The 57671-nt window shown below is 44.5% G+C and carries 41 protein-coding genes (2 of these 41 cut by a window edge); 24 read left to right on the plus strand and 17 right to left on the minus strand.

The window, feature by feature from the left end; all coding sequences use genetic code 11:
* Positions 1-508, plus strand: partial view of a 6-bladed beta-propeller gene (locus BUB19_RS04645; RefSeq protein WP_084096959.1) — the 3' end only. Its footprint begins 758 nt before the window's first position; only the last 508 of its 1266 coding nucleotides appear in the window; its start codon lies beyond the left edge, outside the window; the stop codon is at positions 506-508.
* A 1164-nt stretch (positions 509-1672) separates the two neighbouring features.
* On the opposite strand, the gene BUB19_RS04650 is transcribed toward BUB19_RS04645, so the two are convergent.
* Both BUB19_RS04650 and BUB19_RS04655 read right to left on the minus strand, forming a co-directional pair.
* Entirely contained in the window at positions 1673-2824 is a 1152-nt protein-coding gene (locus BUB19_RS04650; RefSeq protein WP_073092799.1) for a DUF4221 family protein, read from the minus strand.
* Between the two features lie 151 nt (positions 2825-2975).
* Complete coding sequence (locus tag BUB19_RS04655) at positions 2976-4175, minus strand: DUF4221 family protein (protein WP_073092804.1); 1200 nt, start codon at positions 4173-4175, stop codon at positions 2976-2978.
* 170 nt (positions 4176-4345) lie between these two features.
* Between BUB19_RS04655 and BUB19_RS04660 the strand changes: the two genes are divergently transcribed.
* Positions 4346-6790, plus strand: a complete 2445-nt coding sequence (locus tag BUB19_RS04660) for a carboxylesterase family protein (RefSeq protein WP_073092809.1) — start codon at positions 4346-4348, stop codon at positions 6788-6790.
* 1196 nt (positions 6791-7986) lie between these two features.
* Here the strand turns inward: BUB19_RS04660 and BUB19_RS04665 are convergent.
* The 8 genes from BUB19_RS04665 to BUB19_RS04700 all read right to left on the minus strand — a co-directional run bounded on the left by BUB19_RS04665 (position 7987) and on the right by BUB19_RS04700 (position 16659).
* Positions 7987-8589, minus strand: a complete 603-nt coding sequence (locus BUB19_RS04665) for a DUF6134 family protein (protein ID WP_073092814.1) — start codon at positions 8587-8589, stop codon at positions 7987-7989.
* A gap of 289 nt (positions 8590-8878) precedes the next feature.
* Positions 8879-9280: a type II toxin-antitoxin system VapC family toxin gene (gene vapC, locus BUB19_RS04670; protein WP_073092822.1), complete on the minus strand. Its 402-nt coding sequence runs from the start codon at positions 9278-9280 to the stop codon at positions 8879-8881.
* Positions 9280-9522, minus strand: a complete 243-nt coding sequence (locus BUB19_RS04675; protein WP_245802770.1) for a type II toxin-antitoxin system VapB family antitoxin — start codon at positions 9520-9522, stop codon at positions 9280-9282. Before BUB19_RS04675 ends, vapC begins: the two co-directional genes overlap by 1 nt.
* A 69-nt stretch (positions 9523-9591) precedes the next feature.
* Positions 9592-10737, minus strand: coding sequence for a DUF4221 family protein (locus BUB19_RS04680; protein ID WP_073092825.1), 1146 nt, complete (start codon positions 10735-10737; stop codon positions 9592-9594).
* A 49-nt stretch (positions 10738-10786) separates the two neighbouring features.
* Positions 10787-11938: a DUF4221 family protein gene (locus BUB19_RS04685; protein WP_073092828.1), complete on the minus strand. Its 1152-nt coding sequence runs from the start codon at positions 11936-11938 to the stop codon at positions 10787-10789.
* A gap of 429 nt (positions 11939-12367) precedes the next feature.
* A complete protein-coding gene (locus BUB19_RS04690) occupies positions 12368-13513 on the minus strand; it encodes a DUF4221 family protein (protein ID WP_084096963.1) in 1146 nt (381 codons plus the stop codon).
* Positions 13514-14006: 493 nt separating this feature from the next.
* Positions 14007-15161, minus strand: a complete 1155-nt coding sequence (locus tag BUB19_RS04695) for a DUF4221 family protein (protein ID WP_073092835.1) — start codon at positions 15159-15161, stop codon at positions 14007-14009.
* A 241-nt stretch (positions 15162-15402) separates the two neighbouring features.
* Complete coding sequence (locus tag BUB19_RS04700; RefSeq protein ID WP_073092838.1) at positions 15403-16659, minus strand: hypothetical protein; 1257 nt, start codon at positions 16657-16659, stop codon at positions 15403-15405.
* A gap of 127 nt (positions 16660-16786) precedes the next feature.
* Here BUB19_RS04700 and BUB19_RS04705 point away from each other — a divergent pair, with 127 nt between their 5' ends.
* The 7 genes from BUB19_RS04705 (at position 16787) to BUB19_RS04735 (ending at position 27678) form a co-directional block, all read left to right on the plus strand.
* Complete coding sequence (locus tag BUB19_RS04705; RefSeq protein WP_073092841.1) at positions 16787-20038, plus strand: DUF1553 domain-containing protein; 3252 nt, start codon at positions 16787-16789, stop codon at positions 20036-20038.
* Between the two features lie 11 nt (positions 20039-20049).
* The gene (locus BUB19_RS04710; RefSeq protein ID WP_073092844.1) at positions 20050-21504 is read left to right on the plus strand and encodes a DUF1501 domain-containing protein; all 1455 of its coding nucleotides are present in this window, start codon (positions 20050-20052) and stop codon (positions 21502-21504) included.
* A 25-nt stretch (positions 21505-21529) separates the two neighbouring features.
* Entirely contained in the window at positions 21530-22597 is a 1068-nt protein-coding gene (locus BUB19_RS04715) for an NHL repeat-containing protein (RefSeq protein WP_073092846.1), read from the plus strand.
* A gap of 771 nt (positions 22598-23368) precedes the next feature.
* The gene (locus tag BUB19_RS04720; protein WP_143155910.1) at positions 23369-23866 is read left to right on the plus strand and encodes a hypothetical protein; all 498 of its coding nucleotides are present in this window, start codon (positions 23369-23371) and stop codon (positions 23864-23866) included.
* 227 nt (positions 23867-24093) lie between these two features.
* A complete protein-coding gene (locus BUB19_RS04725; protein ID WP_073092851.1) occupies positions 24094-24696 on the plus strand; it encodes a Uma2 family endonuclease in 603 nt (200 codons plus the stop codon).
* Between the two features lie 146 nt (positions 24697-24842).
* Positions 24843-26039: an ATP-binding protein gene (locus BUB19_RS04730; RefSeq protein WP_073092854.1), complete on the plus strand. Its 1197-nt coding sequence runs from the start codon at positions 24843-24845 to the stop codon at positions 26037-26039.
* A 400-nt stretch (positions 26040-26439) separates the two neighbouring features.
* On the plus strand, positions 26440-27678 hold the full coding sequence (locus tag BUB19_RS04735) for a DUF6786 family protein (RefSeq protein ID WP_073092857.1): 1239 nt from the start codon (positions 26440-26442) through the stop codon (positions 27676-27678).
* A gap of 78 nt (positions 27679-27756) precedes the next feature.
* Here the strand turns inward: BUB19_RS04735 and BUB19_RS04740 are convergent, their stop codons facing one another.
* On the minus strand, positions 27757-28203 hold the full coding sequence (locus BUB19_RS04740; protein WP_073092860.1) for a hypothetical protein: 447 nt from the start codon (positions 28201-28203) through the stop codon (positions 27757-27759).
* Positions 28204-28452: 249 nt separating this feature from the next.
* On the opposite strand from BUB19_RS04740, the gene BUB19_RS04745 reads away from it, so the two are divergent.
* The 15 genes from BUB19_RS04745 (at position 28453) to BUB19_RS04815 (ending at position 46302) form a co-directional block, all read left to right on the plus strand.
* Complete coding sequence (locus BUB19_RS04745) at positions 28453-29052, plus strand: Uma2 family endonuclease (protein ID WP_073092863.1); 600 nt, start codon at positions 28453-28455, stop codon at positions 29050-29052.
* Positions 29053-29380: 328 nt separating this feature from the next.
* Positions 29381-30133 carry a uroporphyrinogen decarboxylase/cobalamine-independent methonine synthase family protein gene (locus tag BUB19_RS24685; RefSeq protein ID WP_317041571.1) on the plus strand — a complete coding sequence of 251 codons (753 nt, stop codon included), beginning with the start codon at positions 29381-29383 and terminating at the stop codon, positions 30131-30133.
* Positions 30043-31197: a 5-methyltetrahydropteroyltriglutamate--homocysteine S-methyltransferase gene (gene metE / locus BUB19_RS24690; RefSeq protein ID WP_317041575.1), complete on the plus strand. Its 1155-nt coding sequence runs from the start codon at positions 30043-30045 to the stop codon at positions 31195-31197. Before BUB19_RS24685 ends, metE begins: the two co-directional genes overlap by 91 nt.
* A gap of 326 nt (positions 31198-31523) precedes the next feature.
* Positions 31524-32738 (plus strand): NO-inducible flavohemoprotein, encoded by a 1215-nt coding sequence (gene hmpA / locus BUB19_RS04760; RefSeq protein ID WP_073092869.1) that lies wholly within the window; start codon positions 31524-31526, stop codon positions 32736-32738.
* Positions 32739-32891: 153 nt separating this feature from the next.
* A complete protein-coding gene (gene ric / locus BUB19_RS04765; protein ID WP_073093204.1) occupies positions 32892-33620 on the plus strand; it encodes an iron-sulfur cluster repair di-iron protein in 729 nt (242 codons plus the stop codon).
* Positions 33621-33910: 290 nt separating this feature from the next.
* The gene (locus BUB19_RS04770; protein WP_073092871.1) at positions 33911-35155 is read left to right on the plus strand and encodes a hypothetical protein; all 1245 of its coding nucleotides are present in this window, start codon (positions 33911-33913) and stop codon (positions 35153-35155) included.
* Positions 35156-35168: 13 nt separating this feature from the next.
* Positions 35169-35669 carry a c-type cytochrome gene (locus BUB19_RS04775; RefSeq protein WP_073093207.1) on the plus strand — a complete coding sequence of 167 codons (501 nt, stop codon included), beginning with the start codon at positions 35169-35171 and terminating at the stop codon, positions 35667-35669.
* Between the two features lie 23 nt (positions 35670-35692).
* Positions 35693-37711, plus strand: coding sequence for a Sec-dependent nitrous-oxide reductase (nosZ, locus tag BUB19_RS04780; protein WP_084096965.1), 2019 nt, complete (start codon positions 35693-35695; stop codon positions 37709-37711).
* A gap of 70 nt (positions 37712-37781) precedes the next feature.
* The gene (locus tag BUB19_RS04785; protein ID WP_073092874.1) at positions 37782-38360 is read left to right on the plus strand and encodes a hypothetical protein; all 579 of its coding nucleotides are present in this window, start codon (positions 37782-37784) and stop codon (positions 38358-38360) included.
* A 23-nt stretch (positions 38361-38383) separates the two neighbouring features.
* Positions 38384-38848 carry a hypothetical protein gene (locus tag BUB19_RS04790; protein ID WP_073092877.1) on the plus strand — a complete coding sequence of 155 codons (465 nt, stop codon included), beginning with the start codon at positions 38384-38386 and terminating at the stop codon, positions 38846-38848.
* Complete coding sequence (nosD, locus tag BUB19_RS04795) at positions 38845-40095, plus strand: nitrous oxide reductase family maturation protein NosD (protein ID WP_073092880.1); 1251 nt, start codon at positions 38845-38847, stop codon at positions 40093-40095. Before BUB19_RS04790 ends, nosD begins: the two co-directional genes overlap by 4 nt.
* Complete coding sequence (locus tag BUB19_RS04800) at positions 40088-40804, plus strand: ABC transporter ATP-binding protein (protein ID WP_073092883.1); 717 nt, start codon at positions 40088-40090, stop codon at positions 40802-40804. Before nosD ends, BUB19_RS04800 begins: the two co-directional genes overlap by 8 nt.
* Positions 40797-41564, plus strand: coding sequence for an ABC transporter permease subunit (locus BUB19_RS04805; RefSeq protein ID WP_073092886.1), 768 nt, complete (start codon positions 40797-40799; stop codon positions 41562-41564). The genes BUB19_RS04800 and BUB19_RS04805 overlap by 8 nt, the downstream gene beginning before the upstream one ends.
* Before the next feature lie 556 nt (positions 41565-42120).
* Positions 42121-43758, plus strand: coding sequence for a proton-conducting transporter transmembrane domain-containing protein (locus BUB19_RS04810; protein WP_073092889.1), 1638 nt, complete (start codon positions 42121-42123; stop codon positions 43756-43758).
* Between the two features lie 54 nt (positions 43759-43812).
* Entirely contained in the window at positions 43813-46302 is a 2490-nt protein-coding gene (locus tag BUB19_RS04815) for a YbcC family protein (RefSeq protein ID WP_073092892.1), read from the plus strand.
* Positions 46303-47329: 1027 nt separating this feature from the next.
* On the opposite strand, the gene BUB19_RS04820 is transcribed toward BUB19_RS04815, so the two are convergent.
* From BUB19_RS04820 to BUB19_RS04845, 6 genes are all read right to left on the minus strand, one after another.
* The gene (locus BUB19_RS04820) at positions 47330-48334 is read right to left on the minus strand and encodes a glycosyltransferase (RefSeq protein ID WP_073092895.1); all 1005 of its coding nucleotides are present in this window, start codon (positions 48332-48334) and stop codon (positions 47330-47332) included.
* Between the two features lie 1130 nt (positions 48335-49464).
* Positions 49465-49944, minus strand: a complete 480-nt coding sequence (locus BUB19_RS04825; protein WP_073092898.1) for a glycosyltransferase — start codon at positions 49942-49944, stop codon at positions 49465-49467.
* 11 nt (positions 49945-49955) lie between these two features.
* Positions 49956-50432, minus strand: coding sequence for a PssD/Cps14F family polysaccharide biosynthesis glycosyltransferase (gene pssD, locus BUB19_RS04830; RefSeq protein ID WP_073092901.1), 477 nt, complete (start codon positions 50430-50432; stop codon positions 49956-49958).
* 77 nt (positions 50433-50509) lie between these two features.
* Positions 50510-52375 (minus strand): asparagine synthase (glutamine-hydrolyzing), encoded by a 1866-nt coding sequence (gene asnB / locus BUB19_RS04835; protein WP_073092903.1) that lies wholly within the window; start codon positions 52373-52375, stop codon positions 50510-50512.
* Positions 52376-53560: 1185 nt separating this feature from the next.
* Positions 53561-55804: a catalase/peroxidase HPI gene (gene katG, locus BUB19_RS04840; RefSeq protein WP_073092906.1), complete on the minus strand. Its 2244-nt coding sequence runs from the start codon at positions 55802-55804 to the stop codon at positions 53561-53563.
* A gap of 296 nt (positions 55805-56100) precedes the next feature.
* A protein-coding gene (locus BUB19_RS04845; protein ID WP_073092909.1) for a ribonucleoside-diphosphate reductase subunit alpha crosses the window boundary here: on the minus strand, positions 56101-57671 show its 3' portion. The gene runs 823 nt beyond the window's last position; only the last 1571 of its 2394 coding nucleotides appear in the window; its start codon lies off the right edge, out of view; its stop codon occupies positions 56101-56103.

Raw genomic sequence — 57671 nt, forward strand, 5'->3', positions numbered from 1 at the left:
TACCATCTATCAGGTCGACAAGGGTAATTTTGTTGCAAAACTCGTTTTTGATTTCGGGAAATACGGGCAGGATCTTGATGAGATTAAAAGACTTGATGCTGGCATGGAAAGGGTGAATTTTATCAACAACAGAGCCAAACTATATTTCCGGGGCCAGTATCATGTTTCTGAAAAACAGCTACATTCATTTATAGTTTATGAAAAAAAAGCCTACAATTTATTTTTTGACAGACGCAGTCAACAAACTCATTTAATTGAGAACCTCTTCACAAATGATATTGATGGAGGATACGAACCTTATGGGATCCATTATAGTCTTGCACCGGGACAAGTTGGGTGGAGGGTTCCGGGCAGAGATCTGTATAAAACCCTATTGGAGAAAAAAGCCCATATGGAAAAGGCGGAATTCGAAAACTGGGCAAAAAACAAGGGTAGGAATTTCGCCAAAACAGCCCTTGCCGCAAGACATTCCGAAAATCCGGTGCTGATTGTGTATACGCTAAAGTAACATTACTGAAAGTAATGGATGTGGCCTCAGACGGCTACTGCCCAAATGAGCTCACAAATTCCCTGCAATTTTCCTTAATAGATTTCAGGATGTCCCGATTTTGAAGCTTCTCTAAATCATTGCCTGTTAGCTATGCACCAAAAAGCTGGATTTTCTGTGAATTGATTCACAAAAGGTTCAACCCCGTCCGGGGTTGGAATCAATCCACTGTCACAAACCCGTGGGCTTCACCCACGGTTATTGTTGTTCAGGCCCTTCAGGCCTGGGATACGTCAGGGAAATGGAGCATATTTTACTTGCTCATAATTCAATCATTTTACCTGATAACTCAAATCACTTCCCAAACACTTCCCAGCTATTCGAAACATCCGGGTTCTTACCTCATTATATAATTCCTCTGCAATACCGAAGCCTGAAGGGCTTCAACAACAATAACCCCGGGCGAAACCCGGGGGCTGCCAGAATCCAGCCTTCATGCAACCCCGGCAGGGGTTAAACATGGTCATGACAACCAAATGGCCTATCCGTAAATAAGGTCTCCTCGGCAATCCCCTGTCCGAAAGTACGCTGTATGTGCAAGAATAGTTAATCTAAAAATGGCAGCTACGTCAGGTTCAACCCCTAAAGGGGTTGGAAGTAATCGGGAGGCCTTTGGCCGTGGGCTGAACCCACGGTTATTGTTGTTCAGGGCCTCCAGGCCTGGGATACGTCAGGGAAATGGAACATATTTTACTTGCTCATAATTCAATCATTTTACCTGATGACTCAAATCACTTCCCAAACACTTCCCAGCTATTCGAAACATCCGGGTTCTTACCTCATTATATAATTCCTCTGCAATACCGAAGCCTGAAGGGCTTCAACAACAATAACCCCGGGCGAAACCCGGGGGCTGCCAGAATCCATCCTTCAATCAACCCCGGCAGGGGTTGAACATGGTCCTGCCAACCAACTTACCTATCTAAAAATAAGGTCTACTTACCAGCCTGGATAGGAAGTAAAGGTGTTTTAACCATAACCCGATGTTCGATATTTACAATTCGGGGCTCAGATAAAAAGGGTTTGCAACGCTACTCCTGTAAACCCAGTTAATAAAGCCATCAATTCTCATCCAGGATGATAATCCCTCCACATGCTAAAAATAATTGCGCTCAGATTCCGAAATCATAAATCAATACTAAGCCGCAGAAAGCCCAATTCATCCTCTATATTTTCAAAAATCCAGATCTTACCGTCCTTGGCGAAGTGGCGGGCAGGAGCTCTGTCCAGTGCCGGAACCAATGATTCCCCAATTTGTACCAAATTTTTATCATAAATGGTAAGGTAGACTATTGACCTATCTGGGGAAACATCGAAAATTGGTTTTTCGGAGTCCGAATCGTTTTCACCTATATAAGAAAACCGGTAAAACCGTTCCTTTTCAGGATCCCAAATGGGGGCGAAATAGTTGATTTCTTCATTGATGGCTCGATAAATGGCATACATTTCTTCCTCAGAACTTACTTCGTTTCGGTATTTTCCTTCCTTTTCAATGGGCATGATCTGGCTGTCGAATGAAAAATGGTGCAGGGAATCCCCTACCTCATCCAAAACATACAAGTCATTGCTTACCGCCGTACTCAAGATGACTTTCTTACCCTCAGTAACCAGATAGGAGACAGGACCAATCGAACTTTTAGCGGGACCATCCGTGAAGGTGACCCGAAATGGCTTGGTTCGGTCCATTAGCGGAAGTGGTATCCGGTTAAAATCAGCATTGTTCACATCAATCGTAGCCAATTCGGTCTCATCCCTGTCAAAAATTGTGACCATTCCATAAAATATCATTTCCCCGTTTGGAAAACCCTTTATTCCTCCCAATTGCTCTTTGGAAGAAAGCTGTGCTGTTGAATCACCCCACTCATTCAAAGGGAGGTCCATCACTTTATTCCCCTCCCAGGTATAAATCCCTCCAATACCATTGTATCCACCAAAATACAAGCTATCGGAATTCACTTGAAAAACGGTACTGATTCGTTCACCTATTCCATTTGGTCCTTCTTTTTCAAAGAAAAATTTTTCCATTAACCTGAGCTGATTTAAGTCAATCTTTTCAAGGCTGTAATCTTGTGCATTGAAATTGTACAGGTAAGTTCGATCGGGAGAAAGAAAGGATTGGCTAAGCCATCTATTCAAAAAAAGGATTTCCTCAGCAGGATCCACCAGTACCGTATCCACAGAAAAAGTAAGTTGCATTTCTTGCCCGAGATTTTCTTTATCCGGACTTCCGCAGCCAACGATTAAAAGAAGAAGAATTAAAAAACCAAATTTGCTCATGATCAAGGGTTAAGGAAGCAATATAAAAAATAATTTAGGTTCTTATAAAAAAAAAATGGTATGTAAATCATTGTTTGTCCTTTAGGAAATTTAAAAAAACAACCATTGAGAAACTGGCACAATAAAATCGACTGCTCATTGTATTTGTTATTTAATTGTCATTAACAGATATCCCTTCTGAAGGTACTCCTCTCCTACCCATATCGATGGCCATCCTCGCGAAGCCCATCTCGTCTTCTACATTTACGAACATCCAGATCTTCCCATCCTTGACGAAATGCTTCTTTGGTGGCATGGTGATATCTGGTATCCTGCTCTCTGCCAGCATGTCCAGATTTTCATCGAAAACGGTCAGGTATACCTCAGCAGCGGTAGCAGCAGGCCATTGAAAGTTTTCTGTATCCGGTTCTTCCAGAACTTCTTTGTGGGAAAACCGGTAATAGACCTTATTCTTCTCATCCCATTTGGGCGATGAAAAACTGATTTCCTCCCTTACCTTTGTTATTGCCTCCAAAAATCCCTCCTGCGTATCAAATTCTTTTCCCGCCGGAACGGTCTTTTTGTCCTCCGTCAACTGGCTTTGGTAGCTACGTGCCAAAAGGCTGTCGGTCTCGGGCAGATATTGGTATATTTTGTTTTGCACATTGCTTCCCAGCAATATTTTTCCGCCTTCCCTAACCAGATAGGTTTGAGGACCGGATATCATGTAGCCTTTTCCGTCGGTGTATTGCAACTCAAAATTCTGCAGTGTTTCGAATTCAGGAACGGACATTGTCCTGGTGCTGCCATCGCTTAGATCGACACGCATCAGCGCTCTGGATTTGGTTTCATAGCTTCTCAGATATCCTAGAAACTGATCTTGCTGATTGGGTAAATTCAACTCAACCAAAAATGCCTGTCCCTCACCGATCTTACCGTCACCAGTATCCAGGCCCTGAAACTCAAGCTGCTTCAGTTTCTGGCCTTTCAGGTTAAAAACACCAGGATTAGGAAAGCTGATGATCACCAAATGGTCATTGTCCAGAAGAAAAAATGACCTGAAAAATTCCCCGGTACCATTTGGCCCTTCTTTTTCGAAAGGCAATTTCCGGACAAGTTTTTTTTCATCCAGGTCAATCTGCTCAAAGCTATGGTCATGTTGGTTAAAATTGTACAAATACCTGCCGTCCGGCGACAGATCGGATTGGTAGAGCTGTCCTGCTACAGACAACAATTCCTCTCCCGGATCTATCATCACCGTATCCAGGGTATAGTCCAGGGTGGTACTGCCCTTCAGGTTGTCTAATGGGTCTTTGCTGTCACAGGCTATCTGAAATAGGAGCAATACCAGTAAGGGAAAAATCCTCGCCATAACTTTTTTATATGTTTAGAACTATAAATTTAAAAAATATGATTCAAAAACCTATTAAATGGTTAATTTTAAATCAATAAATTAATATGAACCAACTTTATTATCAGATCAATATGTTTATTTTTGGGGCAATCCTTTAATTAATTATTTCTCCAAGACTCGATAGTTTTATGAAATTTAATTCCCACCATTACCTGAAAATATATTTTCTGATTAGCTGGGTGCTTTTGGGGATATCCCCTGCCCATGCACAGGACAGCGGCACATTTACCAGCGGGCTGTATCTGGAAAATATTCACGAGTATGGCAGAGAGGTTAAATTTACAGATCCTGTTGCCTTCCAGTTGTCCGACGGGACTTTCCAAAAACCGGAAGAAGGACAGCGGATTTCCGCCGATCTGGATGCCGTTTGGAAAACCATCCAGCCTGCAGAAGATGGTAAATTTAAAGGGCGTATCAGAAGTGGGTACCTCTACCTTACCTACGAATCCGAAAAAAAGCAAAATGCCCTAATAAAGGTTAGTGGCATCAGCATGATGTATGTCAATGGGGTTCCGCGGGCAGGAGATATCTATGGGGATGGCTGGCTTTACCTGCCCATTACCCTGGAAAAAGGTGAAAATGAAATTTTAGCCAGATTTAACGGGCTTTGGTCTGGAATTGCCGCAGAATTACTGCTGGATCAAAAACCGGCCCTTCTAAAAGTAGCAGATGCTACCCTTCCGGATATTGTACTGGGAGAGGACAATGGCACCCTGATGGGAGCCGTGGTGGTCATCAACAATACTTCCAAGCCCATCAGCAATGCCAACATGGAGGCCATGCTCAACGAAAAAGTGGTAACCACCCCACTCCCCACGATTCCACCCATGACCATTCGGAAAGTCGGCTTTGAAATAAACGCCAGCGAAATATCGCAAAAAGGTGAATATGCCTGCTCCCTTAATCTGTTGCTGGGAAACAAGGTAGTCGATAATCAAACAATAAGCCTGGATGCAAGAGAAGCCACCGAACATTATAAGCAGACATTTGTCAGCGAAATAGATGGCAGCGTACAGTACTATGGCGTCGCACCCCAAACGGATGGGGGAAGCCCCGGTTCAGCCTTATTTTTATCCGTGCATGGTGCAGGCGTGGAAGCGATAGGCCAGGCGAGAGCCTATCAGCAAAAAGACTGGGGAACATTGGTAGCCCCTACCAATCGCCGGCCAAGGGGATTCAACTGGGAAGACTGGGGCAGGATAGATGCCATGGAAGTCCTGGACCTGGCAACAGAAAAATTCAAACCCGATCCCTCCCGGATCTACCTGACCGGGCACTCCATGGGTGGGCACGGTACCTGGTATTTGGGTGCCACCTTTGCCGGTAAATGGGCAGCCATCGCTCCCTGCGCTGGCTATCCCACCTTGATGGGCTATGGTTCTGCCGATGGGAAAATTCCGGAAAACCCCGAAAGCGAACTGGAAAAAACTTTATTACGGGCCAGCAACCCCAGTAACACCATCGAACTGGCGAAAAACTATGCCTCGGGAGGGGTCTACATCCACCATGGCGACAATGACCGGGTGGTCTCTGTCAATTATGCCCGGCAGATGCGGGGCATTCTGGCGAAGTTTCATCCGGACTTCAGCTACTACGAATATCCGGGAGGCAGCCATTGGTTTGGCAGCGAAAGTGTGGACTGGCCCCCCTTATTCGATTATTTTAAATGGCATGAGCGTAGCCCGGACAGTCTGACCCATACCATTGACTTTTCTACAGCGAATACGGCCATTTCCTCCAGCAACAAATGGCTGCATATCCTTCAACAGGAACAATCCCTTTCCTACAGCCGGGCCAATCTGCAACGCGATAGGGAAGAGTTGAAAATCAGTGGGATAACAGAGAATATTGCCGTGCTGGGGATAGATACCCAGGATTTTCAGGTCGGAGACAGCATTTCTCTGCACCTGGACGGGGAAGAGCTGGTATGGGTAAAGGACCGAACACCTACCCTTTACCTGTACAAAAGCAATGGGGTCTGGAGACCTGGCCAAAAACCGGATCTTTCTGCCAAAGGCATCCTTAGAAACGGAACCTTCAAAGAACCCTTTAACCACCGGATGATTTTCGTATACGGCACAGCCGGCAATAAAGCTGAAAATGAATGGGCATACAATAAAGCGCGTTTTGATGCGGAAAGCTGGTACTACAGGGGAAATGGTGCCGTGGATCTGGTTTCAGACAGGGAATTTGAGTTGGAGAAATATGCAGACAGAGGGATCATTGTTTATGGCAATGCCGATACCAACCGGGCTTGGAAAACACTCCTTGCCAATAGTCCTGTTCAGGTAACCCGGGAGGCAGTTAGACTGGGAGATCAGATTTTGCAGCAGGACAACCTGGGGGCTTATTTTATGGTCCCCCGTAAAGACAACGATACGCTCGGAGTGGCGGTGGTCAGCGGTACTGGATTGAAAGGCCTGCATACAGCCAATGCCAACCAATATTTTGCGGGGGGAAGCGGTTTCCCGGATTTCGTCGTTTTTACCTCCGAGCTGCCGGTAAAAGGTGTTGAAGCCATCAAGGCTGCCGGGTTTTACAACAATGACTGGACTTTGCCGGCCGGGAAATAAAGTAAGGTTCAACCCCGTCCGGGGTTGGCGATAATCGACAGTCCATCAGCCGTGGGCTGTACCCACGGTTATTATTGTTCAGGCCCTTCAGGCCTGGGATGAACTAAGGAACCTTACCCAACAGACTTAGAAATAAATAAGGTCTTTTATACCTCAATTCCAATAATGAAACCGTAACGCTCAAATCAATTTCAATCCAAATCCCAGCCAATCGAATCAGCAAACTTCTTCCCTAATTATCGAACTCCTAATGCAGAAGCCTGAAGGACTTCAATAATAATATCCCCGGGCGAAACCTGGCGCTTAAGAGCCAATCCATTTCCCCTCAACCCCGAAATGGGTTGAAAATGGTCCTGCGAGCCGACTGCTCTATCTGGAAACGAGGTCTCCTCTGCAATCCTATAATCGAAAGGACGCTATATGTACGGGAATATTTGATCTTATTTTGGCAACTACGTCAAGTTCAACCCCGTCCGGGGTTGGAGGTTATCGGTAGTCCATCAGCCCTGGGCTGCACCCACGGTTATTGTTGTTCAGGCCCCTCAGGCCTGGAATACGTCAGGGAAGTCGATAGGAGCAGAATAGGGATTCAAAGGTATTTTATATGCTTCCAGACTAATTTTTTGACTGGAAATCTCAAATTTCTTTCAATCCAGGTCCCAGCAAATCGAATAATCGGACTTCTTCACTGATTACCAAAAACCTCCTCGACCCCAAAGCCTGAAAGGCTTCAACAGCAATAACCCCGGACGAAACCCGGGGACTGCAAGAATCCAGCCTTCACCCAACCCCGGCAGGGGTTGAACAATGTCCTGCGAACCGACCGTCCTTTTTGGAAATAAGGTCTCCTCTGCCAACCTCGGAAGAAATAACGGTGTACCAGCTTTTCAGAGTTTGCCATGCTGAATTCAGATAAACAGGGCTTGCAAACCTACAGCCGTAAACCCAGCTTTTAAAGCCATCAATTTTATTCCAGGATATTAATCCCTCCACATGCTAAAAAAAAATTGCTCTCAGATTCCGAAATCATAAATCTATACTGAGCCGAACAAAACCCAATTCATCTTCCAAGTTCTCAAAAATCCAGATCTGTCCGTCTTTTGCGAAGTGGAATCCTGACTTTTTGTCCAATTCTCTAATTAATAACCTTTGAAAAATTCATTTCAAGGAAATTACGATCGGAAAATTAGCAACCATTATTCCTTCCGCTGTATCACATAATTCTTGATAGGACTGTGCATGCTGACCTCCTGCAATTGGCCATTCTCGTATTGGTAGTTGTTTTCGTTGCCTTCTACATAGGTATCGTAGGCCCCGTTTCCTTTGGCGGTAATGCTGGCAAATTGGCCGTGGTTTTCGGTAATCATCCTGGTTTTACCTTTGGGCTCCTCAAAAAACAAACGTACCGCACTGTAATCGATTTTTTCACTGACCTGATCATTGAATTCATATTTATAGGAATTGGCCCGGATCTCATAGACCCCATCCTCCAGCCAGATTCGGGACAGAAAATCTCCGCGGTTGGTCTTTTTTTCTACGGTTGATTCGATAAACTGTCCCTGATGGTATTTTACCTCGGTGGTATAATCCAGGTTGATCCGCCCAAAAAACCAGAAGCTGACTTCGCTTTTTAGCAAAAAATACGTGGTATCGGCTTTGGTTTCTTTGGTGGCCAGCATATCACCAATGTTGATGCCCAAAATGGAAATCTCATATTCATGCCTTTCCTGGGCCTGGAGCAGCATGGGTGAAAAAACTAAAATAAGGGCGGCAATGGCAACAAGCAGATTTTTTAACATGTAAAAGCTTATTTATAATTTCTGGTTAGACCAATAGGTTTTATTTAGATAACAACGAATCAAATTCAAAATAAGCTTAAACTTACCAAAAAATAGACCAATGGTGGGATTTTGGGGGTATCGAATCACAAATACACCCTGAATCACATTCTCCGAGATTATATGTCCTTCTAACCCTTATATGGTTTCTCCATTTTTGAACCATGTAAGAAATATAAGGGATTATAAGGGGGGTCCGGTATGGAGCTTTTTATCTTTTCACCCTTTTTAAATGGTCTGATAAGGTGGATTATTTTTCAATAAATACCCTTAAAGGAAAATATTTGGTGATTTGTTCAAAATCTTTATCCGAATGGTAGAAGGGAACATCAAATGCCAATGCGTATGCGGCAATAAGACAATCCATACTTTTTCTGATTGTAACACCTCTTTTCCTTAAATTAACATAGATTTTGGCTGCATGTATGGCCATGACTTTTGGGTCAGCATTTAAAACATGGAGACTCATCAGTTGGTCAGTTAGCATTTCAAACGTTTTAGTATCGCCTACTCCTTGAAGGATTTCCTGAAGAATTGGAGGGCAAATACAAACCTCATTGCTAAGGATAAGCTTTTGAACAAGCTGTACCTGCTTTTCATCTGTTCCCCTAAAAAATTGAATCCAGATGCTGGTGTCAATCAAAACGCTCATCAATCTCTTCGCATTTCTTCCAAATCTGCTGTCCAATCAATTTTTCCGGCCATTGAGGCAAGTTCTTCCCGTTTTAGTTTTTGCAGAAATTCTTCAAGTGCTGCATGGACAATTTCTTTCTTGGTTTTCAAAGAAGTTTTATGGATAATTGCATCCATCAATTTTTCATCTATTTCAATGTTGGTACGCATGGCAAATAAATATACACTAAGTATAACAAAAATTTTACACAAAAATTTCATCGTCAATAATCTTGCAAAAAATAATCTTATATGTCTGCTTACTCTTTTTTACTTTTTCATTATAAATCATCAGCCCGAAACCGACAAGCGGACAAACCCCATCTCATCTTCCAGATTGACGACGATCCAAAGCATCCCATCCTTAATAAAATGCCGTAAAGGTTTCTCGGTTAAAAAGGGAAGCTCAGCCTCTTGGATTAAGTTCAACTCCTCATCGTATAAAGCCAGGTAAACATTGGCACCCGCAGGCTGGGGAAAAAGCCCTTCCGTTTTTTCGCTTTTATAATAATTCTCGTAAAATAACCGCCAATACCGTTTGTTTTGGGCATCGTAAACAGGCAATAAGTAGTGAGGTCCCTCCATGAATTGCTGAAAGTACCTTGAAAACTCACCTGCAGACGCAAAATCATGTCCTTTTGCCTTATTTTCCGACTCCAGCCACTTACTATTAGAGCCAACAATCTTGATGGTATCGGCTTTGGGATCGTAATGGTAAAATTCACTTCCGGTTTCCGCTCCAAACAAGACGCCACTGTCCACTATTTCCTGATAAGTCTCAGCATCATGATAGGCATAGCTCTCCCCATCATTCAGGGAGGCGGTATAGGTGCCTAACTTATCCAATAAGGGTAAGGAATAGCGGTATATCTGATTTTGGTCCAAATCCAACCTGACAAATGATACCATCTCATTTCGAAAAGCTTTTGCAAGTCCATAAGCTTCCTTCTCAGCGGAAGGATCAATCAGGACTCCCATCAGGGATTCCTTCTCGCTGAGCACATCCCCGGAAAATTCTTTCGGATCCACATTCCAGGATTGTTCGAGCTGCCCATACTCTGAAAAAAGCAGCGGCCCTTTCCAGGTACTGAAAAAAATAAGATCTCCTTTCCAGCCCTTCAGGGAATGTATACTATTTAGTCCATTTGGACCTTCTTTTTCGAAGGAAATTTTACGCTCCAGGACCAGACAATCCAGGTCAATTTTTTCTAGTTGGTGCTGCTCCACATCAAAATTAAACAGGTAACGTTGGTCCTCGCTCAGACCGGAAAGCTCAAGCCCCCACTTGAGAAACAACAGTTCCTCTCCCGGATCGATCTGTACGGTATCTACGCTGATTGTGAGTTCCTGTATCTCCTTTTCCGCCGGAGAACCACAAGAGAACAGCATAAAAATCAAACCAAATACAAAGCATAAAATGTCAAGTGGATTATTCATTTGAACTTAAATTGGAATTAGGGTGGATATCAGATGTAAAATGGGATAATCATAAATTCGAATTCACAAAATCTATTTGGAGGCGCAAACAACCCAGCTCATCTTCCATATTTACAGATATCCAGATTTTACCGTCTTTGGCGAAAGAAAAGTGGGGTACATGGTCAAGCTGAGGCACGGCGGTTTCATGAAGTAAGTTAAGGTCATTATCCAATACCATCAGGTAGACGGCGGTGGAAACAGGTTTTGGAAATCCGCCCGGAGGATGCTCTTCCGGATAGGAATACTCATAGAAAAAACGAAAATAACGTTCATTTTCAACATCCGCTATTAAAGGACCGAATGATACTTCCTCATACAATTGCACGTATGCCCGCTGAAAAGCAGCCTTATCATCGGTTGCCAGCCTGTAAACCCCCTTTTTCTCATTTGCTGTCAGGGAAAGATTGTATTCCTTCTTTTCTAATTGCCGGGTTTCAGGGTCGAAAATAAACAAGCTGCCGGACACTGTACTGCCCACCGCAAGCTTGTTCTCTTCATAGGCCTGCATGATGAACCCTGCCGCATACCTTCGCCGGGAATTACCTTCCCTGTGCTCCAGATTAAAGTCCTCATGCCTGAATTCTTTCGCCAATGGAATGGTTGAAAATTTACCTTCGGTAAGGTCAGCGTATCCCACTTCACTGGTATTGGCCCCATTGTCTACTATCTGTCCATAAATCCGCCCACCGGCTGCCCTAACGGGCTGAAAAGCCTTCCTCTCAACGTGCGTCAACGAAGTACCCTCCAGCAGTGGATCAAATTCCCCGATTTTATTTCCCTCCCAATCAAAAATGCCTGCCTGATTGCTCGTTTGTATGAGCAATTTTCCGGAGTCAAGCGATATCAGGTAATCCACATATTCCCCGGTACCGTTGGGACCTTCCTTTTCAAAGGGATATTTAGCGACCAACGCAAGTTTAGCCAGATCAATTTTTTCAACGGCGTGTTCAAAAAAATTGAAGTTATATAAAAACCGGTTATTCTCTGTAAAAAAACTACTTGAAGCAGCTAAATAGGGAAAAACAAGCTGTTCTCCCCCATTAATCATAACCGTATCCAGGCTAAAATCCAGGCCAACTTCACCGGTTTTCTTCAGATTATCACTGCTCCCACAGCCTACAAGTAGTCCAAAAAGGAAAAGGGAGATTAAAAGCTTCATCTGTTTCAAGTGGTATTGAGACGAAAAAATTAGGGATTTTTTAAGTTAATACAAATAAATTCGTGTTAAAACAAAGATAAATTAAACTGAGTCATCGCTTGGAGTATTGGATGTCCTTATAAAGGATTTAATATCCTAAAAAAATTTAATAACATTAAATAAGTTGTTTATGGGTTTGCGTTTTAAAATCATTTTACGATACCAGGATTGCAAATCCTGTATATCAGGGTTCGGAATTGCAAATTCCGAACAGCCCGTGCTATCAAACCAGCCGGTCCCGTAGGGACCAAATATGGGTAGGAAAGGTATAGTGGATTGCATCCTCCGTGCCTTTAGGTACGGAATTCGACAAGCTCAGGCACCTCAGGCTCCTGATGTACAATTCAGCCGAATAGTAAGTATCTGCCAACAGCACATCAAACCATCAGATCATAAATCAAAACTAAATTGGACAAACCCCATCTCATCTTCAATGTTCTCAAAGACCCAAAGTTTACCATCTTTGGCAAAATGAAAAGGTGGTCGATTTTTCATTTGGGGAATGGCTGATTCGGTCAACATGTTCAAATCTTTGTCATAAACCGTCAAAAACACCTTAGCTCCGGAAGGCTGTTGGAAGGGGCTGCCCTCAGGTTTTTCAGCGTTGTCATCAAATTCCATAATAAAGGAAAACCTGTAATACACCTCATTGACCTCATCCCAGACCGGAGGCAAAAAACCTACCTCCTCATATATTCTCCTATAGATGCCAGCAAAGTCCTCTATCCCTCCAACTTGTGAAGGATAGTTTCCCTTTTTTTCGGTAGCCGTGAGTTCGCTGGTGTATTCATGGTGCAGTGCCGCACCGGTGTCCTCGTCTAATACATACATTTCATTGGTTCCCTCTACACCTACTATCAGTTTATCCCCTGCATTAATGATATATTTGCCCATGGTAAATCTCCCTCCATCAGCGATCTGTATTTCAAATTTTTTGGCCTTTTCGAATATCGGCAGATCATACCGTTGAATCTTATCTTCTTCAACAAGGATTTTGGCCACCTCCGTATTGCCTTCTTCCCAGCTGGATATTAAACCATAGTATACGTCAGTTTGATCAGGCAACAGCACCGCAGAAATGAGGCTCTCCGTATCCGAAAGCCTTTCCGTCTCATCGCCCACTTTCTTAAAGTCAAATTGATTTTTTTTCTTCCCATTAAAGTCAACAATATTATCCTGATTGTAGCACCTGATCAAAAGGGAATTTTCATCCTTGAGCAGGAAGCCATAAAAATATTGCCCCACGCCATCCGGACCCTCCTTCGACAGTGTGATTTTTTCTTCGAAGGCAAGTTCATCCAGATTGATCTTTTCGATGGCAAAATCGGTTTGGTTGAAATTATACAGGTGCTTTTTATCCTTGCTAAGTTGAGCTTGATACAGGCTGGAATTCACATATAGAATTTCCTGGCCGGGATGCACCATTACGGTGTCAATCGCGTAACTTAAACGAACCTGATCTCCATTTTCGCCCCCATCACTGCCTCCGCAGGCTAACATGGTTACACATAGCAAGATAATAATTGACTGTTTCATAAGATAGGTGTTTATTGAGACTAAAAAATTAGGAATTTTATATGGCAATAAAAATAAATAATTGTTAAAAATTGATAATTAAAATAAATAAGCAGATGATACTTTGTACGAGGTGAGGTTTCAGGTTTACTGGTATGTGGCCAAGACCCCGAAAATAATCGTTAAGCCAGCCTGATCTGCGATCAAGGATTAGAAACTAAACCCGGCAAATTTAAATATTCGAAGTATGTATTTCAAATTCATCAAAAATTACAAAACGCCCCTTATATGTACTCCTATACCTTATATGGTTCATCAATTTTTTGAACCATGTAAGAGATATAAGGGATTATAAGGGTAAGGGCTCATTTTGGCGTTTTCTTCTGGAAATCGATCATCAACTATTATTTAAAGAATAAATTGAAATAGTGTCCTGATCTAAAAATCCCCTTATATGTCCATCTATGCCTTATATGGTTAGCATTTGTTCAAACGACCTACAAACAATCCGAAATCACAAATCAAAGCTCAACCTGACAAAAGCCATTTCATCTTCTATATTCTCAAAAATCCAGATTTTGCCGTCTTTGGCAAAGTGGTAGGCCGGTGGCTGGTCCAATGCAGGAACGGCAGTCTCTCTCAGCAAATTAAAATCGGCATCGTAGATCGTGAGATACACGCTGGCTCCCGTAGGTTTGGGAAAAAGGCCATCAGACGGACTGGTATTTGCAACGCCGTATTCCAGCTTGTAGGAAAACCGGAAATAGACGTTCCGGCTTTCGTCCCAGATGGGCTTATTATAGGAAATTTCCTCCGTAGCTTTCTTATACAGTTCTCGAAATAAGGCCCTGTCGTTTATTTTTTCCGGAAAGACGGTCTCCTTTTCCCGGGGAAGCCAACCGCTTTGGAAGGTCCTTTTATGAAATTCCTCTTGCCCCGGTTCACCTATATAAAGATCTGAACTGGCATTTAGGCCCAGCAAAACCTTATCATTTACCAGCTCCAGGTATTCGCCACCGCTAATAAATAAGGCCGTAGTCCCGTCGTCAAAGTCCGTCTGATACTGCAGCGATTTCTTGAGTAAAGGGTTGCTGACTTTCCGGTAGGATTGCTTTGCTGTATTCCAGAACAACAGCTGCGGCTCCCGCCTGCCGGGGACAATGTATACGCCCACATAGGAAGAAGCATTGCCCGGCAGTGGTACCGGAAACAGCACGTTTCCTTCTTCCGGTTCTGAGACAAAAGAAGGGACTGTTTCCGGTCCTACATCAGCCAGTTTCTTACCGTTACTGTCAAACAGGGCATGATTGCCATACCCGGACATCAGGAATTTATCTTCATCCACCAGTCTCATCCCAAGACTATATGCGCCTATGCCATCAGGCCCTTCTTGTTCGAAAGGAAGCAGGGCCTGCAGTGCCAGCTTATCCAGGTCAATTTGTTCGACGGTGTAGTTTTGGCTGTTGAGATTGTACAGGTATTTTTTGTCCCTACTCAGATCAGCAAAACGCAGGCTATTGTTCAGAAAAAGGATTTCCACTTTGGCATCGATCTGCACGGTATCCAACGTAAATTCCATATCCCGTGCTTGCCCATTTTCATCAGAGGAATCGCCGGTTCCGCAGGCGGCCAAAAACAGAAATGCCAAAATACATAGCCATTGCTTCATGGGTATTGATTTGATTGAAAAAGGAAAATAGTGAATTACATGCGGAGTCAAAAGCTCATCAAAAAATAAGATGTCCTCCGAACGGAGGCTTTCCCGGTACCTAACGAAGCTAAGGCGTTAAAACCTTCGGGGTCCCAAAGACCCTAAAGGTTAAATCAGGACTGCGACCTTTGGGGTTTCCAAAACCCCGAAGGTCTTTCCCGAAACGAGAACGTAAAAAACCTTCGGGGTCCCAAAGACCTCAACGGTTTTGGATGTCGCCCCCCGGATCCACCCAAAAAGTAGCAGGTTCCTCCAGCGGAAATACATGGATAAGTTTGGTGCTGAGCTCGGTGCGGTCAATGCCGGACACTTCAAAAAGTACTTCAAAATAGGGGGGTACCTCCCCCAATTGTTCGGCGATTTCAGCTTCTATGGATTGCCGCAGCGAGGCATCCGTGAAGTTTTTAAGGCTCTGCGTGGCTCCGGTATCCCAAAGACCACAAAAAAGGTAAACCGTATTTTGGTTTGGGCCAGGAAATTTGGCCATAAAGCCGTAATCAGTATGGTAGCCATCCGGATCGCCCATAGGAGAAAAAACCTGCCTTTTGGTTTCCTCCCCCTTTCTTAAAACCAAAGCCTCTCCAGCCTCATCGTATGCAAAATGAGAGTATGTAAAATAATCTTTGAATAAACCCAGCGTTTTGATCATGCCCACTACCACAAAATTCTGATCCTGCAATTCCTTCGGGTTAAAGCGGGAAATGGTTCGGATAGAAAAAAAATGCCCTGCTGCATCGAACATGCGGGTAAGATCTTTGATCCATTGCAGGCTACCGCGAATGAGCAGGCCATACGAAAGCACACCGGTGGTCACTCCCTGTCGTAAATCCTGCATTCGAAAAGCCTCAAAATCAGCCCTGCTATTGATAGCTGGATCCCGGATAGTCCGACTCATACTGTTAACACTATCATCTTCCACATAAATAAACAAATCCCCCAGAAATACGGCTGTGGGAAAGCCGTTTGTAAATAGGTCTGACCAGACACTTTCGCGGAGCGAGCGGTCCGAACCCCTCTCTATCTGAAACCAAACCAGAAGCAAAAAGCAGCCACCAATCACAGCCGCAAGTCCGATCCGCAGGCTTTTCCTCTGAAGCAAGCGCAGAAGACCGTTCGATTGCTTCGTTTTTTCAAATACAATTCCGTAGCTGCCTTTGGGTATGCGCAGCCGGTACGGGTCCTCACTCCCCTCAGTCGCATAATACTTCCGCAGTTTTTCCCGCAACTTGTACACGTATACCCTCACCAAGGTGCTTTCGGAGGGATCAAAATCGGGTTTTCCAAATACTTCGGCGGCAATAATTGTCTCTTTGGGCGCATCCTCATCCAATGAGCAGCGCACCAGAAAGCGCAGCAGGTTGGCATAGGTGGTCGACCTTCCAAACCCCCTGCTCTTGATGATCTTTTCTGTAAGGTCCAGAAAAACAGCCCTGTCCATCCCGTAGGTTTCTTTCATTTCTTAAAGATAATCAATATCTTTAACAGTTAACAAAACGGTTTTTGTCTTGCATTGCCCGGTTTTTTCCAGGTATATTTGGAAAATACCTCAAAGCAAATAACTCTATTTTAAATACCAAGTAGCCATGAAAAGTCTCCGTTTCCGAAAGCTCCTGCCCCTCGTCATATATTCCATGGGATGGGTGGCCTGTGGCTGGGAAACACCGGAGAGAATTCAGGCGGAGTACAAAGATCTCCCCGAGGCCATCGATTTCAATTACCACGTAAAGCCTATCCTGTCAGATAAATGTTTTGCCTGCCACGGTCCCGATGCGGCCAATCAGGAAGCAGACCTTAGGCTGGACCAGGAAGAATTCGCCTTTGCTGCCCTAAAAAGTGATGCAGGCAGTCATGCGATCGTGCCTGGTAAGCCCGGAAAAAGTGAACTGGTGAGGCGGATCCTCTCAGATGACAGGGAATTACTCATGCCACCACCAGAATCCAACCTCAACCTGAGTACCGAGGAAATTGCCATACTAACCAAATGGATTGAACAGGGAGCCGAATACAAACCCCACTGGTCCTTTATTCCTCCGGAGGTTGTAAAGCTCCCCAGCCCCGAAACAAAAGGTTGGGCTCGAAATGAAATCGACGCTTTTGTTGCCGAAAAGCTGCAAGCTGCTGACCTACAACCCGCTTCAGAGGCAAGCAAAGAGGTGTTGATCCGTCGCCTGAGCTTTGACTTAACAGGGCTTCCCCCTAGCCTGGAGGAAATCCGGCAGTTCGTTTCGGATACTTCTGAGGGTGCTTACGAAAATCTGGTGGACCGGCTGCTGGCATCTCCGGCTTATGGAGAACGTATGGCCGCCGATTGGATGGATGTGGCCCGGTATGCAGATTCTGATGGCTACCTGGACGACAAACACCGGGATTTCAGCCCTTACCGGGACTGGGTGATCGAAGCGTTTAACCAAAATATGCCCTACGATCAGTTTATCACCTGGCAAATTGCCGGAGACCTGATCGACAATCCCAGCCAGGAAAGCGTACTCGCCACGGCCTTTAACCGGCTGCATAAACGAAACTCAGAAGCAGGTATTGTCTTTGAAGAATACCGGGCAGAGTACGTGGCCGACCGCACCAATACGGTAGGGAAAGCCATCCTGGGATTGAGCATGGAATGTGCCCGCTGCCATGATCACAAGTACGATCCCATCAGCCAGAAAGATTACTACGAATTTTCTGCCTACTTCAACAGTACCAACGAATTGGGTACCGCGGTGTATGGCCCCGGACAAGTACCTGGTCCGTCGTTGTTATTGACCAATGATGAACAGGAACAGCTGCTGGAGTATCTGGACAGTCAGATTCGCAACACGGAATCCAAGCTGAATGAATTGGCCGAGAAGGACAGGGATGCCCCGCAGGCTGACCCGGAAACCCTGCAAGCAGATCTAAAGCAGCTACAAACCCAGGGCCTGGTAGCTTCCTATGATTTTGACCAGTTGACTCCACAGGGCAATGATGGAAAGACCTTTAAAAATTCAGGCTGGTCCGGAAATTCCGGTCCTGTACTGATACGAGAGCCTGATATTGCGGCAGGCCAGCGGGGAAAAGGTATCTTTATCAACGATTTCACCACCTTGTCTCTTCCTGAAAGAGTAGGTTGGTTTGACCAAACAGATCCCTTTTCTGTTTCATTATCGGTTTTCCCAGATACGGTGTACAAAGAAGCCGTACTCTTCACCCACTGCGAAGATATCCGGTTGGGGCTGAAAGGCTATTCACTGTTTCTGGAAAACAACCGACTCAATTTCATCATGGCCTACAGCTGGCCGACCAATGCCTTGCAGGTTAAAACCCGGGATCCCATCCCGGTAGAGGAATGGTCCAATATCAGCATTACTTACGATGGCATGGGAAAGGCCGCCGGTATCGGTATCTACTTGAACGGAGAAAAAGTCCCGGTAGCGGTGGAAGCGGATCACATCTACAAGTCGATCCTGTTTGAACCGGATATCCACACCTATGGATTCAGAGGCTTTGTCCTGGGAGTTCGGGACAAGATGAAAACCTTTCTCAATGGAGGGTTGGATGAGTTGAAGATTTATAATCGGGAACTTTCCAGCCTTGAGGTTCAATTTGCCAACAACCCGGAAAAAGCAAAAAAGCTGATCGAAAGTGCCACAAATGCAGGCGATAGGGAAATGATTAGGGAGCACCTATTCAAATCAGGTAACGTAGAGGCCAAAAAACTGCGGAAATCGGTACAGGAATTGCGCAAGCAAAGGGCGAGTCACACCAATGACATTCCCGAAATCATGGTGATGGGTGATCTGCCCGAACCCAGACCTACCTTCATCCTGGATCGGGGCCTGTACAGCGCACCTACTGAACAGGTTTACCCCAATGTTCCGGAAGCCGTCTTACCTGGCGAAAGCTCCCGGTTTCCGCAAAACCGGCTGGGCCTGGCACAGTGGCTGGTCGATCAAAAGAACCCGCTGACCGCCCGGGTATTTGTGAACCGCCTCTGGCAAATGCATTTCGGAAATGGTCTGGTAAAAACCTCGGATGATTTTGGGAGTCAGGGAAGCCTGCCCAGCCATCCTGAGCTGCTGGACTGGCTTTCGGTAACTTTCCGCGAATCAGGCTGGGACATCAAAAAAATGCACAAGTTGATAGTGATGTCAGCTACCTACCGGCAATCCTCCAAAACCAGCCCGGAATTGCAGGAAAAAGACCCTGAAAATGAATTATTGGCCCGGGGCCCCAGCTTTCGCATGACTGCCGAGATGGTCCGGGACAATGCCCTGGCAATAAGTGGGCTTCTGGTTCCAAGAATCGGAGGTGAAAGTGCCTACCCCTACCAGCCTGAAGGCCTCTGGGATGAAATCAGCACGAAATCCTGGCGCTACCGCTACCTGCAGGAGCCAGGAGATGGGCTTTACAGAAGGAGCCTCTACACCATCTGGAAGCGAACCTCCGGCCCTCCTTCCATGATGATCTTTGATGTAGGAGACCGGGCGGAGTGCACCGTAAAGCGGACCCAAACCAGTACGCCCCTGCAGGCCCTGGTGCTGCTGAACGACCCTCAGTTTGTGGAAGCCGCCAGAGTGACGGCAGAAAAACTGATTGAAAAATACGAGCCGGAACAGCGCTTGGAAAACGCCTTCCAATTGAGTACCGGCAGGCAGCCAAACCCCAACGAAAAAGAGATTTTACAGCAGTTTTTTACCGAGGAGACCGAGCGGTTTTCCCAGGACAAAAACGAAGCACTGGCCTATTTGAGCACGGGGAGCAATCCCCGTAAGACTGACCTGGATCCCGTTCAGGTCGCCGCACTGGCTACCGTGATCAATGGCATCATGAACACCAGTGACGGATACACCATCAGATAAACGAAGAAAAAATGAATCGACACGATCATACCGAATTTGGAGAAAGCAGAAGGGGATTCCTGAAAAAGGCCTCACTTGGATTTGGCTCCATCGCCCTTTCCAGTCTATTGGGGCAAACGGGAGCCTGGGGAGCAAACCTGGGCGACCCGGGACTTGGTGGCATTTTGAATGGCACGCATTTTCCCGCCAAAGCCAAGCGGGTAATCTATCTTTTCCAGTCCGGCGGACCCTCTCAGATCGAAACCTTTGATTACAAACCTTCACTGGCCAAGTGGCACGGGAAGGAAATTCCCCCTTCCGTACAGGGCAGCCAGCGAAATTCGGGCATGGTAGCAGACCAGTCCACCTTTCCGCTGGTCAAGTCCATTTATGATTTCAAGCAATACGGACAGTCAGGAGCCTGGGTAAGCGACTTATTTCCGTATACGGCACAGGTAGTGGACGAACTCTGCATCGTCAAGTCCATGATCACCGAAGCGATCAACCACGAACCGGCTGTGATGTTCATGCAGACAGGCTCCCAACTGAGCGGCAGGCCCTCCATCGGTTCCTGGCTGAGTTACGGACTGGGCAGCGACAACGAAAACCTGCCCAACTTTGTGGTACTGCTATCCAAGAGCTCGGGGGCCCAACCACTGAATTCCACCGCCTGGAGCAATGGATTCCTTCCTTCCCACCATCAGGGGATTCAATTCCGTTCGGGTAAAGACCCGGTGTTGTACCTCAACAATCCCCACGGCGTACACGATCATGACCGAAGAAGGGCCCTCGATCATATCCGGCAGCTAAACGAGCAGCAATTTGATATCTGGCAGGACCCGGAAATCCAATCCAAAATCAGCCAGTACGAAATGGCCTACAAAATGCAAAACTCCGTTCCGGAAGCCGTGGATACGTCCAATGAACCGGATTATATCTACGAATTGTACGGAGAAGATGCCAAAATCCCGGGGACTTATGCTTCCAATTGCCTACAGGCCAGGCGGCTGGCCGAACGGGATGTAAAATTCATCCAGCTGTACCACATGGGTTGGGACCAGCACGGCAGTTTACCGGCAGGCATCAAAAGGCAGGCACTCAGCACCGATCAGGCCACGGCCGGACTCATCCAGGATCTCAAACAAAGGGGGCTGCTGGAGGATACCCTGGTGGTCTGGGGTGGAGAGTTTGGCCGCACCAGCTTCTCCCAGGGAAGGCTTACTGCCGACAATTATGGACGTGATCACCATCCGGGATGCTTTACCATGTGGATGGCAGGAGCCGGGGTAAAAAAAGGCATGGTCTATGGAGAAACGGACGAATTCAGCTACAACGTAGCCCAAAATCCTGTCCATGTGCATGACTTCCAGGCCACGCTTCTTCATCTGATGGGTATTGACCACGAAAAACTTACCTTCAAGCACCAGGGCAGGCGTTTCCGGCTGACCGATGTACATGGGCAGGTGGTAAAAGACCTTTTGGCCTGAGATAATCCCCAAACGGGCAAATGACATGAACCAAAGAAGAAAATTTCTGAAAAATACGGTTTTGACCGGAGGGGCACTGTCGGTCTCCGGCCTATCTGCTTTTTACATCAAACCGACTTCCCCAAAGCTGGAGGAAACAATCCTGGGTCATGGGGATTTCAGGTACAGGGTAGAGAAAGGCTGGGGGGACCTGGACCCGAAAAAACATCCTGTGAAAAATTGCCATGAGATGGTGATGGACAAAAAGGAAAGGCTACTGATGCTGACCGATCACCCCCAAAACAATGTTATTATATATAATACCTCCGGCAGGCTGCTGGGCTCCTGGACCCTTTCCTTTCCGGGTGCCCATGGGTTGAGCATCCATGATGAGGGAGATGCCGAATACCTGTATATTACCGATCCGGGTTTGGGCAAGGTGGTCAAGTGCAGCCTGGAAGGAAAAATCCTATTGGAATTGGAACATCCGGCCAAACTGGGGGCCTACGATGAAACATCAGCCTACCGGCCGACTGAAACCGCCGTAGGTCCCAATGGGGATATTTATGTGGCGGACGGCTACGGATCGCAGTTTATTTTACACTACGATGCCGAAGGTCAATTCATTAGAAAGTTTGGCGGGGACAGCTTTCTACAACCCAACAAATTCAAGCAGGCACATGGGGTAGCCATTGACTACAGGGATCCCAACAATCCTACCCTGCTGTGTACCGCTCGGATAAAAAACTCCTTCAAACGTTTTTCACTTGACGGGGAGTACATCGAAGAATACTACCTGCCGGGTGCCTTTGTCAGCCGCCCGGTATTGGATGGTGACAACATCTATTCAGGCGTCTGCTTTGGCATGACGGAAGGCAATTATAACATGCAACTGAATAGGGGCTTTGTGACCATTCTGGATAAGGAAAACCGGGTGGTCTCCAATCCGGGAGGTACGGAGCCACAATTTGAAAATGGAAAATTGAAACTCATGCTACAGGAGCAACCGGTATTCAAGCACTGTCACGACGTCTGCCTGGACCGGGACAAAAACCTGTATGTTTGCCAGTGGAATGCCGATGGGGTGTATCCGTATAAATTGCACCGGGTTTAACTTATTACCCTTTGTCCCCTGCACAGCCTTAACTTGGCAATTACAGATTACCATTAGGAACCGGTGGGGATTTGATACGGAGTCCAGGGTGCCTGAGCCTGTCGAAGGCATGATGTAATGTTAATAGGATAGTGGTTGGTTAGGCGTTCAGTTAAGCTGCGAGGAACTTCCATGAATTGGATGGGGTGTTTGAGTAATTCTAATTCTTGCTTGAACGAAGAGGTTATAAAAGATGTTCTTGCTCCGGTTTTATATTACGTTTGCTTTTTTCCGAAATTCGTTTCGCTCTTAATATATTGCTTTCATTTACCGTTTCGATCCTTTAATTATTTTCCTGAATTCGATCAAAAAAATAATTTTGAAACTAATTTTTTCAAATAAATTTGCGATTTCAAGTTTTAACTAAAAGGTTAGGAATTAGATAATAAAATCCAGGTACTGGCGCAAATTTGTGAAAAATTGCTTTCTATTTCTTTGTCAGAAAAGTCTGCAGATCATGGATTGTCCTCTTGCTGTTTCCTGGGAATTCCGGGAATAAGAGTTTAGGATAAAATGAACGGTCTTGCACAAATTTATCGATAGTCAGTCAGTTTTTGAATAAAATATTTGTGTGATAAAATTATTCAACCCCTTGAATCGGAGTCGAAAATAGTTCTACTCGAGGATTTCATGCAGCATTATTTTGATGTTTTCAAGGAACTACTTATAATTTAATCTCAAATTGTAGCACTTTTAACAGACATACCATCCTATAAATAAACAACATCGAGTATGGAACATCTTTTAAGCGTAAATCACATCTATTTTAATCTAATAACAAAGTTGCTTCTTTCCTATTTGCCTGTGCTATTATTTCTGGGGTGCAGTCTGAATGAACCTGATCCCAATTGCAACATAACGGAACCTGTTCCATTTGAAGCACTTGAAATGGACGATGTTCGCTGCATGCTTCAAAATATAGATGAAAATGAAGAGGAAACTTCTCTGATTATCGAAAATCGGGATGATTTTGAAAACTTCATAAGCTGCAATGGAGAAATTACTGAAATTGACTTTGAGGATTTCTTTATTTTGGCGGGGAGGACTTCGCTTCCCGTCTGTGGCAGATTAAAAAATCAGGAGGTATCCCTGAACTGTGGTAAAATTGGATATCACATTGAAATTGGAAAATTGGTTTGTCACAAACCGACTGATGTATTTTATTTTGCCGTCATCCCAATTGCGTATAGGGAGTTTCCCATTGAATTTAGGATAACCAAAAATGAATAGCCATAAAAAAATTTTACTTATTTAGTCAGATAGGGGGATTAGCAATCCCTAGAATTGGCTTGGTTTCGGAATGCGGAAACGAACCCTTTTCCAGATGAAGTAATGATTAGGAGATTCGTGCTGTTCGGTAGTTATTATGCCGGGTCCTCAATATCCGTTCGGTGTCTCTGGCGGAAGTGCCCAATTCTTTTTATCTTTAGATACAGTTCTTAATTGGTATAGCAATTATGGAAAAACCCCAAGATAAGGTCAAAGAACCCATTGTCGGTTATGGACACTATTCCTATGCGGATTACCTCTCCTGGCAGTTGGATGAGATGGTGGAGCTGATCCGGGGAAAGGTATTCCGACACGCGGCCGCCGCCCCCAGGCGGATTCACCAAGAAGTCTCGATGATATTGGCCAACAGGTTTTATGAATTTTTGAAAGAAAAAACTTGCAAAGTATATCCGGCACCCTTCGATGTGCGGCTTCCCTTAGCATCAAGGCGACATGAGGATATTGACACCGTCGTGCAGCCGGATCTTTGCGTGGTTTGTGACCCGAAAAAGCTGGATGAGCTGGGCTGTGTGGGTGCCCCGGACCTGATCGTGGAGATCCTCTCTCCCGGGAACAATAAAAAGGAACTGCAACTGAAATATGAAGTGTACGAGGCATCCGGTGTAAACGAATACTGGCTGGTGCATCCAGATGAGCGCACCTTGTTGATCTATACGCTGGAGGGTGGGAAATACCGCCCCTCACGGATATTTACTTTTGGTGATCGGGTAAGGTCGCAGGCTCTTCCTGGTTTTGAATTGGATCTGGATGAGGTGTTTGGGGAGTTGTAAGTTCAGGTTAGACAGTTTTATTCAGTTATAATAAATGGGAGAACTTCTAAACCACCCTGATCCCGAGCAAAGGCAACCTAATCGTATATTTGTCACCGATTATTGACAATTATTGATTACTTTTGTCATGTTTAGATGACAAAAGTATGGACAGTTTGTATATTTTTCATGACAATCTAATCAAGCAGATAGATGATGCCTTCTTTCGTTTTCTGATACATACCATTAATTGGGAGCAACGGATGCTTGCCATTAAAGGCCCCCGTGGCACCGGGAAAACCACCTTGATGTTGCAATATATCCGTTACCATCTGAAACAACCTCGCGAAAAGGTTTTGTACGTGACTGCGGACCATTATTGGTTTTACACACACAACCTGGTAGAAACAGCGGATGAATTCTATAAAAATGGAGGCAGGTTCTTATTTATTGATGAGGTACATAAATATCCAAATTGGTCCAGGGAATTAAAGAATATTTACGATGGGTATCCGGATTTAAGGGTTGTTTTTTCCTCTTCTTCTGCACTGGATATTTACAGGGGCGAGGCTGATTTAAGTCGACGGGTGATCTCCTATGATTTGCCGGGTTTATCATTTCGGGAATTTTTAAATTTGGAGGCAAACCTGGAAATTTCGGCAATCCCCTGGAATGATCTGATAAGCAGACCGAATGAACTTGCCAGGGATATTGTCAATGATATACAGCCATTGCCTTTTTTTAAGCAATACCTACGGCATGGCTATTTCCCCTACTTTAAAGAGAGTATCCCAGAAGAACTCCCCGTACGATTAAACCAGACCATAAATACCGTGATGGAGACAGATTTGGCATTTATACAAGGATATAGCCATGGGACAGCATTCAAAATTAAAAAACTTTTAGGGGTACTGGCCGAGTCAGTTCCGTTCAAACCCAATATCTCTGCATTGGCCAGGAAGTTAGATGTAAGCAGAGAAACCGTTTACGCATGGTTTGTCCACCTGGAAAAAGCCCGCATGCTAAATCTGCTCTTATCCAAAGGGAAAGGGATCTCCACCTTACAAAAGCCAGAAAAGGTTTATCTGGAAAACACCAATTTGGCTTTTGCCATGAAAACCCATCCTGACCTTGGAGCGATTAGAGAAACATTTTTGCTTAACCAGTTAATCAATGCAAAACAATCCGTCACCTTGCCCAGCTCAGGTGATTTTTATGTCTCCGATATGTATATTGAAGTAGGGGGTAAAAATAAAAAAGCCAGCCAGGTGAAAACAGAAGCGGCATTCCTGGTTGCTGCGGATGATATAGAAATTGGCTTTGGCACGAAGGTTCCTTTATGGCTTTTTGGTTTTCTATATTAAAACACATATCACGACTACTGCTCCGGGAATTGGGGGCTTATTTTCATTCTCATTTCGCCTATTCAAATCCAGTTTAATGTTTGCTTTTGGTGATCCGCATTCCCCGAATGCATGGTTTACATCTATGCTTTCCCGGTTCAATGGTAATAACCGGTTTGTAGGCTATCATTGCTCAAATCTTTTGTGGAAAATACAGCATTTGAAACGCTAAATCTGTATCCGACAGACCTGTCAATTCAGCTATTTGTATTTTCGATTTGTATATTCAAATTTACTTAAAATCTTAACCTCAGAATAGGCAATAGACCTTATGCTATCCAAAGGAATCATTACGAATCCTATTGCATCATCTGGGTTTTATGGTATAATTGCGATCAAAACGCCTAATAATCCACCCAAAATGAACAACTCCCGCCTAATTTTAGCTTTTCTCAGCATTTTAATCTTAACAAATGCTTGCTCAGCGCGTAAAAAAAGCAATCAAAACTCAGAAGATCGCCCAACCAATTTCTTTCAGGATAAAACGTTTTTGGAAAAATACGATCCACAACTTATCGAGCTGAGTACGGAAGACCAACAGGCCAAAGTCCTGGTATCCCCCAAATACCAGGGCAAGGTTTTCACCTCCACCGCTGCAGGGGACGATGGAGAAAGCTTTGGCTGGATAAACTACGAGGCATTTGACGGCCCCCTGGACAAGCACATGAATGCCTATGGTGGCGAAAGCCGCCTGTGGCTGGGACCGGAAGGAAATACCTTCTCTTTATTCTTTGAACCAGGCAAAAAAATGGAATTCGAAAACTGGCACACCCCGGCAGCCATCGACCACGAAGCCTGGGAAAAAATCGAGGCGGGTCCCAGGGACGTATCCATGGTCAAATCCACATCGATTACCAACTATCAGGGCACCGAGTTTGCATTGATGATACAGCGGACCGTTACCCTTCTGGAAAAGGAAGGAATTTTAGCAAACACCGGATTGACCGCCGACATCTCCTCCATCAGGATGGTAGGATATGAAACCATCAATTCCATTCAAAATACCGGAGATTTTCCATGGACCTGCAAAACCGGAGCTCCCTGCATCTGGGTATTGGACATGTTCAAACCCAGCCCGGAAACCACCATCGTGCTTCCACTTCAAGCAAGCGAAACAAACGAAGGCCTCACCACCAACTATTTCGGAACGATTCCGCAGGAAAGAATCGCCATTACGGACAACTACCTGTTCTTAAAAGCCGATGGGCAAAGCAGAGGGAAGGTGGGAGTTTCTCCCGACCGAGCCCTTCCCATGGCCGCCAGCTACGATCCCCTCCAGAAGGTATTGACCATTTCTACGTTCGATATTAAGTCGGAATTGCCCTACCTCAATCAAGAGTGGAACACCGAAACCGATCCTTTTAAAGGCGATGCCGTCAACGCGTATAACGATGGCCCATTGGGGGATGGAAGCCAGATGGGTCCGTTTTATGAATTGGAGAGCGTTTCTCCAGCAGCCTTTCTTTCTCCGGGAGAAAGCATGGCACATTTCCACCACGTATACCACTTTACCGGAGACGAAAGCACACTGGGTAAAATCGCCCGGCAGTTATTGGGGATTTCCATCGCTGAGATAAATGAGGTGTTTAATCCGCAATAGGCAATTCATTACAAGCTGATCCACCCTGTAGCAAAAATTCATCCTTACAGGTGACCTATTCAGGTCTTCGATCCGAGCTCAATGGATTTTTTCTGCCTTCAAGACTATATATTCGGGATCCAGATAGGGCAATATACGCCCTGGAAAATAACCAAAACAATGGTATCGTGAACCAATGTTTTCCTGAGATTTCTGATAGGAAAATCTCATTTTGAACCTATCACGAGGCTCATCTGGCAGAAAACTGTGCCATTCCAATGGAACATCAAACATGTCGGTTGGTACTCCAAACAGCATTATGGTATCGGGGTTTGCACCTATGGTTGCCACCAGGTAACCTTTGCCTTCTCCTTTACTGGTCATTACTGTAGCATTACCTACGCAGGGGTGGTGGCCGATCAGGTACCCTTCGGCCTGAAAGACGGGTGTTTCATCATTGTCCTGGCATCCGCTAATAATCGGTAATAGAAATAGCATGACTAGCCAAATCAACCAATTGCCTGTGAAATATGCTTCTTTCTCCATCCTAATTAACTGTTAACCACTTTCTAATGAAAAAAACTACATTTAAATGAATAGTTTAAATTTTCGTTTTCCAATTTTTCTCGTCTTCTTATTTTAAGACGAAAAAAGCCTGCAAAACGCTACACGAATAAGAACACCAGGGACCAAACGGGCTGTCCGGTGGTTACAATTCCGCGTCCGGATTATCAGTTTTGTACCTCTGGCGGAATTGCTCAATTCTTTTTATCTTTAGAAATAGATCCACCAATCATGGAAAAGCCCCAGGATAAAGTCAAAGAACCCATTGCCGGTTATGGCCACTACTCCTATACCGATTACCTTTCCTGGCAGTTGGACGAGATGGTGGAGTTGATTCGGGGAAGAGTGTTCCGACAGGCAGCAGCACCCAGAAGGTTGCATCAGGAAATTTCCATGGTACTTTCTAATAAACTGTATGAATTCCTGAAAGGAAAGACCTGCAAAGTGTACGTGGCTCCCTTTGATGTTCGATTGCCCGTTTCCTCCAGAGCTCCTGACAAAATCAATACCGTGGTGCAGCCGGACCTCTGTGTGGTCTGCGATCCGGAAAAGCTGGACGAGCTGGGCTGCCTGGGTGCTCCGGACCTGATCCTGGAGATCCTCTCTCCGGGAAATAACAAGAAAGAGATTCAAATAAAATACGAAGTGTACGAAGCCTCGGGCGTGAAGGAATACTGGCTGGTCCATCCCGACGAGCGTATCTTGCTGATCTATACCCTGGAGTCTGGGAAATACCGGCCCTCCCGGTTATTTACTTTTGGGGATCGGATAAGGTCGCAGGCACTTCCCGGATTTGAATTGGAGTTGGATGAGGTGTTTGGGGAGTTGTAGGCTATTCCCATCCCTAAATACCATTTCGCAGGGACCAGTCAAAAAAATTTTTTTGATTTCAGGGATTGATGTCATAGGGATGCTGTATGAAAGATATCAAATCAACTGATAAACTGAATATGTTTACATTTAAACGGGAACCTACTAGATCTTCAGGATCTTTTGAAGGGTATTGATGGAAAATAGCGCTTAAGGTTCTACATTTGTTTTCAAATAAGTTCTTTTTTATTTCTTTTCAACCGGAACAGGTTTTACTTAAGGTGAATTAATAGGGAATGATGGAATCAAGACCAAACCTGTTATTATAGGTCCGGTTTCCTTTTTATTGTTGGGCAAAGAAAAAGAACCTGGTTTTGACAGGCTGGACCTGATAGATCAACTATTGCCCGTATATCTGGAAATACTGGCCGGGTTGGATGCCGCAGGGGCAGAATGGATCCAATTTGACGAGCCATTTCTTTCCATGGATTTAAGTCCAAAGGCCAGGGAAGTATATTCATGGGTGTATGCCAAAATCAGAAAGGAGTTTCCTCTCCTTAAAATATTGATTGCGACTTATTTCGGTGGGTTGCGAGAGAATCTCCCCCTGGCCTTGTCTTTGCCCGTTTGTGCCCTTCACCTCGATCTGATACGCTGCCCGGAGCAATTAGAAGAGGCTTTGGATCAACTGCCGGAAGACATGACCCTTTCCCTGGGTCTTGTAGACGGCAGAAATATCTGGAAAAATGATCTCCAACATTCCCTGAACATCATTCACCAGGCAAACCAAAAAATTGGAGACGACCGCATCATGATCTCACCTTCCTGCTCCCTGTTGCATGTGCCACATGACCTGGAAGCGGAAAATAATGAGCAACAGTTCCTATCGGAAATCAAAGCGTGGATGGCTTTTGCCAGGCAAAAAATCGGAGAAGTAAGCCTCCTGAAGCAGCTTTTTTCACATCCGGAAAACCATCGAACCTGCAAATTCTCAGTGAAAAACAAGATATTATCCGCAGCAGACAGGCATCCAAACTGGTCAAAAATCCGGAAGTTAAGCAAAAGACCAATGCCATTCGGAATGCGGATGCCAATAGGCTGAGCGATTATGCCTCAAGGAAAACGTTACAACAGGCCACTTTAAATCTACCCCTATTGCCCACCACCACAATAGGATCGTTCCCGCAGACCCGGGAGGTCCGGAATTGGTGGTCCAAACTAAAAAAAGGAGAAATTGGGGAGAGGGAATACCAGGAACTGGTAAAAGAGGCAATAGCAACAGCCATTCAGAAACATGAAGACATTGGACTTGATCTGCTGGTACATGGGGAATTTGAAAGGAACGACATGGTAGAATACTTTGGGGAGCAATTAAATGGATTTGCCTTTACGCAAAACGGATGGGTACAAAGTTATGGAAGTCGTTGTGTAAAGCCTCCCATTATTTACGGTGATGTAGACCGGCCGGCTCCTATGACCGTATTCTGGTCCAGTTTTGCGCAGTCACTGACCAGAAAATGGGTAAAAGGGATGCTTACCGGGCCGGTCACCATCCTGCAATGGTCATTCGTGCGGGATGATCAGCCCCGGGCAGAGACCTGCCGGCAGATTGCCCTGGCCATCAGGGAGGAAGTGATTGACCTGGAAAAAGCCGGCATCAAAGCAATCCAAATCGATGAACCTGCCCTCCGGGAAGGATTGCCCCTCAGAAAAGCAGACTGGAAAACCTATTTGCAATGGGCTGTACAGGCTTTCCGGATCGCATCCTCCGGAGTAAGAGATGATACACAGATCCATACCCACATGTGTTACTCCGAATTTAACGACATCATGGAAAGTATCGCAGCCATGGATGCAGATGTGATTACCATTGAATGTTCCCGTTCCCAGATGGAACTATTGGATGCCTTCGCAGATTTCAACTACCCCAATGAAATCGGGCCTGGCGTCTATGATATACACTCTCCCAGGGTCCCTTCAAAAAAAGAAATGATAGACCTGATCGAAAAGGCCCAAAAAGTAATTCCCAATTCACGGCTTTGGGTCAATCCCGACTGCGGTTTGAAAACCAGAAATTGGCCGGAAACCGAAGCTGCACTCAGGCTGATGGTGGAAGCAGCCGGAGAAATGCGGTTAAAAGCTGGCAAAGAGAATAGCACTGGATAGCAGGACGATATACCAATACTTTGGAAACTCAGCATAAATTCTACTAAGGGCAAGCTGGACATGAGAAAACCGGCTTGCCCTTTTCATGACCGCAAACAATAAGGATAGGTGACTGATTATCAATAGTTATTGTCAAACTATCTGGAAGCCGGCGAATTGAATTATTGCTTGGGAAAATAAAGGAAACTGTACCGGGAAATTTTATTATAATATTAAAGGGTATTTTTATCTTTTTATATTAATAGGTACATTTGTATCTCCGGAACGGATACTATTCAATTCTGGTAAACGAAAAATATATTTTAAAGCCCTAAAGCAATCATTGAATGATCAGCAAAAAACAACAACAAGTAATTACTGCCACAGCTCCCGCACTGAAAGAACATGGTCTGGCACTAACCACCCACTTTTACAAAAGAATGTTTCAGCACCATCCCGAGTTGAAAAACGTGTTCAATATGGGAAACCAAAAGAACGGAAAACAGCAGCAGGCCCTGGCCATGGCCCTGTTAGCCTATGCCGAACATATTTCCCGACCAGAGGTACTCCTTCCGGATTTACACCGTATCGGACACAAGCACGTTAGCCTGGATATCCGTCCGGAACATTACCCCATTGTGGGCAATCACCTATTGGCCGCGATTAAGGAAGTTTTGGGAGATAGTGCTACTGCCGATATTATCGATGCCTGGGAAGCAGCCTATTACCAGTTGGCGGAGCTAATGATAGGTTTAGAAGCTGACATGTACCAAAAACTGACTAACGAACCAGGGGGCTGGACCGGTTGGCGGCCTTTTCAAGTGGCCAAAAAAGTGGAGGAGTCATCAGAAATCACCTCCTTTTACCTGTACCCATCGGATAAAGGAAAAGTACTGCCCCACCTTCCGGGTCAATTCATAAGTTTAAAGGTCTTTCTGCCCGACCCGGGTCTTAACCAGTCCAGGCAATACAGCATTTCAAGTATTCCTGACGAAAATTATTACAGAATTTCGGTGAAAAGGGAACAGGGGCCCCAACCCAACACGAATGGAATGATCAGCAACAGGCTGCACGATTTTGTAGATGTAGGGGATATTGTTGAGCTGACCGCCCCCTCCGGCAATTTTACTTTGAACGAGGAAAGCAAAACCCCGCTGGTCCTGATCAGTGGAGGGGTTGGCGTAACACCATTGATCAGCATGTTGCAAACTGCCATTGAAAAAGACCATGAACAAGCCATTACCTGGATTCATGGGTGCAGGAGTCAGGAAGTTCATGCCTTTAAAAATAAAATCCACGAAATAAATGCGGAAAAGCCAAATATGGAACAATATGTCTTTTTTGATCAGGTAACAGCAAAGGATCGAAAAAATGGCATTTTGCAAGGCCCGGTAGCATTGGACAGCCTCCCCGGTAATAAAATACCCTCAAACGCACAATGCTACATTTGTGGCCCGGCAGGGTTCATTGAGAAGCAATACCAGGATTTGAAGGCTATCGGTATTCATGAAAATGCCATCTTTTTTGAAGAATTCGGTCCACAACAACTTTCATTGAACTAAAGAAAAATCAAAAAAATAATAGAGGACCTTTTTGTCCTTTATTATTTTTGTGCTACCTTTGCTTCACAATGAGACAAAAAGGATAATCCTGGAAAGCTATTAAAAGAGTACCAGGTCTGATTTTCCTTTTTTAAATCTTAACCTATGATCAATATGGAAACTACAAAACAAGAAACAATTGGCGCTTTGGTGGCTAAGGATTATCGGCTGGCCACTGTGTTTGAATCTTTTGGTATTGATTTCTGCTGTAAAGGAAACCGATCCATAGAAGAAGCCTGCGAAACGAAAAATATCAACAGCCAGACCGTGTGGACCGCTGTAAATAAAATGTTGAACTCTGCTACAGAAGGCATGCAGGATTTTAACTTCTGGCCACTCGATTTGCTGGCAGATTACATTGAAAAAAAGCATCACAGATATGTAGAAGAAAGAATTCCCCTTCTGAAACAATACCTAAACAAGCTGTGTAAGGTACATGGGCAAGCCCACCCCGAACTGTTTGACATCACCGAGCTTTTCAACCAAAGTGCTGGCGAGCTGACAGCCCATATGAAAAAAGAAGAGTTTATATTATTTCCGTATGTCAGAAAAATGCTGAAAGATCAGGAAGCCCCGGCATCCGAAAAGTCCAGGCCCCATTTTGGCACGGTAAAAAACCCCATCAAAATGATGATGGATGAGCACGAAAATGAAGGTGATCGCTTTGAGAAAATCGCCAAACTGGCGGACGATTTCACTCCTCCCACCGATGCCTGCAGTACTTATCGGGTCACTTATGCCTTACTCGATGAGTTTAAAACCGATTTGCACCAGCACATTCACCTTGAAAACAATATCCTGTTTCCAAAAGCTATCGAGATGGAAGCGAGGATGCAGGAATGAGCAAAAAATCTCATTCCATGGTTTCTAATAGCTCCCGCGAGCCTGAGGTAAAACCGGGAAGCTCACAGGTGTGATGATCATTTCTTTATGTGAGGTTTTCGGCGTTGATACCTGCCGCAGACCCTTTTCGGAACAATAAAAATAAAAATCCAGGACGAATCTTCGAGAACACAGATTTACAAGTTAAACGGTTCATTTCTTCTTGTCAGTTCCCTGCCACATAGTTGCTAAACTTGTACATTTAATAGTAAAATGTTACATTGGTAGGGTATAATGTAAATCCTAATCGAATGAAAAAGTTCTGGATTTTATTATCATTTTCAAATTTTTTTATTGCCGCTCTCTTTGGCCTCCTGCTCCGGGCCGCCTTTGTCTGGGAGATCAATTGGATCGTCTACCGGAATATCCTGCACGCCCATTCCCATCTTGCTATGCTGGGATGGGTATACATGGGTATTTTTGCGCTATTTTGCCACCATTTCATTCCTACTTCAACATCCAGACGCTATTCGAGATTATTCTGGGTTACACAGATTTCTGTAATAGGGATGATGATCAGTTTTCCTCTGCAGGGCTATGCGGCGGTATCGATCAGTTTTGCCACGCTACATATTTTAGCCAGTTATGTGTTTTGTTACCGGGTTTGGAAAGACCAGCAAATTGCCTTCCCTGCCGTTAGAAAATTAGTTTACTGCGCCCTGGTATTTCTGGTGCTCTCAACTTTTGGCGTTTGGCTCTTAGGACCGCTGGCTGTCACCGGAGGTAGAAATACAGCCCTGTATCAGGTGGCCATACAGCATTACCTGCATTTTCAATTCCACGGATGGTTTACGTTTGCCATTCTTGCTATATTCCTGAACAGCTTGCTCGGACAGCGTTGGGAAATCAATAACCGGGTTTTCTCCTGGTTTTTCTATTTGTTTACTTCTGCTACAGTTCTGAGCTTTGGTCTTGTCTTATTCTGGGCCTATGGCACACCAGCGTTCCAATGGGTCAATAACCTGGGCATTCTGCTTCAACTCGCCTCCATAGGAATTTTCCTGACTATATCCAGAGATGGCATCCGGATGTACTTCAATCGAAGTAGCTACATACTCAACCTGATCTTTCGCTTTGGATTACTTTTTCTGCTGAGCAAAATCGTGATACATAGTGTGTCCATCTTCCCTGAAATGGCAGATGCTGCTACTACCCTACGACCGCTGATGATGGGTTTTGTACACCTGACCGTACTGGGCTTTGTTTCTTCCTTTCTTCTCGGATTCATTTCCCAGACCGGCCATATCAGCGCAGATTCAAATCAATTTTTAATGGCGCTGATACTTTTCCTATCAGGCATTGTATTTACCGAGGTCCTCTTGTTTTCCCAGGGCTTATCCTACTGGATGCAATGGGGCCAGTTGCCCTATTATCACGAAATGCTATTTGTTTTCTCGGCGATGCTACCCCTTTCCATTTTGGTAATTGTCTTTCAGGTCAAGAACATCAATGCGGAAATAACCAAGATGAATACAGTAAAAAATACTTACAACTAAATCCATGTACCTTATGAAAAATCTAAGCCTCATCAACATGTTTATCATTGCGCTCTTTCTTTATTCCTGTGGTTCGGGAGAAAACGAGCGAAACACCTTATCGGCTCCTGAGAATTCGGAACCTGAAGTGCCCCAATCCATCGCTGAAGGAAAAGGTATTGGCGAAATAGAAGAAGTGAATCTGGAAGCAGAACTGGATGAAGACATGGTAAAAATGGGCAAGTCAATTTATGACATGAAATGTTCTGCCTGCCACAAACTGACCGACCAGCGCGTGGTAGGACCTGGATTTCAGGGCGTCACGAATAGACGCAAACCCGAATGGATCATGAACATGATCACCAATGTAGATGTCATGCTGGATGAAGATCCTGCAGCCAGAGCCATGCTGGAAGAATGTCTTACCAGAATGCCTAACCAGAATGTCTCGATAGGCGATGCCAGAAATATTTTGGAATTTTTCCGAAAAAATGATGTAGAGAAAACCGGAAATAAAGACCAGGCAAACTCCTGATTTAACCTTAAACCCAAATAACTATGGTACTTTACAAAAACACACTTTCACTCATGGTGTCAGTTTTACTGACCAGCATGGTAGCCTGTAAAAATAAGGATTCCAGCCAGCTCATACATGGGGACGCAGCCCAGCAAGCCTACGTAGCTCCGGGTGAATACGATGAATTTTATGCGTTTCTATCCGGTGGGTATAGCGGACAAATTACCGTTTACGGCCTGCCCTCCGGAAGACTCTTTAAAGAAATTCCTGTTTTCTCCCAGTACCCTGAAAATGGATATGGCTACAGCGAGGAAACAAAAAACCTCTTCAATACATCTTATGGTTTTGTGCCCTGGGACGATTCCCACCACATTGAGCTTTCGCAGCAAAACGGAGAATTTGATGGCAGATGGCTGTTTGTGAACGGGAACAATACACCGCGGATAGCCCGGGTAGACCTCAGCACTTTCGAGACCGTAGAAATCCTCGAAATTCCCGATGTAGCCGGACTCCATTGTTCGCCCTTTATTACAGAAAATTCGGAATACCTTGTATCCGGTACCCGGTTTAGCGTGCCCATACCCCAGGAAGATGTCCCCATTGACACCTACAAAGAAAATTTTAAGGGCCTGATCAATTACGTATCCTTGGACCAGGAGCATGGTCACATGGAGCTGGCCTTTCAGATTGAAATGCCAGGATTCAATTATGACCTGGCCAGAAACGGTAAAGCTGTTTCTCATGGATGGAGCTTTCTGACAACCTACAATTCCGAACAAGCCCATTCATTGCTGGAGGTAAACGCTTCTCAAATGGACAAAGACCTGATGGCTATTGTGAACTGGAAAAAGGCGGAAGAATACCTGGCGGCCGGCAAATTTACAGAACGAGAAACGTCCTATTATCACAATCTTATGGATGAAGGATCGGGAATAGTCAATTCCGAAGAAAAGACCACCACCAAAATTCTGGATCCCAAGGAATGCCCGGATATGGTGTATTTCATTCCGGTACCTAAATCTCCCCATGGATGTGATATCGACCCTACCGGAGAATACATTGTCGGCAATGGAAAGCTTTCTGCTGACATGTCTGTCTATTCCTTTAGCCAGATCATGCAGGCGATCGAAGAAGAAAATTTTGATGGCGAATTCGACGGGATTCCGATCATCAACTATGAGGCCGGCCTACATGGTATCGTACAAAAACCCGGTTTAGGTCCCCTTCATACCGAATTTGATGGCAGGGGAAATGCCTATACAACCTTTTTTATTTCATCAGAAGTAGTCAAATGGAATGTGGAATCCAAAGAAATTCTGGATCGCCAGTCCACCTTTTACTCGCCGGGGCACCTGGTGATACCCGGCGGGGAAACCCGGAATCCCGACGGCAAATACCTGGTAGCCATGAATAAAATCACCAAGGACAGGTTTCTGCCTACCGGTCCGGAGATGATGCACTCTGCTCAGTTATTTGATATTAGCGGGGAAAAGATGGAACTCATTCTGGACTTTCCCACTAAGGCCGAGCCTCACTACGCTCAGGCAATAGCTGCAGACAAGCTGATGTCCAATTCCAAAAAATTCTACCCAATAGAAGACAATACCCATCCCTATGCCACCATGGGCGAAGGTAATTCCAGGGTGGAGCGTGAAGGTGATGAAGTACACGTTTACATGACAGCTATGAGAAGTCACCTTGCACCGGATAACATAGAAGGGATCAAGGTAGGAGATAAGGTGTTTTTTCACCTTACCAATCTGGAGCAGGACTGGGATGTGCCTCATGGATTTGCCATGCAGGGAGCGACCAATGCTGAATTGCTGGTCATGCCTGGCCAAACCAGAACCTTACTCTGGGAACCAAAAAAACCCGGGGTTTTCGCGTTTTACTGCACCGACTTCTGCTCTGCTCTGCACCAGGAAATGTCCGGGTACGCCAGGGTCTCTGCTCAGGGGTCAGATGTTCCGCTCAAGTGGGGACTCAATGAGGAATTAAGTGACAACCGCGAGGCCGCAAATACCTTCTATGAGCAAGCCAAAGCCAGGGCTTCCCGGTAGTTTTCAGGCTGCTGCCGGCCCAACCGGCTGGCAGCATTTTCTCAATTAAGATCCGTAAAACAGTTCTTACATGAAAAATCTACCCAGCCCCAAAATTCTAATGCTTCTTGCAGTAGCCAGTTTGGCAGCACTGTTCTTTTTCCCTCTATGGCAGATACGCCTGGATGCCGCCCAGTTCCCGGGAGGATTGCAACTGCACATCTGGATCAATAAAGTGTCGGGTACTGATAAAAACATCATCCAGAACATCAATATACTGAACCACTACATCGGCATGCAGGCCATCCACCCGGACTCCATTCCAGAGCTTAAATATTTTCCTCTGATCAATTACCTCATGATCGCTTTGGGGCTACTGTTTGCCTGGATCAATAAAAGCATCGGTTTTTTTGGTTGGACGGTTCTGCTTATCGCCTTGGGGATTTCAGGCCTGTACGATTTCTATCTCTGGCTCTACGATTATGGCCACAACCTGGATCCTAAAGCACCCATTAAGGTTGAAGGAATGAGCTATATGCCTCCCTTGCTTGGAAAAAAGGATTTGCTCAACTTCAAGGTACAATCCTATCCACACTGGGGAGGGTTCTTCCTCGGACTGGCGGGTCTCTTCGGAGCACTGGCATTTATAAAAAGCAAATACAAAAAATAGCCAACCAGTTAAAAACCTTTCAAATGACCCTTTCCTTACAAGATTCTATTTGCATCGATTTGAGGCTGCTGATCTGCATGCCAGTTTTTCTATCGGCTTGCAGCGCGGACCCTGAACCCATTGCATTTGGCACAGACCAATGCAGCTACTGCAAAATGACCATATCCGATCCGAGATTTGGGGGAGAACTGGTCACTTTAAAAGGAAAAGTATTTAAATTCGATGCTCTGGAATGCCTCATAACCTATGAAAAAGAAAGTACGGAGAACGATTTTGCGCATATTTTAGGCCTAGCCTATGATGAGCCTGGCAAATTGATTGCAGTTGACCAATTGAAATTTGCTATTTCAGAACAATTCCCCAGCCCTATGGGAGCCCACCTGGCAGCATTTAGTGCCGATCCTCCGGATGAGCATACCTCGCTGAACTGGCGGACCCTGCAAAACCGACTTTCCTTATCCCATCCTGCAAACAGCCCGGAAAAATGAGAATATTCTTTCCCATCCTTTTTACAATGGCATTTGTTTCAGCGCTAATCTATGAAGCTGAAGCCGCATCCTTTCATGTAAGAAAAGGTACGCCGTTGCATACCATAAAAAAAGCCATTGCCCTTGCAGGCGATAGCGATACGGTATTCGTACACGAAGGCACCTACCTCGAAACCCAGCTCCTGATCAGGAAACCACTGAGCCTGATCGGTGTCAACAGACCCATAATTGACGCCCAGCATGGTGATGAGATTTTGATTGTCGAGGCAGGCAATGTACTGATTCGCGGGTTTCGCCTTCAAAATATTGGGGTCAGTCACCTGAAAGACCGTGCTGCCATCCGGATCGTGGAGTCCAGGGAGGTCATCATTGACGACAATATCCTGAACAATACTTTTTTTGGGATTTATCTTCAAAATTCCTTTCAATGTACGGTAAGAAACAATACCGTTCGGGGGGAAGCCTATGACGAAATGAATGCGGGAAACGCCATCCATATCTGGAAAGGCAGACAGATGGAAGTGATCAACAATCACCTCAGCCATCATCGTGACGGCATCTATTTTGAATTTGTAGACCAAAGCCTGATCCGAGGCAATACCAGTCAGGACAATATGCGCTATGGCTTGCATTTCATGTTTTCCAACTACGACACCTACCAGGAAAATACCTTTCAGAGAAACGGAGCCGGGGTAGCTGTCATGTTTAGCAAACACATCAAAATGGTAAAAAACACCTTTGAGGAAAATTGGGGTGGATCTTCCTATGGCATACTTCTGAAAGAAATCAGCGATGGCTTTATGTCTCAAAATACATTCAAAAGCAATACCGTAGGTGTTTATGCCGAAGGAGCCAGCAGGATCAAAATTGAAAACAACAATTTCATCGACAATGGAAAAGCCATGGACATCAAGGGTAATTGTATCGATAATCAAATCCTTTCCAATAATTTTATCGGCAATACCTTTGAAGTGTTGACCAATTCCAGCTCCAACCTGAATCATTTTGAAGGAAACTACTGGGCTCAGTACAGCGGATATGATCTGGACAAGGATGGCATAGGTGACTTCCCACATCGCCCGGTCAATCTCTTTGCATTGATCACAGATAAAATTCCTGCTGCCAATATGCTCCTGTACAGTTTTCTGGTCAATGCCCTGGACATGGCAGAGCGAATGTTTCCGGAGATCATTCCCGAAAACTTGTCTGATGAGCGTCCGCGGATAAAACCCCTAAACCATGATTAAAATAGACCACCTGTACAAAAATTTTGGGCGGCATCAGGTTTTAAACGATATATCGCTTCATTTTGAGAAAAATCAGGCAATTGCCTTAATTGGACCAAATGGATCGGGCAAGTCTACGCTTATCAAGACCATTTTGGGGCTGGTCTTGCCACAACAGGGAGAAATCACCTTCGACGGCATTTCCATAGCGGGGCAAAGCCACTACCGGAAGGAAATCGGATACATGCCGCAAATGAGCCGGTTTCCGGCAAACATGACCGTAAGCCAGTTGTTTAGCATGATGAAAAGCCTCCGGAAGAATGAAACCCGCCGGGACCTGGACCTGTACCGGGCTTTCGATATTGACCAAATGGGGTCCAAAAGATTGGAAATACTATCCGGAGGAATGAAGCAAAAAGTAAGTGCCGCCCTGGCCTTCCTTTTTGATCCAAAAGTCCTGGTACTGGATGAGCCCACGGCCGGGCTCGACCCAATCGCCAACGAAATCCTGAAGAATAAATTACAACAATCCTTAGCAAAAGAACGCCTGATTTTGATCAGTTCACATATTCTTAATGATCTGGATGATATCACCACCCATGTCAGCTACCTCATGGAAGGAGAGGTAAAATTCTTTAAACCTTTGGAGCAGTTAAAAACAGAAACAGCGGAAAGCCGCCTTAACCGGATCATCGCTCAGGTATTAAAACAGCAAAATAGCCATGATTAATATCACGAAATTCATCATTAATGATCTCATCAAAAACTGGATCCTTTTACTTTACACAGCCTTACTGCTACTGGCTACGCTGGGCTTTTTTTTACTGGAAGGGCAGGGTGATAAGGCTATTCTCGGAGTTTTAAACCTGACATTGCTGCTGGTACCCATGATCACGGTAATTTTCTCCACCATATATTACTACAACATGTATGAATTTCTGATCCTATTGATGGCACAGCCGCTCCGGAGGAGGAGTATCCTCGGAAGTCTTTTTCTGGGCTTGGTGGTTTCGTTCGGACTGGCCATACTCGCAGGGTTGGGATTGCCATTGTGGCTGCTGCATCCCGGCGGAGTATCGCTGGTGCTAATTGTCGTCGCCCTGCTATTGACCTTTATATTCATTGGCCTGGCGCTTTTCGTCGCCGTATGGCTGAAAGACAAGGCCAGGGGTATGGGTATGGCGCTGTTTCTATGGGTTTATTTCGTCTTGATATTTGACGGTTTGGTGCTATTGATGATGTATAATTTCAGCGACTATCCTATTGGCAAAATAGTCCTTTTCATTACTTTTCTCAATCCTGTGGACCTGGGGAGGATCATGGTACTGATGCAAACGGAGGCAGCGGCACTGATGGGCTACAGTGGAGCCGTTTTCAGGCAGTTTTTTAGCGAATGGCGGGGCATGCTGGCAAGCCTGCTTATCATGCTGGCATGGTCCCTCTGTCCTGCGTGGCTATCCCTGCGGATGTTTCGGGTGAAGGACCTGTGACATGGAATTGCTGTACACTGGCTAGGTTGATACTACTCTTCATTTCTTTTATTCCGGGTGAACTCAGTTCATCCTGCTGAGGCCTACCGCGGCTGCCCAAAGCAGTCTACTTATCCAAATTTTTTGCCGATTTTCCTGGGCTGAAAGCTGATCTCCATCGATAGAAAAGAAAAAAGATAATTTTTTCGGGCTTTTTCGTCTTCATGGCGTTGATCGCTGGGTAGATAGAAAGAACCCAAACGATGGAGACAAATTTTTATCAGAATAGTAGATTAATTTCAGAATTTTTTATTGGAACATCCTAAAGGTAACCGGTAAAAAGCCCTGGAAATTGCCTACTCCAGCCTTTTTCTCTCCAATACTCCCCCTATTTCTAAAATACGAAACCAAAAAAAATGATGGCTTTAATGCACTAAACCTTTTGCACCTGGGAGAAATGTAAGGACATCGCGTGATTAAACATAAATATTTTTTATGTATCTCATACTATTTTTAAATAAAAACTTATGAATTTTTTTTCAAAACTTTGCAGCAGAAAAATTAAAAATAGCAAAACATGACAGAAAACTCACTTTCATTCATCGCACTGCTTTCTCCACTGGTCTTTGTTGCCACAGCGGTAGCCTCCTGGTTCCAGGGCGGATCAAAGCCCAGACAAATTCTTGTGTTGAGCAAAACCGCATCCACCATCAGTCTCTTAATTGTAGTACTGTGCTGTATTTTTATAATAAGGCATGGCTCGGTGAGCTTTTCCTTCTGGGAAATGTACGGAATTGGCTTTGGTATTCGGTTGGATGCCATCAGCCTGGCCATGTCAGCAATGATTTCGCTGCTCGGTTTTGTAATTATCAGGTTTAGTACCAACTACCTGGATGGTGACCCAAAGCAGGGAGCATTTATTGGAAAACTGGCAGCTACACTTGCGTCGGTGCAATTGCTGGTGCTTTCCGGAAATCTCGGCTTACTCTTTCTGTCCTGGGTGTTGACCAGCATCTCCCTGCACCGTTTGCTGGTCTTCTACCCTGAGCGGCCAGGTGCCCAAATTGCAGCAAAAAAGAAATTTATTCTGGCCAGGTTTGGTGACGCAGCCTTATTACTAGCCATTGTTCTGCTCTATCAGCTATTTGGAACCGGAGATCTAAAGGTCATTTTTTCGTCACTTAACAGTGGCGCGGCCCTTCCAGGCGCCGCATGGAAGTTGGAAATTTCCGCCCTTTTATTGGCGCTGGCAGCGGTCCTGAAATCTGCTCAGTTTCCTACACACGGCTGGCTGATTGAAGTCATGGAAACCCCGACTCCGGTATCTGCCTTGCTTCACGCCGGATTGCTTAATGCAGGGCCATTTCTAATCATCCGGATGGCCTATGTAATGGAAGCTGGTGAAATTGCCCCTTTGTTTTTGTTACTTGTAGGAGGTATTACCGCTCTTTTTGCTTCTGTCGCATACCTCACTCAAACTGCGATCAAAACAGCATTGGGATATTCCAGTGTAGGGCACATGGGTTTTAGCCTGATGGTATGTGGTCTTGGTGTATATCCTGCCGCCATGCTTCACCTGGTGGCCCATTCATTTTATAAGGCGCATGCCTTTCTGTCTTCTGGAAGTATCATTGACCTGGTAAGAGCATCAAAAGTGAAAGACGAAACCCGCGATCTGGCTCCTTCAAAAGTAATTTTAGGGATCCTCATGTCGGTTGCCTTGTATGCTGGTTTTGTATGGCTCTGGGGTATTGACCCCCAGGATGAGCTGGCCCTGATGTTTGTAGGAGCCGTTATTGTGATGGGACTCTCCAAACTATTTACGACGGCTTTTACCCGGAAAGTACATGCCAGCATTTTGGGAAGGGCCATCCTGCTCTCACTGTTGGTCACCACGGCGTTCTTTTCACTGGAATCGGCTACAGGCTACTTGCTGGGAGCGCAGGTGCCGGATATGCCGGTCCCGGACCTTGCCAAAACGATTGTGGCCGGCGTCATGCTTTTGGGTTTTGCGATTGTGGTATTGATTCAGATTCTGGCACCCCGGATCGCCAACAAGCCGCAGTATCAGGCGCTCGCCATCCATGTTCGAAATGGGTTTTATGTCAATGCCTGGTTTGACAAGAAGATCGGAGCCTATCAAATACCCTCTGCTAAAAACAGTGCTTCACTTACAGCAAATGCCTCGGCAAATATTTTTCCGGAACGGAACTAAATCAATAACTAACTGATCCACTAAACAACTATTTGGTGATAACAAGAAAAAAATATGGAAGGACAAATATTAATTCGATCTAAAGAAAAGACAAAAACCACTTTGCTGGACAGCATGCGTGAAGCATGTAAAAAAGTAGCTCCTGTCTGGCCTCTGGAAAGTTTTACTGCTGTGAATCCCTACCTGGGACTTACGGGTTGCCATTTTGATGTGGCTGCCAGAAAACTAAACCGGGTAGCCGGCGTCCAAATGACCCTGCCGGTTTCTTTTTATCTGAACAAAATACGGGAGGGTAAAATCACCTACGTGGACCTGCAATCCGCTATATCCAAAAAGATGCAGTCTCCTATGGATGTACAAACATTTATCAGTGAGTTGGAACACACACAGCCTTTGCCCTCCGGAAACCAGGGTATAGTTACCTTGATTGATGTGGCCACTAACTGTACGGGTCAGGATTGGAATCGGTTTGTTACTGCCAGAATATCGACCTGGGCCGCTTCATATTTTGACAAAAGCCAGGCCAGCTGGAAAGCGGCCGATCAGCTGTTGGGGATTTTTGAATCCTGGAGAGCAGAGGCACAGGTGGACCTGAGCACCGAAATTGCCGGATTAAATTACTTCCGGAAAAACGTAAAGGCGTTGCCGGATCAGCCTTTGACGGCTGCAAAGATGGCTATAGCGTACCTTGATATACCAGATGACGGATTACCTGATTACCTACATCGCCTATTGTTAAGAGTGGGAGGATGGTCGGCACATGTGGCCAGATTGGATTGGGACAATGAACTCTACGGTAAGAAGAGTGGCTTGCTGATCGAATGGCTGGCAGTACTTATCTGTTGGGAAGCCTGCATGCTGAAATCTTTGCACGATCCTGAAATTGAGCTGCTATGGACTGCCGCAAAACGGGATTTAGAAGTTGCAAGTAAGCGCAAAGGACAGGATGCTCAGCTTGAAAAAAAACTCGTATTACAGGAGGCTTTCGACTTGTCAGTTCAACGGGAAATTGCAGGAAAGTTTCAAGCCGTGAAAACTGACCCGATTGCGCCGCCCCGCAGACCGCTAGCCCAGGCAATATTTTGTATTGATGTGCGCTCAGAAACCTTTCGTCGCAATCTGGAGCAGGTAAATTCCGGGATTGACACCATCGGTTTTGCCGGATTCTTTGCATTCCCCATCGACTTTTTACCAATAGCGCATTCCATTAGTGAACCTCAATGTCCGGTACTGATAACGCCGGCTCCAAAAGTGCACGAAGAAATTGCAGATAAAAAGCTGCATCAGGCAGCCTTCAAAGGACGGGTTCTCCGCCACCAGGTGTCACAAATTTGGAAATCTTTTAAGTCCGGGGCGGTAAGCTGCTTCGGTTTTGTAAGTCCCATGGGATTATCGTATCTGCCCAAGCTACTTACCGATTCATTTGGGCTGACCCGGCCTGTGCCCCACCCGGATACTGCTGGCATCGGTGCGAAGGTTGCGAAGCAGAAAAGTGTGTCTCTGAAATTTGTGAACCATCAGGATGTAAATATTGGTATTCCACTGCCACAGCGTACTCAAATGGCAAAAAATGCATTGAAGGCCATGTCGCTGACAGAAAATTTCGGCCGCTTTGTGTTGGTCGTCGGACATGGATCCACGACCGTGAACAACCCTCATGCAACCGGACTGGACTGTGGAGCTTGTGGTGGAAGAAGTGGCGAACCCAATGCCAAAGTAGCCGCTGCAGTGCTGAATGACAAGGAAGTACGTCGTCAATTGCGGGAAGAAAATATCACCATTCCGTCAGACACCCTGTTTTTGGCCTGTCTTCACGACACCACAACCGATAAAATCCGAATATTCAATCAAGATGGGCTGCCTGAAACGATGAAAAAAGAATTCCAGGAGCTGAAAGAAGCCCTTGAAAAGGCCGGTAAGGCGACCAGAGCTGAGAGAGCCCTGCGGATGGGGATAAAGGGCAACCTGGACAAAGAGATTATCGCCAGAAGCAAAGACTGGTCGCAGGTTCGGCCAGAATGGGGCCTTGCCGGATGTAACGCTTTTGTGGTAGCACCCAGAGAGCGGACCAAAAAACTGAACTTTGGAGGCCAAACCTTTCTCCATTCGTATGAATGGAAAAAGGATGAGGATTTTTCCATACTGGAACTGATCATGACCGCACCAATGGTGGTGACCAGTTGGATCAACCTGCAGTATTATGGTTCTACCGTAGACAACACACATTTCGGTTCAGGAAACAAAACCCTACACAATGTGACCTCGGGATTGGGGGTTATGGAAGGCTACTCGGGTGATCTGAGAGTTGGCCTGCCTCTGCAGTCGGTCCATGATGGGGAGAATTACCAGCATGAGCCGGCCAGGCTGAATGTGATCATTGATGCACCGATAGATGCCATGAATGCCATTCTGGAAAAACATCAGGCTGTAAAAGATCTTTGCGACAATGAATGGATCTACCTTTTCGCTTTGGATGAGCAGGGCAAGGTCGGCCACCGGTACGAGGGAAAACTGGAATGGGAGCTGGTCTCTTGCGAAATGTAATTAGAAACTGAAAAATAACCGCTCAGAGGGAAGAACTATACAGATACGCTTCGCATACGGAGAGGTGGCCCCCAAGGCTGCCTCTTTGGTTTAAAAACAGGACTTCTTTATGAAACCCTAAAAAACGAAATTTAATGAATTAAGTAATAGAAAATTAATTCAAAAACCTGGAAAATAGTCACTTTTTAGGTTTTACCCATTTTTTTAACATCCAGAATTTCAAAAACTTCGACGTATGTTCGACAAAATATATTTTATGGAATTGATTGTTCTGTCAGATAAAAAATTCTGCTCCCTGGGACGGCCACGTGAGACCCCTTCCTTAAGAGAATGAAGGTCCCACCGCTTCAAGGTGGTTAGATGCAAAGGGAAAGTTTACTATAATGTTCCTAAAGGTCTACTTCATCCTCATTGACATACAGTTGATCGTAGGGTTCAACACAGAATACAGTCTTCTGATGTACAGCAGTATACTAGTGGATGATGACTAAGGGACTGAAGATTATACCCTCAAGAAGCTAATCAGAAGTTATATATAAAAAACTGTGGGAGGAAACAGGTCTAGTCAGTACTTGCTAAACGACAGATAAAGAAATAAATGCTATAAAGAGCCTGTCCGCTGAAGGGAGTCGCTGGACACCTGCTGGAGAATGGAATCGGGAACTTCAGCAAAAAATGAATATGGTCCGTGGCGAATATACAGAGCCGGAAATCTTTCTCGTTTGACAAGCACCAATAAGATTCAGGTTAAGTAGACGTTTCTGTTGACTCCCAAGCTATCTGAGCTAAAAGGATACCCAGTAGTGAAATATCAAAGCAAGGTTGCTTTCAAATACAGGCTTACCAGAATGGTGCTACAATGATAGCTAAAAAACTCAAAAGCTCTGCCCCGATGCCAGGAAGGTTCATGAAAAATGAGAATCGCAATTCTATTTTTTGCCAGGCTTCCCTAATCATAAAGGCGAACCCAATATACCGTAGACGAAAAATACCAGACCTTCTGGCGCCTGTCTCATTCGAACTAGTTTTACTCTACCAGAGATTTATTTCCTATCACACGCAATGTTGTTTCACGATCATTCACTTCAGAATACCGCCTGGCCAATCTTTTGGACGCATACTGGTTATTATATTGATTTTTTGTCATAAAAGATTCTCTGATTGGAGCATAGTCTTCAGATAAAGTTGATTTTAACAAACGGGCCAATTCCAGTTTATCAAAGGTGTTGGCCACTTTGCATTTTGGAATGCCGGCAAGCATATCTGCTACATCTCCTACAGGTACCGAAACGATAGGCAGATCACAATAGAGGGCCTCTTTTATCACCTGTGGAGAACCCTCTGAAATAGAGGTCATTAAAAGACAATCTGCATTCAACATTGCATCTTTTACCTGCTCTCTGCTCATATTCTCCAGACACAAGTGTTGGATATTCTGAATACCAAGTTCTTCAACAGTACGCATTACCTCCAGGAATAAGGGATAATTTTTTACCGTTCTCTTTGGACTACCAGGGAACAAAATTAAAAAATCACTCTTGGCCTTTTTATTGAAATTTGGCGGCGGTGCAAAGAAAGAGGAATTTGTGCCACAGGGCATTATTTCAACATTTGGATTGATCTTTTCCACCACACTTTTCATTTTCTGATTTTGAACATATACCAAATCTACATTTTTGATGATTTTTTTCGTAATCCAGACGTTCCAGAAATTAGAGCCCCAATCCTGGATATCACAACCGTGCAAAGTCATGAATTTTTTGATTTTAGGCCTGAAGAAGAGTAAAAATAATCCTGAAATTCCATAATGAACATGAATGGCGTCATATTTTTTTCTGGACAACTGATAGGGAATGGTGAAAATTGATTTCAGGTATTCAAACTTTCCGCGGTTTATTCCATCGATTAAAAATACGTCGACTTCCAGATCGATCTCATTTTGAACATCTTCAATCTGCTCTTTAATAAAAACCCCTGAAGATGGCTGTTCTGGTGCGGGATACATGTTGGTAATCAGTAAGAGTTTCATCATCTTTTAATTAAGATCTCAGCTAAATTGAACAATTAAACTTTTTCCTGTCTATAAAAATTTCTTGCTTTTCATATGCATTCTTACACCATGGCATGCCACATCCCCAGGCAAATTCTTCCGGTTATCCAGTACGGTTTACATCTCCCCATTGTACGAACTGCTACATTGTGTCTTATTTCACCTTTGAACCTCAAATATACCAGATCAACAACCGCTATCATCATGCACACGTGCAGGACAACTTTCCATCAAGACGGGTTCTACCCCATCCTGCTACCAGTTTTTGCATGCAAAGGAAAATCACCAAATGGCCTATCCTCATAAAAAGCAGAACATTTCTGACCATGTGCATTCCAGCAATCGTCTAACCTCAAGTATTTTAAATGCGTCCCACCTGGATTTTATGATTATTTTGTTTCAACCACTGTTTTTTTTAAACTTCGAATATTGCTTCACTCCATTAATCCAAAAAGGGTGAAAGGCATAATTCCATTATTTACCGGCCGGATTGACAAAAAATAATTGTGCAACATTGAATCAAACCCGACTGAATCGATACATCTATAATTCATTTTTATTGATTTGAATTACATTTTTACAAATTTAAAATTATTTAATCGGTTTTTCAAGTATTTCAATTAAATCTTAATAGTGAGATTTGGTTCTTTTGTTGGGATCCGCTTATTTAAATCAATTGGCACAGGAGAATTCTTCTTCCTGATTCGCCCCTGGAAACAGATTGCGATAAAAACCGCGGTAAAATCAAACCGGAACATATAAATCTTCGTTCAAAAATTTGGTAAAAACTGATTTTTTGTTTGTTCAATTCAGTAAGCCAAAAATGAATTGGTTTCCGGGAAATAACGACTTCAGGTCTGTGTAATCGATTCAAAGGAAAAAAGCCTGATTCCTCAGATTTACGATAAGGGGAATACGATAGGACCACGAATACTTTTACCAGGCGAGTATTGTGCATTTGGAATGAGTAATACAACCACGCCACATTACCAATAGAAAGTGATACCGGGCAATGTTCTGTGTAGAGGACGTAGGGCTGAAGGGCATGAAGCAGGCAAGCCGGATTAATGGTCAGTACTTCAATGGAATATTCTAAAAAAACTGCAGTAACCCTAAATCGAGTTAATATACTCTTCCAGGTAGTCTATAAGTTTTTGTTTGGTAGAAACATAGGGCGTAGGTTCAAATGAATCAATCTTATCGAGAACATCCTCTAAAGGCATTCCGTCCCTCCATGGAAGAATATAATTTAGTTTAGAAAATTCGTTTAGAATTTCTTCCTGATGGTCATCCACTACTTCCCCATATTTTGCTATTCTTGCAATAGAGATAATTTTTTTTCTTAACTTCAATCCCTTAATCAAAGATCCTGTTCCTGCCTGTGATATTACAATTCTGGCGTCTTTATATAACTCCGTGAGCTCAGCAGGTGGGATAAAAGGCCGCATATCTAAAAATTCCGATTCAAATCGGGTATGGCCACACTGGACAATGATTTTTTCCTGAATAATACCATTTCTACAAAGCCGGTCGATCTCAAGCAATGGTCTTTGAAAAGGAGTAGGAAAAGTTCCGAGCAATACAATAATCATAATATTCTGACCTAATAGATCCCTCCAATATAAATTCCCTTTTTATAATATTTTTGCACCCCTGGCCACTGTAAAATGAATTTGTCGGCTATTGGGTAGATAATATCCGCTGATAGCGCTCGTGAATTCATTCGTGCGTAAGTAAGGATCCATAATACTTTGACCCTCGCTATTTTACCCAATATACACATTGGAATCGCCGTGTGACTTCCTGTGGTGATGATCGCCTTAGGGTAGTGCTCAAATAGAATCCTCAACGAATAGTAGGTATTGGCAATCAGACTGAAAAAGAAAGCAAGGTTTCTATTTTGACCCTTTGGCCTTCCCTTTAAAAACCTGATATTGTATTTGTCTTTCAAAGATATGGTTGCTGGTGACTCCTCTGTAACAATAAGATAATTATAACGAAGAAACATTTCCTCTAGCTCCAGGATCTGAGCGAGGTGACCCCCATCAGAACAGATAAGAATAATTTTTTTATTATACATGCTATGATAGTATTTAAACGCCTCCAATTGAATATAATAGGTGAAAAGTCATATTTTTCAGGATAGTTCGACCTAAACTAGCGGATATCATTATTCAGAAAAAAATTTTTGTACCACAGTTCCAACGACAGGATCATGAAAAGATGTTTGGAGTAGTCTTTCCTTTTAGATATATGCATCGAAAGCATTTTTTCAATAAATTTGATATTGAAAAAATGTTGACTGAAGGAATTTGAATCTTTCACCAGTTGTAGTAATGTATCGGCTAGTTCATTTTTAAACCACTCTCCAATTGGGGTTTCAAAAGCTCTCTTTTTCCTGTTGATAATTGATGCCGGTAACCATTGTTCTGCCGCTTTGCGAAGTACAAATTTTGTCACCTTTCCGTTCAATTTCATATCAATGGGCAGACTTTCAATAAAGGTAACCAGGTCAATGTCCAGAAAAGGAACCCTGTTCTCGATCGAATTCGACATGGTTATTTTATCGTTAAACAGCAGGAGTTGATCGGGCAGTAAACTGTGTGTATCAATATAAAGTAATTTCGATAATGAATGAGAAGATGGATCTGCACGATCGTAAAGCTTCTTGAAAATACCTTGTTGGTCCTCCTGAATAAGGTACTGCCATTGATTCTGATATAAATCCTCCTTTATACTGGGGGTGAAAAGCGTGTAAATCCCGACAAAGCGCTCCAATTCTTCTTTAAATTGGGAGGAATAGATCATCCTGTCAAGTTTGTGATTGGTTGGGAAAACTTTTGAAAGTAGAGATAAAGGCAATAAAGATAGCATTTTTTGATAGTCGGCCAGAAGCTTCTCGCCTCTATACCTGTTGTATCCGGCCATAGGTTCATCGGCACCCTGTCCACTTAAAACCACCTTGACTGATTGTGATGCCAATTTCGATACATAGTACAATGCGGGAACCGGTGGGGCTGCTATGGGTTCTTCCGTATGGTAAAAGGAATTGATGTAATAATCGATATAGTCTTTTTGATTCAGGGAAATCTCGTGATGGTCAGCGTTTATCCACTTGGCTGTTTCCTTTGCATCATCCAATTCATTAAAGTTCCCTTTACCTTCAAACCCTACCGTAAACGTTTTGATAGGCGTGGATGAATTTCTTTCCATTAGGCAACCTAGTACTGCAGAATCCAACCCCCCACTTAACAGTAAACCAACCGGCACATCACTAAGAAGCTGCCGCCTTACTGCTTGCTCCATAAGTCTTTTATATTCTGAAACTGCCTCTTCCTGGGTAATACTGTAATCAATTTTCTGCTTTTTATCCCAATACTGAGTAATGCTAAGCTTTCCCTCACTACTGTATTCCAAATAGGTGGCTGCCTCAAGCTTTTTAATACCTTTGAATAATGTTTGTGGGGCGGGATTAAAATTTAAGTTAAGATAAGTATTTAGTGCAGAAACGTCGATTTCCTTCGTATAATCATTGTTATTTTTTATTATTTTTAATTCAGAACCGAAAATTAATTTATTCCCTTTGCTAAAATAATAAAGAGGCTTCACCCCAAATTGATCTCGGACGAGATATAATTTTTCTTGCACTTTATCGAGAAAGGCGAAAGAAAAAATTCCGTTGAATTTTTTAACTCCGTTTATACCGTATTCCCTAAGGTAATACAATATGGTTTCAGTATCAGAATGACCCTTGAAGGAAATACCATTGAGCTCATTTCTTAATTCTTCGTGATTATATATTTCTCCATTAAATACAATCCCATATTTTTCGCAATCTGTAAACATGGGCTGACTTCCGGCCTCAGAAAGCTCTAAAATAGTCAATCGAGTATGGCCCAGGTATACACTATGTGGACCTAAATTGGTCTGAATAAGTCCACGGGCATCGGGTCCTCTGTGATGAATCAAATCAATATGCCCGGGTTGTAATTCACTGTTTATCGTACCTGCTATTCCACACATAAAACCATCTGTTTTAAATAATCAACATTACCTTTTCAAAATAAAACCAAAAATCTATTTGACAAATATTTATGTATATTAACTAATGCATTTAATCCAATAATTATGGTTCCCAAATGGACTGATTACAGCACGGTGGTACATGTGCTTTAATTTTGCAACATTCACCCGGGATAGTTTGCTAAAAGCGTAATTTATAAATTTTATGTAGCATTCTCTATATTCAAAGTAAAACAGATTTAGGGGAAAATTCACATACTTTTATATTGTTTAAAAAAATAATATTGATTTAAGATATCTTTCCCATTATTCTGATTTTTAGGTTGATAGGCATCTTTCCAAATTGGAGCCAATAAATTTAGTATTTCATCTATTATCAGTTCTTTGGATAAAGTAAAATAAAACGACAGGCAAATACCATTTTTGAATACTTTGCCTCAAATCCCTTAGTAGCTAAACCAATAGATTAGCATTGTTATTTCGAAATTTTTAATAACCAATATATTAAAATAAACACCTAAGTACTTTAAAATTACTCAAGGATAGGGTCAAATGCTCAGATTTGACCGAATTCAGCTATTAATTCAGGTTATTTTTAATGTGTTCTGATGTTTAGTTAAAGTTTGTAATTTATGGCAAATTTATCAAAATTCACATCTGTCGGCAAAAAAAATACTCTGGTATCAGAATGACGAGAAACTCAGGTATTGGCTTTGGCCTCCAGGAGAATTCCCTTAGCTAATCTATGTTTGTGATGAAATTCGTACCGGTTTATATGGTGATCCGCTTTAACCATAACTTTCGGGAATGTAATCAAAACCAGGGCGTATTTTTTGAACAGCTGGCAGCAATCATTGTCTTCGTACCATTACCGGTACTTTCAGTAAATGCTGGACTAGCCTTTTTTCTGTGAATTTTCGAGCATTTCCCAACATCGCTTATTACTTAAGCCGATCGATCCATTGCTCAGATTACAAGAAAAAATGATTTTTGCAAGTGAAAACTCACGGCTTCCCAAGTGGCATAAACAAAAATAATTAGTCATACAACTTTGAACCGCAGAGTTAAACATTTTCCTGCAAATTTTTAACTAATCAAATGGGATAGAATTGTGACAATAACAATAGAAAAAAAGGCTGCCCCTACCTGGGGCAGCCCTTATGTAAGTTATTGAAATAGCTTTGACTACTTCTTCAGCTCAAAGCGATCAAGATTCATCACCTTATCCCAGGCGGCTACAAAGTCCTTTACAAACTTTTCCCTGCCGTCACTGCAACCATACACTTCGGCTATAGCCCGCAATTCTGAATTGGAACCAAAGATCAGATCTACCCGCGTCCCGGTCCATTTGACGGCTCCGGTTTTGCGGTCTCTGCCCTCAAAAACCTTGTCCGAGTCATCTGCAGCTTTCCAACTTACCCCCATGTCCAATAGGTTGACGAAAAAGTCATTGGTGAGGGTACCTGGCTTTTGAGTAAATACCCCATGTTTACTGCCATCAAAGTTGGTATCCAGCACCCGCATACCACCGACCAATGCCGTCATTTCGGGCGCAGTCAGTGTCATGAGCTGAGAACGGTCTACCAACATTTCCTCAGCAGCAACCTTATGGACCTCCTGTTGGTAATTTCGGAAACCATCTGCTGAAGGCTCTAAAATAGCGAAGGATTCTACATCTGTCTGCTCCTGGCTGGCATCTGTACGGCCTGGACTGAAAGGTACAGTAACCTCATGGCCGGCCGCCTTAGCTGCCTGCTCTATGCCTGCACAGCCCCCCAGCACAATCAGGTCGGCAAGTGACACTTTCTTGTTCCCTGATTGAGAGCCGTTGAAAGTCTCTTGAACACCCTCCAGCCTATCCAACACTTTTTTCAACTGTTTTGGATTGTTTACTTCCCAGTTATTCTGGGGTGCGAGGCGGATTCGGGCCCCATTCGCCCCGCCTCTTTTATCAGAGCCGCGGAAAGTGGACGCTGATGCCCAGGCTGTACCTACAAGTTCAGACACGGATAACCCGGTATCCAAAATTCTTTTCTTTAGGTTGGCAATATCGTTGCCATCGACCAACTCGTGGTCGACCGCCGGCACCGGATCCTGCCATATCAGGTCTTCCTGAGGCACTTCCGGACCCAAATAACGGGCTCGTGGCCCCATATCCCTGTGTGTAAGCTTAAACCAGGCCTTTGCAAATGCATCAGCGAATTCCTCAGGATTTTCGTAAAAATGCCTGGAGATCTTTTCATATTCAGGATCCATGCGCAAAGCCAGATCCGTGGTCAGCATAAAGGGCGCATGACTCCTGGAAGGATCGTGAGGATCTGGTACGGTCCCTGCACCAGCACCATCTTTTGGCCTCCACTGATTGGCTCCAGCCGGACTTTTATAAAGTTCCCACTCGTACCCAAAAAGGTTTTCGAAGAAATTATTACTCCACTTGGTAGGCGTGGTCGTCCAGGCACCCTCCAGTCCACTGGTAATGGTATTGTTGCCGTTACCCGAGCCAAGGGTCGTCTTCCAACCAAGGCCCATCTCCTCTATTCCGGCGGCAGCGGGTTCTGGACCTACGTATTTGGTAGGATCTCCTGCTCCATGGGTTTTGCCAAATGTATGCCCACCGGCTATCAATGCCACGGTTTCATAATCGTTCATGGCCATCCGGCCAAAGGTCTCTCTGATGTCGCGAGCAGCCGCTACCGGGTCAGGCTTACCATTGGGACCCTCCGGATTTACATAGATAAGACCCATCTGAACGGCCCCAAGGGGATTTTCCAATTCCCGGTCACCGGTATACCGCTTGTCGCCAAGCCATTCGGCTTCAGAGCCCCAGTATACATCTTCTTCCGGCTCCCATACGTCTTCCCGACCTCCCGCAAAACCATAGGTTTTGAAGCCCATGGATTCAAGCGCTACGTTTCCGGCCAAAATCATCAGATCTGCCCAGGAAAGGTTCTTTCCATATTTCTGTTTGACAGGCCAGAGCAATAGCCGGGCCTTGTCCAGGTTGGCATTGTCGGGCCAGCTGTTTAATGGAGCAAAGCGCTGTGTGCCGGTTCCTCCGCCACCACGTCCGTCAGAAATCCGATAGGTACCTGCACTGTGCCAGGCCATGCGAATAATGAATGGACCGTAATGCCCGTAATCTGCCGGCCACCATTCCTGAGACGTAGTCAATACCTCTTCCAGATCCTTTTTCACTTCGGCCAGATCGAGAGAGTTGAAGGCTGCCGCATAATCAAAATCCTCGCCCATGGGGTTAGAAAGCGAGGAATGTTGCCGGAGTATGTTTAATTTCAACTGATTGGGCCACCAATCCCTGTTTCTTGTTCCACCACCGGCAGTCTGTTTCAGCGCACCTCCATGAAAGGGGCATTTTGCCATACTCTCATTGAGATCGGATAGTTTTGCATTTGGGTTTGAGTTGTTTTCCATAATTAAGAATAGATTTATTGATTTCCTTTGCTTGCAACAAGGTACAAATTTTTTTATTTATGTAATTTTTTTTTCGATTGAAAAAATCTATGACTCTCATCAGTTATCTATGTCCGGATCCAGACAAAACTTTTTCTTCCTGTCTGATTTAAAGTCGGTAAAGATTAAGTAAAAAGGCGTCAACTAAAATCGAATTCAGGTCAATAAATGAAAAGACCTCAGGTTACCGGACAAAAAAAAAGCGGCTGTTCCCCTTGAACAACCGCTTTTCCAATTTTAAGAATCAGTAGCCTGGCCTAGCTACCGCACATTTCGCAATCATCCGGATTGTCCAGAGAACAGGCAATAGCATCTTGATGGGTTTTCTTATGAGCAGGATCTTCTTCCTGACTGGCTTTACCCGCCAATTGTGATTTGTCCACTGTAAATTGTATGGCACTGCTGGCGGCCTTAGATCTCAGGTAATAAATGCCGGTTTTCAATCCTTTTTTCCAGGCGTAAAAATGCATGGAAGTCAATTTCCCAAAATTCGGTTCTTGAAGGAAAAGATTCATACTTTGCGATTGGCAGATATATGCCCCCCGGTCTGCAGCCATGTCAATGATCACCTTTTGGGATATCTCCCATACCGTTTTATACAAATCCTTTAGGTTTTGTGGAATTTCAGGTATCTGCTGTACAGAACCATTTGCTGCGATCAGCCTGTTTTTCATGGTATCATTCCATAATCCCAGTCGGATGAGATCCTTCATGAGGTGTTTGTTGACCACTACAAACTCCCCTGATAGTGTCCTTCGGGTATATATGTTTGAAGTATAGGGTTCAAAGCATTCGTTGTTGCCCAGGATCTGAGAGGTTGAGGCCGTGGGCATTGGTGCCAGCAGCAAGGAGTTGCGGATACCGTATTTGTCCACCTTTTGTTTCAACTCCTGCCAGTTCCACCTGCCTGATTTTGGCTTTACTCCCCAAAGATCAAACTGAAACAATCCCTGCGACACCGGTGATCCCTCATAGGTTTCGTAGGTTCCATTGGTTTTGGCCAATTCCATGGAAGTTTCCATAGCAGCAAAATACATGGTCTCAAAGATATCCTCGTTGAGTCCTCTGGCTTCATCAGAATCAAATGGCATCCGCAGCAAGATAAAGGCATCTGCCAGCCCCTGTATGCCCAGACCTACAGGCCGGTGCCTGAAGTTGGACTTCCGGGCTTCCGGCACCGGATAGTAGTTGACATCAATCACCTTATTCAGGTTTCGGGTCACCACTTTGGTGACCTCATAAAGTTTCTGATGGTCAAAGTACTTTTTGCCCTCCTTTGTGGTCATTACAAATTTAGGTAGCGCTATAGATGCCAGGTTGCAAACAGCTACCTCATCGGGGGAGGTATACTCAATGATCTCTGTGCAAAGGTTAGACGATTTAATGGTACCCAGGTTTTTCTGGTTGGATTTACCATTAGCGGCATCCTTATACAAAATATAGGGCGTGCCGGTTTCTATCTGGGATTCCAGGATTTCAAACCAAAGCTCCTGAGCTTTCACTATTTCTCTGGCCCTGCCTTCCTTTTCATATTTCTCATATAACCGTTCAAATTCCTCACCATGACAATCCGACAAACCGGGCGCCTCATGGGGACAAAACAGCGACCAGTCCTCGTTGGCTTCTACGCGTTTCATGAAGAGGTCAGATACCCAGACGGCATAAAACAGGTCCCTCGCCCTAAGCTCATCCTTTCCATGGTTTTTCTTCAGATCCAGAAAATCCTTGATATCTGCATGCCAGGGTTCCAGATAGATCGCAAAACTTCCTTTTCTTTTTCCTCCTCCCTGGTCTACATACCTGGCGGTCATGTCAAAATTTCTCAACA

Source organism: Cyclobacterium lianum (genome assembly GCF_900143075.1).
In the GTDB taxonomy this organism is placed as follows: domain Bacteria; phylum Bacteroidota; class Bacteroidia; order Cytophagales; family Cyclobacteriaceae; genus Cyclobacterium; species Cyclobacterium lianum.

Excerpts from the sequence above, each read along its gene's own strand:
- BUB19_RS04650 (WP_073092799.1), bottom strand. The coding sequence starts at position 2,824 with ATGAGCAAATTTGGTTTTTTAATTCTTCTTCTTTTAATCGTTGGCTGC.
- BUB19_RS04655 (WP_073092804.1), bottom strand. The coding sequence starts at position 4,175 with ATGGCGAGGATTTTTCCCTTACTGGTATTGCTCCTATTTCAGATAGCC.
- BUB19_RS04660 (WP_073092809.1), top strand. The coding sequence starts at position 4,346 with ATGAAATTTAATTCCCACCATTACCTGAAAATATATTTTCTGATTAGC.
- BUB19_RS04665 (WP_073092814.1), bottom strand. The coding sequence starts at position 8,589 with ATGTTAAAAAATCTGCTTGTTGCCATTGCCGCCCTTATTTTAGTTTTT.
- vapC (WP_073092822.1), bottom strand. The coding sequence starts at position 9,280 with ATGAGCGTTTTGATTGACACCAGCATCTGGATTCAATTTTTTAGGGGA.
- BUB19_RS04675 (WP_245802770.1), bottom strand. The coding sequence starts at position 9,522 with ATGAAATTTTTGTGTAAAATTTTTGTTATACTTAGTGTATATTTATTT.
- BUB19_RS04680 (WP_073092825.1), bottom strand. The coding sequence starts at position 10,737 with ATGAATAATCCACTTGACATTTTATGCTTTGTATTTGGTTTGATTTTT.
- BUB19_RS04685 (WP_073092828.1), bottom strand. The coding sequence starts at position 11,938 with ATGAAGCTTTTAATCTCCCTTTTCCTTTTTGGACTACTTGTAGGCTGT.
- BUB19_RS04690 (WP_084096963.1), bottom strand. The coding sequence starts at position 13,513 with ATGAAACAGTCAATTATTATCTTGCTATGTGTAACCATGTTAGCCTGC.
- BUB19_RS04695 (WP_073092835.1), bottom strand. The coding sequence starts at position 15,161 with ATGAAGCAATGGCTATGTATTTTGGCATTTCTGTTTTTGGCCGCCTGC.
- BUB19_RS04700 (WP_073092838.1), bottom strand. The coding sequence starts at position 16,659 with ATGAAAGAAACCTACGGGATGGACAGGGCTGTTTTTCTGGACCTTACA.
- BUB19_RS04705 (WP_073092841.1), top strand. The coding sequence starts at position 16,787 with ATGAAAAGTCTCCGTTTCCGAAAGCTCCTGCCCCTCGTCATATATTCC.
- BUB19_RS04710 (WP_073092844.1), top strand. The coding sequence starts at position 20,050 with ATGAATCGACACGATCATACCGAATTTGGAGAAAGCAGAAGGGGATTC.
- BUB19_RS04715 (WP_073092846.1), top strand. The coding sequence starts at position 21,530 with ATGAACCAAAGAAGAAAATTTCTGAAAAATACGGTTTTGACCGGAGGG.
- BUB19_RS04720 (WP_143155910.1), top strand. The coding sequence starts at position 23,369 with ATGGAACATCTTTTAAGCGTAAATCACATCTATTTTAATCTAATAACA.
- BUB19_RS04725 (WP_073092851.1), top strand. The coding sequence starts at position 24,094 with ATGGAAAAACCCCAAGATAAGGTCAAAGAACCCATTGTCGGTTATGGA.
- BUB19_RS04730 (WP_073092854.1), top strand. The coding sequence starts at position 24,843 with ATGGACAGTTTGTATATTTTTCATGACAATCTAATCAAGCAGATAGAT.
- BUB19_RS04735 (WP_073092857.1), top strand. The coding sequence starts at position 26,440 with ATGAACAACTCCCGCCTAATTTTAGCTTTTCTCAGCATTTTAATCTTA.
- BUB19_RS04740 (WP_073092860.1), bottom strand. The coding sequence starts at position 28,203 with ATGGAGAAAGAAGCATATTTCACAGGCAATTGGTTGATTTGGCTAGTC.
- BUB19_RS04745 (WP_073092863.1), top strand. The coding sequence starts at position 28,453 with ATGGAAAAGCCCCAGGATAAAGTCAAAGAACCCATTGCCGGTTATGGC.
- hmpA (WP_073092869.1), top strand. The coding sequence starts at position 31,524 with ATGATCAGCAAAAAACAACAACAAGTAATTACTGCCACAGCTCCCGCA.
- ric (WP_073093204.1), top strand. The coding sequence starts at position 32,892 with ATGGAAACTACAAAACAAGAAACAATTGGCGCTTTGGTGGCTAAGGAT.
- BUB19_RS04770 (WP_073092871.1), top strand. The coding sequence starts at position 33,911 with ATGAAAAAGTTCTGGATTTTATTATCATTTTCAAATTTTTTTATTGCC.
- BUB19_RS04775 (WP_073093207.1), top strand. The coding sequence starts at position 35,169 with ATGAAAAATCTAAGCCTCATCAACATGTTTATCATTGCGCTCTTTCTT.
- nosZ (WP_084096965.1), top strand. The coding sequence starts at position 35,693 with ATGGTACTTTACAAAAACACACTTTCACTCATGGTGTCAGTTTTACTG.
- BUB19_RS04785 (WP_073092874.1), top strand. The coding sequence starts at position 37,782 with ATGAAAAATCTACCCAGCCCCAAAATTCTAATGCTTCTTGCAGTAGCC.
- BUB19_RS04790 (WP_073092877.1), top strand. The coding sequence starts at position 38,384 with ATGACCCTTTCCTTACAAGATTCTATTTGCATCGATTTGAGGCTGCTG.
- nosD (WP_073092880.1), top strand. The coding sequence starts at position 38,845 with ATGAGAATATTCTTTCCCATCCTTTTTACAATGGCATTTGTTTCAGCG.
- BUB19_RS04800 (WP_073092883.1), top strand. The coding sequence starts at position 40,088 with ATGATTAAAATAGACCACCTGTACAAAAATTTTGGGCGGCATCAGGTT.
- BUB19_RS04805 (WP_073092886.1), top strand. The coding sequence starts at position 40,797 with ATGATTAATATCACGAAATTCATCATTAATGATCTCATCAAAAACTGG.
- BUB19_RS04810 (WP_073092889.1), top strand. The coding sequence starts at position 42,121 with ATGACAGAAAACTCACTTTCATTCATCGCACTGCTTTCTCCACTGGTC.
- BUB19_RS04815 (WP_073092892.1), top strand. The coding sequence starts at position 43,813 with ATGGAAGGACAAATATTAATTCGATCTAAAGAAAAGACAAAAACCACT.
- BUB19_RS04820 (WP_073092895.1), bottom strand. The coding sequence starts at position 48,334 with ATGATGAAACTCTTACTGATTACCAACATGTATCCCGCACCAGAACAG.
- BUB19_RS04825 (WP_073092898.1), bottom strand. The coding sequence starts at position 49,944 with ATGATTATTGTATTGCTCGGAACTTTTCCTACTCCTTTTCAAAGACCA.
- pssD (WP_073092901.1), bottom strand. The coding sequence starts at position 50,432 with ATGTATAATAAAAAAATTATTCTTATCTGTTCTGATGGGGGTCACCTC.
- asnB (WP_073092903.1), bottom strand. The coding sequence starts at position 52,375 with ATGTGTGGAATAGCAGGTACGATAAACAGTGAATTACAACCCGGGCAT.
- katG (WP_073092906.1), bottom strand. The coding sequence starts at position 55,804 with ATGGAAAACAACTCAAACCCAAATGCAAAACTATCCGATCTCAATGAG.